Below are 57671 nucleotides of genomic sequence, written 5' to 3' on the forward strand. Positions count from 1 at the left end.
CGATTTGATTTTGATGGATATTCAGCTTACAGATGGTACGGCTTTCGATATTTTGAATCAAATAGAAGTGACTTCTTTTCATATTATTTTTATTACCGCTTACAATCATTTTGCAATAAAAGCCATTAAGTATGGCGCGTTGGACTATCTTTTAAAACCTATAGATAATGATGAATTTGTAGAAGCGATACAAAAAATCAAAAAGGTAAAACAGACCGATTATTTGAATCAGATTAATCTTGTGAAGGAATATAGTTCAAGAACGATCGATATGAGTTCCAGAATTTGCATCACATCTTTAGACTGTATGCAAATTGTTCGTCTCAATGACATTGTACATTTGTCTGGCGAAGGATCTTATACTCAAATTCATTTGGAAAACAAGAAAGTAGTAACGGCTTCCAAACCCTTAAAGTATTACGAAGATATTCTTCCTGAGGACTTTTTCATAAAAACCCATCAGTCTTATATTGTCAACAAAGATTTTATAGATAAGTATATGAAAACAGGCATCCTTGTCATGAAAAATAACTCCGAAATTCCTGTAGCGACTCGCAGAAAAGAGTTTGTGATAAATCATTTAAATCCTTTGAGATAATGAAAAAAACATTACTTTTTTTGCTGCTGACTGTTATTTCTTGTCAGCATAAATCTGAAAAAGTGTCGATTCATCCAGAAAAAATGCTGGAATCATTGCAGGTAATCAGCGATAGTTTAGATCAAAATCCAGAAGCAGATAAACTGGCTTTCTGGTCAGGCAAACTCAAAGAAAAAGATTTCTCAAAAACAGGTTCGGCTTTAGCATTCATACATTACAATCTGGCAAAAAACCTAGTAAAAAAAGACATTGACAGTGCCAAACAGCATATCAATTTTGCTTTAGGTTTGGTAGAAAAAGAAAAAGAATTCAACGCCCTAAAATTTACCATTTATAATGGAGCGGGTTTAATTTCAGAACTTGAAGGAAAGTTTTATCAGTCGGTTTATTATTTCAATAAATCTGCGGCAATCATTATGAATGACGATTCGCTAAAGTGCAAACCAATGGCAAAAGTTATCTGTTTGCTAAATGCAGCTCAGGATAATAATAAAATCAGCCAATATCAAAAATCAATCGAACAGAATCAGCTGGCCTTAAAAATTTTAAAAGGATTGCCTGAGGATAATTACAAATATAATTTTAGGGCTTATTCGCAATTGTTTACCGCCTGTGAAGAAAGCAATATTTATAAGCCAGATTCGCTTCTTTTTTACATTAAAAAACTCAAACAGATTTCATCAAAAACAAATGAGCCTATGCAGGTTAGATTTACTAATGAGCATATGGCACATTATTATTTGTTAAACAATCAGTACGATAAGGCGATACATCATTACAATTTGGTTAAAGAATACGATGAAGAAGGTCTATTGGCAAGTCCTGAAAGTCCTGTCATGATTAAAAATCTTTACACCACTATTGCCAACCTAATCGATCTGTATGTTCATACCAAACGTTTTCCTGAGGCAGAAGACTTAATTAAACAAGCAGATAAGATTGAAAGCCAGCATTTGCAGCTGTTGTCTTATTATGAAAAATGTTTGAACAAAAAAGCCAAAATGCATTATTATTTTGCGAAAGGAAATAAAGAAAAAGCTCTAGAAGAAGCAGATGAGATATTGGCACTTAAAGATAACATTCTCAGGAATTCGGGTATTCAGGCTACAGAAGAAATGGCTACGATTTATGAACTTCAGGCTAAAGACAGGTCTATTAATGGATTAAATAAGGCGATTGATAATACAGAGAATCGTCTTGAACGAAATCAATTACTGTTGCTTATTGTGGGGTTATTATCATTATTGGCCATTTCGTGGATATTTTTGCTTTATTTTTTCCAAAGGCAGAAAAGGCAAAAGCAGGAAAAAGAGAAAATTTTATTGCAGCAGCAATTGCTGAGAACGCAAATGGAACCGCATTTTATTTTTAATACTTTGTCTGCACTGCAAAGTTTTATCAGATTTGACGAAAAAGAAAAATCTATAAAATATTTAAGTCAGTTTAGCCGATTGTTGAGAAGCAGTTTAGAATTAAGCCGTAAAAATTATGTGCCTCTCGACCAAGAAATCGAAGCAATAGAAAACTATCTGAGTTTGCAGCAGATGCGTTTTGAATATACGTTTGCCTACAACATAATCGTACCCGATACGGATACTTCTGCTTTATTGATACCTCCAATGCTGATTCAGCCTTTTGTCGAAAATGCTATTATTCATGGAATAGGAAATCTTTCTGATAAAGGATTGATAACACTGGAAATCGCCGTGGAAGAAAATCAGATCGTGGTGAAAATTACAGATAACGGAAAAGGTTATCAGGATAAATCGAATGTTGATTCCGATCATCAGTCTTTATCGGGGACTATAGCCCGAGAACGTTTGGAGATTTTGGCTAGAGAAAACAAAATCAAAACCAATATAGAAATTACTTCCAATGACAACGGAACTATAGTTTTACTGACACTTCCTCTTAAAAACTAAAGACGCCCGTACGGATTTATTAAAAATCTTTACGAATATTCAATTACAGCAGACGGATTTATATCGGTCTAAATCCGTATGCTTATATTTTTCAAATTTGTCCTTAGAAAGAAAGATAAAACAATAATAATTTGAAAGCTAAAATCAATTTAATAAGTGCGGCGCTGTGTTTACTTTTATTGACCGCATGTTCTAAAAAAATACTAAGTGATAATCCCGAACCCGAGGCAATGCTTTATGAAATTAACCATAAAGACGATGTAAGTTTGGTATTCTTCGACCACAATCAGGAAGGTGGTTTAGAAAAGCATTTAAATATCTACCAAAGATTTGCTGAAGCTTTTGACACCATTCAGGATGTGCATGTGTTTCATGTCAAGGAAGATTGCGTAATCGAGTTTAGGAATTATGGCTACTATTATTTTAATAACCAAGATTACAAGCTAAAATCTGGAATGATATTGTCAAATGGTGTCGATAAGCCGATTCTTGTAACCAATCCGGATAAGTATATTGAAACCTACGAATCGTATTTTAAAGTTCCCTTTAATGACAAAGTGTATTATAGCAAATTGCGAAAAGCAGAAATCGCGGAAAGGCAGAAAGAATCAGAAAAAGAATTAAAATCAAAATTTAAAGTGGATCAAAACTATGCTCATAATTTGATACAAAATTCAAATGTTTCTTATTATCCCAAACCAAATGCTTTTTTTAAATGTTCTAAGGGAAAGGTAACAGCAAAAGCATTTAGAGACAGTACCAAAACTGCAAAGAGTTTTATGCAGATAGAAACGCTGTATGACAAAAACGGATTGATTAAACAATATTCTACTATTATTAATGGTGTGCTGTATTCCGACGATTTGTATTATAGAAATTCATATCATTTGATTGACAGTATAGTGCGAAGAAATGAAAAGGGAGAAAAATCTAAGGACGTTTTTAAATATGGCAAAAAACAGTTCAGCATCATTTCTGTTGATGAAAAAAATGTGATGATTGCCAAAGTGTTTCATCTGAATGACAAATTTCAGTGTGCAAAGAGTGAAACAGTAAATGGGAGCGGAGATGTGGTTGCGATCAGTTTCTTTGAATATGATGATTTGGGAAGAATTGTAAAAGAGGTTAATGTAACGCAGAAACTTGTTTATGAATATAAAAATCAGCAGGAAGATTTTTATTCTAAAATGAAAATTTACAATATAACGGACAATGCATTACTATCTGAGAATATACGATATTCCGAGGGTAACAAGGATATTTTTATATCGAAAGAAAAAGATAAGATTTTATCGAAAACAGTTTCGTTAAATGATTCTAATGGCTGCGCTAAAATGATATACAATTACAATTCTGATAATAATTTAAGCGAAGCATACCAATATTCATATGAGAACTAATCTTTTTTATAATCTAATTTTTCAGATAACAAAATATATGAGACTTGTTATTCTTATGTTTCTTGCTTTTGCTTCTTTCACAGTTGTAGCGCAGGAAAAAATCCAAAAAGAAATCAATTATATACGTAGTTTCCGAAAAGAACCTGGGAGAATTGTTGTAGAATTAGGCGTTAAGCCCAGGTTATGTTTTGTGCCAACAAAAAGTAATCCGAATTATGTCAAATTTAATGCATTATTGCAGTCCTATCAAAAGAAAGAAAATTTATATGAGATCGGAATTGAAGAACAGACAGGCCATATAAAAACGCTCAGAATTTTGAATAGAAGCGAGACAGCAGAAAACCAATCTATAAAACCGTTCTTTCCCGCTGCCGTAGCGGCGGTTTCTGCAAGTCAATTTCCTAAAAAATATTATGATGAGGCGCTTGAATTGTATAACAAAAAGCAATATCAAGAGGCAATTGAAACTGTAACAAAGTCAATAGAAATAAATACTCAAGATCCAGAATATCACCAGCTAAAAGCACTTTGTTTGGCTGGTTTAGGGCAATATAAGGATTCTACTGATGAAGCGGAGTACGCACTTGAAATGGATAGAGCTAACCCTGAACTTTATGAATTGATCGCAAATAATTATTACTTTTTAAGAGATAACGAAAACGCGATTAAAAATTATGAAAAGGCTATTGAATACGATATTAACATCATAGTTAGGATTTATCACAATTACATCAAATGTCTAATTGATATCCCTAGTCCGCAACGAGCAATAGAAGTTTACAAATTGTATAAGTATCGTTTAGACAGTCCAAATAATTATGGTGATGATTCTGGCAATTTAGCAGATGACCTAGAGTTTTATGCCGGTCAGGCATATCAACAGATAGCAGATTTTAGGACTGCTGCTGAAATTTATGACCGGCTAATTGTTGTGCATCCTAATGTTTATGGGTACCGAGCGCAAAGAGGAAGACTTTATCAGGAAAAAGGGGAATTACCAGCAGCCATCAGAGATTTTGAAATAGCCCTAAAATTGGATGAAAACGAGAATATTTTACTGACTAATCTGGCCACGATCTATCAGGAACTTCATGACTATAAAAAGGCTGAAGCTGCTTATAATGAATATTTAATCAAAAATCCTGACGATGCCGTGCAAACCAGTAATTACGGATATCTGTTATTGGATGAAGGACATTATAAAGAAGCACAGGCCAAATTTGAAGCCTCTTTTAAAACGGATGATAAAAGTATCGATACGCATATCGGAAGAATACTATCAGCGTATCTGCTTGGCGATTCAAGAAAGAAAAATATCTTTATTACAGCAGCAAAATCTCAGTTTCCAGAAATTGAGATTAACGCGGCAACTCTGAACGCACTTATAATAACGGGCAATTATTACTATTCTGAAAAGATTATAGAGATTTGGAAAGAAGCGCTAAATTAATATTTAACGCTTTAATCGAAGTTTAAACAATTAATTTTATTTTGTAACGTCTTAAAAAATATGATACGCATTATACTCTTTATTTTTATGTTTTTATCATCTATAGTTAGATGTATTTCACAGGAATCACAGTTTTATTCCTCATCAAAAAAAGAAAAGCTTTCAACAGAAGCGTATGAAGTTTTTAGAGCCAATAAGTTTTTGAATTTTAAAGATAAAGACAGTCTAATCGAAAATATTGAAGGTTCTGTTTATAAGAAAACCAATTTGAATACATTTTTCCAGCATAAGAAAGATTGGGAAAAAATTCAGAAAGAGGATACAGCTTCTTATGCTAAAAAAGACAATGCAAAATATGCGTATAAAAACAATACGATGATTGAAACTTATTTGGAATTTGGAAGTTACAATGTTCGAAAAGAAATAAAAAAGGTTTACAATCCGAAAAGTTTTGTCTTACTCCACGAGAAAAAATATTTTGTGGGAGAAAACTACAATCGTACTGAAAGCATTGTTAATGAGTACGATAATCAAAACAGGGTAATTAAAATTATAAAACGAACTGAGTATAGCAAAAAAGAAAATAATGAAGAATCGATAATTACGTCTAAATACGAAAATAATACCGTGACTATTTCAAGTAAAAATGGAACTATTGCCTGTGAATTAATCAGCAATAAAAATCTTTTGGAGAAAGAATCTTTATTAGCGTTGCCATTTGATTATTATAAATATATAGAAGAATGTTATTTGGAAGAAAATGCAAAATGCAATGAAAAGTATCCGCGAGTAAAAGGAAACGAATTAAAATCAATAACGAATATCATTCATTCAAAAATCAATAAAAACAATCCTAATGTTGTTTATAAAATAGATAATGGAGGATTGCCATTTCAGACTTATCTTGTAAATATTCGAGATGAAAAAGAGGATTATTTCTTAGATCATTTGATTCTAAATGTAAAAGATCAAGAACTGATTTCGAAACAGCTTATTGCGATTGAAGCAGACGGTGAAGTTCCAGAAGATGCCAATTATACTGCCAAATCGTTTGTAATCAATAAAGATTTAACAATCGGTATTTTTGAAATGCGGTTTTCAAAAATTTATAAAAAGCTGAATGAGGGTTATAAAATTACCCCTGAAGGGAAAATCATAAGTTCTAAAACCAGATCTGAAAATAGGAGAGAAGCTAATTCTTGGTCAGGGAAATACACTTTTAAGAGAACAAATAAAGATGAACTGGTAACCAGTTTTTCAATAGACATAAAAAGTCTAGACGATATTGCCATTGTTTATATTGGTGATGGAGAAAAACCAGAATTGTATAAAAATCTTAAGGCAGAAAATATAGCTGAGGATAAAATTAAAATAGTATTCAATAAAAAGTATAATGAACTTGGAATTATATACATTCAAAAAAATGATAAGCAGTATATAATCTCAGGAGAGTCAATAGCAAACATTAATCCAGGGAATGATGAGTATCCGCTTAAGAAAATTAATTAAGAAACTTGTCTAAATTGGCATCAAGAACGAGGTTTAGACAAATTTCTATCATACATGACTATGGTTCCTGCCACGGCAACATTCAAACTTTTTTCCGATTTAAATTTTACTAAATGATGGCATTTTTCCATTACTTTTTTAGATAAACCATGATCTTCTGCGCCCAATATATAAACACAGCGTCTAGGATGTTCGAATGTTTCCAGATCAGCAGCTTTTTCAGATAATTCAACGCCAACTAATCTTGCTCCTTTAGGTAAGTTTTCAAAAAAAGCTTCAAACGTATCGTAATGAAAATAAGGAATTGCTTTTACTGCGTCGTGTGTATCGCAGGCTTGTTTGGCATATCGATTTCCAATGGTAAATATAAAAGTAGCACCTAAGTTTTGAGCAGAGCGCCACAAAACACCTAAGTTTTCTGGCGTTTTACCATTTTGTATTCCTATGCCGAAGTATTCATTTGTAAAATTATCATTCATACGGGCAAAAGTACAAACTGTAGGTACATAAATCAATACTTTATGAAATGAAAGGATATTCTTTATTGAAACAAAGCCTTCGAAAAATTTAATAATTGATATTAAAAGAATTAGACTTTATTGAGGCGTTACAATTAGTTAAAATAACTATCTTAAAAAAGCATCAGTTGTTGCATTTGTCCTTAATTCGGCTAAGTGTAAAGTTTTATTGCCAGAAACAGGTATATTAGCATATGTATCTTTACGAACACCATCGCCAGTACCAAATTTTTCGGCAAGGAAATCTGTTTTTGCATTAACAGTTGGTGTTTCGTCATGGTTTTCTAGGCGTTCTGCAATTTTGGTTAGACAAGCAATAGCCTCTGTTTCAGCCGCTTTTTTAAGACTTGTAGTGCCGCCTTTAACAGCAATATCTAGCTTAGTATGCGCTTCTCTCATAGCTGTAATGCCTGTGTTTTCCCCTTTAACTTCTTTTGGAGGCGTGTATTGAGGTATGCTTGTCAAGATGTCTCGCGCTACTTTATCTTTTTCAGATAATATAATGCTTCTTAAATCATTTTGGGCTTGATGATTTCCTTTCACTGCCGCCAAAGTTATATTAGGTACATTATCTTTAACCCAGATACCATGTAAATCTTTGACATGAGAATGTAAATCACCGGTAAACCAAGGTTTTCTGGTCTTTGCAACTAAACTCAATGTTGGAATAGCTATAGCATTAGAAATACCTTTGGCTAATAACAATAATGCAGTATCTATTTCAGTTTTCGGAGATTCTAATCCTTTATATACCTCACTATCATGAAAACGCTTAAGGATTTTATTATAAACAGCTTCTTGATTATTGTCTGCTCCTGGAGAATCTTTTTGAAACTGTTCGGTTATCTCATGTGGAGTAAGTGCTATGTTTAATTGATAGCCGATTTGGTTTGTTTTTCCTGCCCATTTATTTCTTGCTGTTGCAACTCTAATTAAGCCTGCAGATGCAGTCCAATTCCATCCAGTACCTATATGATCATTGAATGGTAAAGCATTTACATGAGTATTTGCTGTGGCATGTGTGCCTCTAAATGCAACTAAAGCGTTAATAAACAAAGTATGAACTTGTGATATGAATGCTTTGTTTATTATTCCATTTGCTCCTCCTGCTAACAGAGGAGGCGCAACTAGTTCTAACTCTTTTTGAGCATCTGTTTCTAATATAAAGGAAGTATTAAACAAAGGGCTAAAAGGGGCAGATTTTCCTACTTCTGTATGCGAAGGAACATCAACGGTATTTGGAGGCGCTAGTTCCCATGTTGCAAATTCATATTCAAAACCGAAACTGCGGTGTACAGAAAGTATAGCTGGCATAGGTACTGCATTTTCAGATAAAAAATTCTGCCATTCTTTTTGTGCATCGAGTAAAGCGGTTAATCCGCCACCCGTGTTCTGAGATTCTCTATATAAACGTCTTGCTTTGATTTTAGTAGCCTCGTCCGTTATATTAGCGGATGCTAAAAGCGGATCTATAATAGGATCTATATTTTGCCTTATATGTTTCCAACCGTTTCTTATCGAGTTAATTAATACTGCGTTTCCTTGCAGATCCGTATTTGCTTTTCCTCGTTGTTCAGATGTCAGGTCATCACTTTCTACTATTTGCCCCGTTGCGTGAGTATCTGGATAATAGTTTCCGTTGTCTAATTTAATACTTACGAGCTGACGCACTGTTTGTAAATTTAAAGAATTGGTATAATGAACATTCTTTTGCGATCCATCATCTACAAATTGTAATGCTTTCGCCCCCATAACATCAGCCTCCTTTTCCAAACCTTTGTCATCATTTACATTCACTTTACCTTTCATCTGTAGAGTAGGCTTTACTCGCCCTTGTTTTTGCTGTACCACATGCCAGGCTTCATGAGGCAAATGTTTTTCTTGTCCGGAAGCTAGATGAATATTTGTTCCCTGCGCATAGGCATGAGCATTAAGTTGGGCAGGTTTGTCGGAGTTATAATGTACTTTAACATCATCCATAGAATGACCAGAGAGGTTTTCTATGCCTGATTTTAAATTGTCTGGCAAGCCAGTATTATTGACTTTTTTTTGTAAAACAGAAACGGGACGATTGTCTTGAAGTTCTCTTGCCTTATTTTGAATAACTTTTTCGTTAGAACTATTTGCGGCAGATTGCGTTTTCGTTTTATCAGTTGAATATTCCATAAAAACCAATTTTAATTGCTATTAGTTATTGCTAGATTTAGGTTTTATCTTCTTTTCTTACTTGGTCTGCGCATATAATTTTTTGCAATTTTTTTTCTATGCAGTGCATGATATTTCTTGAAACCTGTTACTCCTACATTTGCTCTGTTTCCTCTTGATGTATTGCATGTTCCGCAAAAAATTCTGCCATTTCTCATGTTATTTTTACCGCCTTTTGATGCAGGTTGTATGTGATCAACGTGAAATTGTCCATCGCCCATTCTCCTTCCTTTAAAGGTAGCATAGTGTATTTTTTTGTGTTGGAATCCACAATTAGTGCAGGTATGAAAGCCTCCATTACTCTTTTTATTTGCCGCTAATTTTTTTTCGCGTTGCTCTTTGGTGAAATTTATCCGTCCCAATTGCACAACATTAGAGTTAAAATTGGCAATCGCCTGATTAGATTTTAACTGTCTAACGGAAATATTGGTATTGGTTAAAGTTGAAGACGAAACACGATTGTCGGCCAACTGAAAAGTGTTGCCAATAGTATTTCTATTAGGAGTAAGACTGTTTGCCGCACCTTGATGATCATTTTCTTTTGGAACTTCACTATAGCGATTCATAATGCTTTCTTTTTATTAAAATTGCGATGAGGAATATAGTCGAATATATAGTTTCTAAGCTATTATGCCAGAACCGCCTGATCCTGAATCAGGATCATAACGAAAATCTTTATAAAAACCTTTGTTTTCAGGTTCATCATCTGGTGTGTGATATCCGTCTTCTTCATCTTCACTTTCGTAACTCACTTTTTTCTTTTTCTCATATTTATGGCTTTCATTGCATTTTTTGCACAAGGCTCTTAGACGATCAGGATCATTATGATCTTCTCTAATTTCTGAATCAGTTGCACCTTTTGATTTCAAGTCGCGCTCACGTGGCGCCCATGGCGGATAATGGTCTAATGTTAAAGCCCGTAGTTCGTGAGGATTGCCGCTTTGGCTTGTGTAGGCAAATCGGGTTAGTTCTAGTTTTTTGCTTCCTTTCTTTTTATAAGCAAGCGGTCTTCTGCAGCCAGGACAAGTATAAATTGCATCAAAATTGCTATTTACATTAGTACGTTCATGGGCAGTATGTTCGATAACGTGATCCCTTGTATCATTAGGAATATGATATCTTTTTTGTTTTTTGGCTTGTGGCGGAACATAATCACCGCTGCCATCGTCGTCACTTTCCGAGTCTTGCCTTTTTCTTTTCTTCGGGTTCTTTTTTCCATCACCGCCTTTTAATTGTGTAACCGTGTTAGTGTTATCTGTTAATGTGTTCTCTTGCAGTTTTTTCTGTACAATAGAATATTCCCGATTGTCTTTTAATTGAGCCGTGTTATTACTGTGAGTAGCATTCGCAGCAGCAATTGAGGCTATGTTTTCAGATATTTTTTTGTGTTGTTGCGTCATTTTCTTCTTTTTTGAATTGGATAACTGCTTATTCTTCCGAGTCAATCTGATCTTTAAACGATGTGACTTTTACAGGACCAATACCACCTAAATAATGGATTGCTGAACAAAAAGGATGATTGTGAATCATAGTTTTTAAGCTCTCAAGGTTTTGATCAAAATAGGGGAGTTTTACTTTTCTTCCTGTAATGAGCTTTATGAGATGATCATTTTCTAAAGGATAAATTTTAAAAAGAGGTTTTCGTGCAGCATAAAAAAGACTTTCGTCATCAGCAATAAAAGAAATTTCTCCACGGTTTTCTTTTAGTTTTTGAGGATTGGTTTTTAATAAATGAATAATCTTAGCCTCAATTTTACTCACCATTTCGTCTACACTTTTTTCGGTAGTTTGTACAACCAAATAAAGATTTTGGGTCGTGATAAGATATCCGTTTATGAAAAAAAAGATTTTGTCGTCGAAATCATTTAAAGCCATTGCAATGATGGTGTTGACATAATTGGAATCGAAATATTTTTTCCAGTTTCCAATTTTAAGCGTCACTTTATGACGATGCAATTGTGGCGCAGCAACTGCAACTTTTTTTATGTTTTCATCTTTTTTCATAATGCGTCAATTCATTTGAGTAACCATAAGGGTTTTGTTCTCTTTTTTAAATTCACGTCTAATGCCTTCCAATAAATCCTGCTGACTTACAATAGTTTCATTTTTCTGAATTGCAGCCAGAGCGCAAAAACGCAATATATTAATAATTGCACCGCCAGCCAATTCATAGTTTTCGGCAATATTTTCGATATCAATAGCAGGATCAAGTTGACATTTTCCTGAAAAGGCTTTTTCCCACAATAGCATTCTTTCTTCGGCGGTTGGCATTGTAAAATGAATCATCGATTGAAACCTTCTCGAGAAAGCTTCGTCCATATTTTCTTTTAAGTTGGATGCCAGAATAACAACTCCAGGGAAATCTTCAATTCGTTGAAGTAAATATCCCGTTTGCTGATTGGCGTGCCGATCGTTTGAAGAGGAAGCATTGGTTCTTTTTCCGAAAAGCGCATCGGCTTCATCAAAAAATAAAATCCAATCCTTATGTTGTGCGACATCAAATATTTTGGATAGATTTTTTTCGGTTTCACCGATATATTTGGAGACAATCATAGAAAGATCGACTCTATACACTTGTCTGTTTGTACTTTTTCCGAGTAAAGTTGCTGTAAGCGTTTTTCCTGTTCCAGGAGGTCCATAAAAAAGGGTTCGGTAGCCAGGTTTTATTTTGTTTTCTAGACCCCATTCTTTCATCAAAGTTTCACCATGATTAAGCCAGGCATTAATTTCCATAACTTGATTCATAACATGTTCTTCGAGAACCAAATCGTCCCAATTTAAATTGGTCGAAATTTGTTGAGCTGGAAACGAAACACTATGTTCCAATTTAGGCAGAGTGCCCGTTATGAAAAAGTTTAGCCAGCGTTCATTAATCGAAAGAACCTGATTCAGAATAGGAATATTAGATTCGCTACTTTCCAAAACCAAAACCTGTTCTTTGGCAAGAATATTCGATGTGTTTAAAATGTTGAGCAATTCAATTCGTAATTCTGGATTAACAGCCGTAATCAAAAAGGAAAGCGTTTGGCCCGTAGGCAGAAAACCGCTGTGGTTTTTATTAACAACACCACCAAATTCAGTAAAACCACGATCGTACATCGTATTTTTGCTAAAGAAAATATCTAGAACTTCAGGTTTAATCTGAGGAGCGAGAATCAAAGCAAGACAAAGCCGTTCGTAGAGATTCAGATCCCATTCGGCTAATTTTTTATAATAAACACTTTCTTCAGTATCTTCATCGGCTTCAGGCAATGGAATATCTTGCCATCGGTTTTCGTGGCCTTCTTGAAGCAGATAACTGCAAATAACCTGATCGATTACCTTTTGCAGCCAATCCATTTCATTATACAAAACCAAAATATTGGAATTAGTTTCCATACGCTCCGAATAGTTTTTCTACATCGTCCAAATTAGCATCAGCCCATTTAAAGTATAACAAGGCCGTATTAGGATTTAACTCATTGCATTGCAGCATATCCAAATAAAAACCTTGTGCATTTTGCATGATCATCAGAGTGTTGTAATCAGTGTCATTATGAAAATTAGAATCAAAAAAAGAATCTGTCCATGCGCTTACATTGTTTTCTCTGGCAATAAAATCACTAATGAAATACGATAGTTTTTCGTCTTGAACGACTAATTTTTTAGCCTTAAAATAAGCGGGTTTTCTTTTGGTTTCTCTATGATAATACTCAATATCTTTTGATTGGATTGTTTTGGTTTTAGAATGTCCAAAAATATCTGTCAGACCAAAGTTTTCTGCTTCACAAGCCAGTTCCAATTCTGCATTAGCTTCGCCAGCTGTAGCGAGAGTAGTGTTTTTGGCTGTAGCACTTTCTGTTACTACATACAATTCTCTAAAAGAATATAAGGTTTGCGTCAGTTTTATAATTAACTGCTGCTGGATTTCGTTCCAATTATTAATCTTTACAGATTCTGGTTCTTCGGCTTTAAAAATGAAACTTCCTTTATGGGCGAAAGCCAGTATTTGTTTGCTGAATTCAAAATCGCCTTCAATAGAACCATGCGCAAGAGATCGTCCAGAATAAGGTTTTGAAATGCCATCGCTAAAATTCCAATTGGCGTCATTTAATGCAATTACGCCACTAATATCAGCATCGTGATGCGATATAATGCCATTGCGATAAATATTTCCCAAAAGAATGATTTCGCCATTTTTAATTTGGAAATAATCACCAGGAAAAAGACTTTTATTCAACGGTTTTGTAGGCAGAAATCCTCCTGTCTTTAAATAGAACTGTCTGTAGAAATTCTTGTTGGTATGATTCATAACCTTAAAAAATTAGAATTAAAGTCCACTGAATGCAGGATTGAAACAGTGGACATTTTAATTTGTCTTAAGAAGCATAAGCCGCAGCAGTTGCTGCCGCTAAACTAGATTGAAGCGACTGAAGTTTGATTTGCGCTTTGCTTAAATTGCTTGTTGCAATAACCAATTGTCTTCCAGTTTCGTCATTTGCAGTATTTGCCTTTTCGTAAGCAATCTGAGCATTTTTATACGCATTGTATATTAATCCTCTAATAGAAGAATCAGAAGGGGATGGTGCAGGCAAAGTTGCTTCTAAAGATTTGCTATTTGTTAAAGTAAAATACAATTTAGCAGCCTGTTTAGTCTCCAGAGTGATTGCTTCCTCAGATTCAAGAACAGAAGCTTCTGCTGCCAACGTAGATTTTAAAGCAACAAGCGTAAGAGCAACGGCATTGTTTGCATCTGTGCCTGCAGTGTTGATTCTGGTAATTAAATCATCAGAAATTAACGGATTAAGCGCTTTTTTGCGAATTACAAGATTAGACAGTTTGTTAATTATTTCTACAGAATAAATTAATTTGCTAATCAAATCGCTAATCCAAATGCTCACTCTTTTTGAATCCTGAGTTGCAGTTGCCGTTTTTGAAAAGGCATTTTCTGAATTAAGCGCCAAATCGTATGCATTTTGAACAACTTGATCTATTAAGTTTTTATTGCTTAAAGCATGAGAACGATTACTTTCTGAAACCAATAAATAACCTTGATATCTCGTTGCTTTTTCATTCAGCGAGTTTACAATGGTTTGCTGCTGCTGTACAATTGCAGTTGCATCAACCACTTGATTTTTAATCAAGTCTAGTTCAGCTTTTTTCTTTTCTGTAATTCCGTATCTCTGCAAATTAGGACTTGGTGATAATATAGTTTCCATATAGTTGAGGTGTTAAATGGTTGATGATTTTGAAATTTCTTTTGTAGAATAAGGTATTGGCGTTGTGTTTTGCCAGTCAGAAAGACTGTTGGTGTATTTGGTTTTAGCGTTTTCACTGCCTTTGTAGTAAGACAATACAACCGGAATATAACTTTTGTCCTCAATTAGCGGATTTCCAAAATTATCTGTAGTTGTAGTATCAATATGTACACTAAATTCTTGACCAGAAGCCGCTTTGTGGTGTTTAGCACTCGTAAAGTTTCCAGCAGGAATGTTTTCTGCTAAATTTAAATTGAAGTAAAAAGCATTGCTGTTTTTAACCGGTTTAGGAGATTTCTCTTTAACCTCTTTCAGTTTAGCATTCAAATCTGTCAATTGGCTTTTTGCAATACGTAATTTCTCTTTAGCATCGGCCAAAGCACTTTTCAGACTAAGGCTCTTTTGCTTATCCTGATCCGTTTCTTTATCTTTTTTAACTCCGTCGGCATTAGCTTGACTGGTAGAATTGTTTAAAATTTCTATTTCTTCGTTAAGAGATTTAATTTCTGCGTCCACAGTTTTAATTTCTTCTTCTAACTCCATGGTTTCAATTTTGTACTCAAGAGTTTCCAAATCTTCATTTGTAGCAATATCATCTGGATAAGGCAAGAAGAAACATCTGTAATCAATTTCATTTGCTTTTAAAACTTCTTCTTTATCTACAGTAAAAGTGATTTTAGACAAATCTTCAGATGCTTGCTCTCTAGAATTAGTAATGTTCTTAGCATTTTTTAAAGTATAAGTTAAAGCAAACGTCTCAGAAGGAGCAGACAGATATTCATCAAACGTATTGATTTCTTTTTTGTAGTTTTCTGTAAAGATGATTAAAAGAAAGGCAACATAATTTTCGCCAAGCACTAGAGGATCATTGTCTGAATCTCTAAGTTCTTTGTAGACTATAGAAGATTTATATTTTCCTTTGGCATCTGGGTTCTGAGAAGCAGGAATGCTTTTGCATTGAGCTGGATTGCCCACTAATAATTCTGCATTCGAAGCGCTAAAAAATGATTTCTTGCTGTCTTTAACCATAATGATGTTATAGCTTAAAACAGGATTTGCTAATCCTTTGTTTTGTGTTTCTGAATCTCTGTCTTCTGGCGAAAAAGGACTTCTGTAAGCATCAAAATATACGCTGAAAGTGCCCGCTGCAGGATCAAACTGCTTTGGTACTTCTACAACCAAACTTTGGTTAAATAATGCATTGTTATAGTTATATGCTTTTTTAGAAGCATCATATTCTACTTCACTACACTTTATAGCACCTTCTGCAGCTCTTGTGGCAATACTTGCTTTAGCTTTTGTATCGTTATCTGCTGTTAGTACAGCAGTAGTTGCTGTTAAATCAGCAGTGGTTACCTGCAATAAATTGTTGACAGAAGTATTCGTTAACTTAGCGCCGTCAGCAACTGTTGAGGTTGAAACTTCAGAAATAGATGCTGTGGCTTCCATAGCAAACTGCGAAGTCTGTTCGGCAATATAAGCCGTTTTGTTAATCAGATTGTAAGCCTCAAGAGCCTGCTGGTAAATTTGAGTTCCATAATCTGCAGCATTGATAATGCTATAAATGCTTCCGATATCACTTGCCAGACGCACAATAGAATTTGACGCAATTTGAATGTTAGAGGCACAAACCGCCATATTGCTAACGGCTTGTGTGACATACGTTTTTTGCTGATTTGCAGATAACAATAAGTTGTCTGCCATGTTTTTATTCTTAACAACTACATTATTTATATGTTGCTGTTCTTTGTACATTTTGGTTGTTGCATCCAGTTTTTCCTGCGCAACAATTTCAGCTCCTTCGGCATAATAAAGAGTAAACATTGAAGTGCTCAATTGTGAACTCAATTGTTTTTTGGTCATCTCCTGACTTTCTAATGATGACAATACACTAGAATGCAGATTTTCATTGTAACTGTTCATAATAGTTTTTTTAGTTGATTAATTTATATTTCAAGATCGTATTCAATGGTTTTTGGATTATCATTCGACTTTGCTCAGGACGATATATTGTTTAATAAGGCCAAATGACATGCAAAGGCTTATCCATCCAATGGTATTTCATAATCGAAAAGGCAAAGGGAGATCTGTTGATCAAAATATCATAAGCCCTTTTCTCTACAGTAAGTTCCCATTTGTCTTCCAGTTCTACCAGAATTCCGTCGCGTACAAGCCAGTTTCCTCTAAAGCCATCTATGGAAGAATCTCCGATATCTGGCCAATGCGAAATAGCTGCTTGTATTAAACCGTTTATTAATTGCTTTTCCTGATCAGATATTTCTACAAAATCGGGTACTGTGTCTGTCAATGGTAAACCGCACAAAATTTTATTCAATGGCAGATAAACTTCTTCGGTTTCCTGCATTCCTGTGATGACGTACTGTAAATACTGCACAGCTCTAACCTGATGTTCGTTGCTTATAAATTTATTCTCTGATGTAAGATTCAATCGATCAAATAGCATTGCGATATAATCGTTCAAGAGCACAATTCCTGCGTTTCTAATCGCAACACCTTGCTTGAGGTTAGTTTTTGGTTTTTCTTTAATTTTATTTGATTCCATTTTTGATAGTATTTCGGTTTGTTTTAAGAATGGCGAAGTTTGTTTCTCTGTTCGAAGAATTTCTTTGAAACCAAGCTGTAAAGCGGGCGGAAACTGATAGAGATATTTTTCCATGTCTGCCAAAAAGTTTTTCTTAGAAATTCCTTTTTTAGTTACCACTTCCCAGATTAGTTCATTCCATATTTTATCAATAGCGATAAGTCTCCAATTGTCATTGACAACAGCTTTTAAAAGTTTTCGAAGCAAAAGATGCTGCATTTCTTTAGAAGCCAAACCTTTGATGGTTACAGATCCCAAGACCTGATTGAACTTTTCCAGAATTCTCAAATATGATTCTCTGTTTTTATCCAATTGGCTTACGGCATTGCACAAATTATGAAAGCTGATATTGCGGCAAAGCCAATCCATTTGAGCTTCGGGAATAAATTCTTTTTTCATTATTCTAAAGAAAATCTGAGGCTCTTTTACCATAATGACATTCAGAATATCTTTGATTTCTATTGTTCTAGAAATGCTGAAAACAGTAGAAATCTTGCGTTCGATAATAATGGAAGAAATCCATTTGTATTTTTCTTTCTCTGATAATGCCTGAATTTCAAAAAATAGGTCTGAACTGATAGATTCTGAAATTCCATTAGAAAAAGTATAACTTGAATTCATTTCGTTTTGAAAAAAATGTTCTAATTTTGTTACAGAGTTTGCTGATTCAAAAGTTTTTGTTTCGTTTTGAAGCTGTATTTTTTCCTTTGCAACAGTTCTTTTCAAATATAATTTCAGCTCTTTCTGAAGCAGTTTTTCAAATAAGATTTCATTGCCTTTATAAGCTGAATATTTTAAAATCGTGTTCCAGAAAAGTTCGTTTAATTCCCAAGTAATTTTAGTTTTTGAAGCCGATTTTACGCTATTAATAATGACAGCAGATGTCTTCTGAATCCAGTTCTTTTTCAGCGCAACACCATTTGTCAAGAAATAATGCAATAGATTTTCGCTTTCCTTTCTGTCTTGTTTTCGCAGTTCTATAAAACCCGAATCATTAAAATTGACAGTTAGCAATTGCGCCAATTCTTGCTGATCTTGTTGTGATGTATTCTGAATAAGTAATGCAAGCGCCACAGTATCAATTGAACTTGTATTTTTTAATTGATTTAAAAATGTCTTCTTGATAGCAACTCCAAAAGATTTAATTCGTTTGGACTGAATCAGTTTTGCGATAAACTGAAAATAGTCGTTGCGTCTCGTATCGGTTACTTTTTTGGATAACTGAACGATAATAGTTTCCAGAAACAAAGAGGAATTATGTTCGGGATGAAACAGTATTTCCTGCATTCCGAGAAGTAATAAATTATCCGTCATCAATTCTTCTGGAAAATCATATTTATCCTTTTCGTTTAGGATTTCATAGACAACCTGAATGGTCTGTACGAGTTTTGTCTTTTTATAATTGGCAGTTTTTACCAATAATTGCAGCATTTCACGATTAAGGACCAACGGAAGTATTTTCTTTAAAACTTCTTTATTTCCGTATGAAAGCATTACCTCAAAAGCCATTTTAGGATGCAATAAAATGGTTCTCCTAAGTGATCTTTGCAAATCAATAAAAAAGACACTTTTGGTGCTGTTTTTCTGTAATTCCAGTTCTAATTTGGCAACAAGATTCTTAAAATGAACAGCTGGATAATTAGAATTATTACGGTTTATTTCCTTGCAGTAAATCGCATTGAGATTGGTATAAATGGTTGCCGAATTATTGTTTTTTACCGCCGCAGGAATTTTAGCATTGGTAAACATCGCCAATAAATGTTCGTGACTCAGATTGTTTTTTTTGCCTAATTCCTTAATGCAGAAAAGCAGAAAAGCACTATTGTCAGCATTTTTATTTTTAATTAAAAAAAGCATTCCGATTTCCCATAAAGCCTTACTGTTTGTTTTGAGTTTAAAGGTTTGGCTCAGTTTATTCAAATACGTTATCGATTCCATTTGAAGAAGCGATGGAGTAGTGTCTAATCTTGAAAAAAGTACTTTTATAGAAGTTTCGTTTAAATCCTGAAGCAGTGAAGCAAGCAGATTTTCTTCTTTAAAAATTGGCTGAATAAGGGCATTAAATTTGGTTTTGTTTTCAGTACTTAATGCCACAATTAATTCGTTCAAATTGTCTTTGTCTGCCTTAAATTTTCTACTGTTTTTATTTTGAAGTAATTGTTCAAGTAAACTCCAATAATTTATCTTATAATCAGGTAAATGATTTTCAACTTTTTGTGTTTCATATTCCTGAGTCAGTATTTTTAAGCAAGCAATAAAATTGTTGTTTTGAGAAGTTTTATCAGAGAGTTTTACAATCGTATTTTCGATCAAAACAATCAGTTCCGCGTAAGCAATATTATAATGATTTGCCATTTGCAGAATACTGCTTTTCATGAAAGCGAGTTTATTAAATAGAGTGCCGCGTTCCAGCAGTAAAAAGTTAAGAATAAAGAACCAAAGATTCTTTTTGAAACTGATTGTACTCGTATGGATAATAGTTTCCTTAACCTGAATGTTCACCATAATGGAGCTAAAATCAATTATCGAACTACTATTATTAGGTTCAAGCGCCGCAATTATTTTGGTTATATTTTTTTCGTCAAACTGCCACGCAATTCGCTTTCTAACTTCTTCATGCGTCATTCCGGTTTCCTTGATAATTGCAATAACCTCAGCTAGATTATTCTGAAGTAATTCTGCCATAATTTGGTTTACAGAACCTTCTTTGTTCTGATAATTCCATGGGAAATAACCTTCTAACAAAAAGACCATCAGATTTTCCAGGATCGATTTTTCTTTATTGTAAACCGCGATTCCGTTTTGCTTCTGACTGTTTTGATACAGAATTAATTCGGCTATTTTTTCTCTTAATAAATTGCGTATTTTTCGACTTAAGTCAAATTCAAGATCGCCATAATCGCAAGAGCCAAGATCAAGTTCCAGCGATTCAATTCGCCAGCTTTGTTCCTGCGGACATAATTCATTAAAAATAGAAGCGACTTCTCTAGGCAGCGAGATTTTGCTCCAAGCGCTCAAGCGTTCCTGAAGTCTGTAGCTTTCTTTTTTCTGGTCAAAAGTTGTGTCCCACTTTAGACTCGATACAATATGGCTATTTATTTCTTCCATTTTTCGTTTCTAAAATTGAGGTTAAACTATTGGTCAAATTCACTGAAGATATCTCAGGATTTGCCGTTTCTAAATCATTTTCCTGTTTATTGAATAAATCCTGAGTGTTTTTAAAACGCAAGCTGTCATGCCAATTGCTGTAATTTGGTATTAGAGTTTCCAGTTCTTGAGTAGTTACAAACAAACATTCGCATTTTATGTTTGTTGGAAGGCATATTGAAAGAAACAGTTTTAAACGTTTTTTGAATTCGGGAGTTTGCAATTCAGGAATAAAATCAGGAAATAATAAGATGGCATTTTTCTTAAAAAGTTCGTCATTAATTGTAGTGATTCCGTTTCCAGAAGAAACTGTAATACGAAATGCATAATCGGATAATTTACTTTTTGTATAATCTGGAGTTGTTACAGTTTGAGAATCGCCAGAAGCAATAAGATATTTCTCCGAAGCAAATTCCAAATAACCGTTTTGAAATTGAGTATCCAAAACAGTTTTGTTTAGACTATTTAGAATATAATTTATATTAGTTAATGATTGAAAATCAATATTTTGAATTGTGTAGTTTAAACTATCACTTTGCTTTACGATTTCTATATTATATTTTAATTGATTTAAAAGAATGGAGGTTTCAATAAAGATGCTGCCTTTTCTTTTTTCTTTAAACCAATATACTTTTTGTATAGTTTTATTGGCGTTCAATTGGTCTTCTATAGAATGTTGTGAAGCTTCAAATTGAGCCGTAATAAAATTGTTGTATATATTTTTTAATCCGAAAAGGAGATTCAGTTTTAATTCAAATCCCGAAAAATTGCTGAAATCGGTTTTACTTAACTTCTCTTTTTTATTGAGATGTTCTGATTTAAAAATAAAATCAGACGTGTTTTCATTGATGTAATCGTAATGATCGTTTTTAATATTGAGATTATGAGTCGGAGTTATTTTTGAAGCCGTCAGAAAATTGCAGGCTTTTATTCTATTGTACGTTAATAAATCAAGGTTCTGAAGATATAGACTCTTCAAAATGATCTGATCTTTTTTCTTATTTCCCGTATAAATTGTACCAGCAATTATGGCATCAATAACTTTAGGCGATTCGCCATGTCTGGCAAGCAAATGATCTAAAATTGTATTTCTTCTTTCAAAATTGACATCTTCTTCCTCCATGATTTTCATCATTCCAAAGATGTAAGCATTGTAAGGATCTTGCTGATATTCTAGCCAGCTTTTTTCTTTTAGTTCTTTTTTAGTTTCGTCGCCATAAGTGTATTCAAAGACATTATTGTTTTTTAATAAAGGCTTGATATGAGGAACATTGTACAGTGACTGATAAAAATAGCTTGGAGAAAACATTTTGTACGGAACAGGATATTCTAAATGTTTTTTCTCATACTTATCTTTTAGCGCATAAAAAGCATCTTTGTCTGATGGCGAACCGCATACGGAATTGGTAAAAGAAAATAGTTTTGAAACATTGGCCAATTGCGAAAATTGATTGGCCAAAACCTGATCAAATAAGGTTAAATAGCCTTTTAGCTGACGGGATTGTGCGACTTGTATCGGGTCAGAATCATCTTCAATTTTATCGTCGCCAATGCCATATTGTTGAGGAAATGTATTTTGGATAGAATAATAGCTATTAATGTCTCTAAAACTGCTTTTTGGCAATTTTGTCGCAGGTTTGTTATTTAAACTTATCGCCGTTTCTTGATATTTACTGAGATTAATTTGCAACGGACTTAAACCATCAGTTTGTACTTCTTTTCCGTTGCTGATTAACAATAGTTTTTTTTCTCCATAAGAAGCCAGAATATCTATCGCTATTATTTGACTGATTGTCGATTGCAATGCTTGAACATGATTATTATTCTGATAAAGCTGAATTCCTGAAACTGAAATAATGCCAGCTACAGACTCAATTACTGGAATTAGATCGATAGTTTTGAGAGTATCTTTTTTATCTACTATTGATTCACTTAAAATCCAGCCATTTTTAAGATAAGGACCATCATATATTTCGGCAGCATTATATCCATCTTCTTTTAGAGCATCATAATTTACCTGAGTTATTTTCGGAAAAATATAAGTGCGAATTTTGTCTTGCAGTTCTAATAAAATGGCTTGTTCGTCTGCGTCTTTTTCAATTTCAATTTTTCCGCCAATCAAGCAGTTTTGTGGCTGCAGAGCAATTGGCATATTAAAAAGTTCGCCAATATTTCGGCTTTGGTTAAGGTAATAAAATGACGATTTACAAATAGTATCTCGCTGAATGCTATCGGTAATATCGGGATTTATATAAAGATATACTTGATATACTCTGCTAAATGGTGGAAGATTGTCATTGTAAGTTACTATTTCGGCATTATAAACTTCTTCGATCCCGTCAATGATGTATTTTTTATAATCATCAATTGTATAGGGCGAAGTGGTCAAGATTTTATAAGGAAGATAGAACTGATTTTCTATTTCCATTTTTCCTGTAGAATCGGTCAAAATATCGGGAATAGAAAAATCGATACAATAACCTAATTCTGTAAGCGCATAACAAACCTGATCCAAAATGGTCATTCCAGGATCGCTCGGATTAAAGTTGGTCCATTCTGTACCAATATGATTTTGGATATAATCAATAGCTTCGTCTTTCAGAAAATTGAAATCCTGATGCGGCGGAAGCTGTGTTTTTGTTATTTGATTATTAGTATCCATTATATCAGATTTGAAATATTATGATTGGGAGCAGAAACTAAAAGCGTTGCTTGTCCGTATGGCATTAAAGTTTTTTTTTCGCTTTTTAAAGCGGTTTGCACTCCTGAAGCGGGATTGATGTAATAGCTTGAAAAGGATACATTCTCAACAGAAAGGACTCCTTCAATATTTTGGACAAATGTGCTCACTTTGGCATCAACAAGCGGTTTGTCGATTTCGATTTCAGAGGGGCAATTGGAAATCCATGGCGATAAGTACTTCTTTAAAGCTAGATTTACATTTTTGTTTACCAGCGTTTTTTGATAGTTTGGATCGACTATAATAGAGATATTGATGCAAACATATTCCAGATTAAAATTGGAAACGTTCAGATTTATGAACGGCGACGAATTGGCGTTTAAATATTGTTTTACTTGAATCTCAAGTGCATTTGTTACCAAAGGAATAAAAGCGTTTGAATCGTTATCTGACGCTATTTTTTTGACTAAATAAACATTAGTGCTGTTGTCGCTTTTTTTAGTAACTACTTTTGAATAGTATACGGTATCAAATTTTTCGGCAATCAGCGTATAATAATCGGTTAATGTGCTTGCTCTGTTTTTGGTTTTAATGCTATTGCTTACTCTTTTGTTTCTATCGGTTTTGTCTTCCGCGGCTTTTCCTCCAAAAGAAGCGAATGGCTGAATGATGGTACCTATTTCTGGAATCTTGGTTTCCGGTTTTGTGATTGCATTAGCCTCTATCTGCGGACTTTGTATATCGGTCAGAAATGAAGTTCCTGTTCGTTGTACACTAAAACCGTTGGTTTGCATAAAAGTGGTTTTAGAAAACGAAGCAAGATTGCCAGTAGCCGCAATAGAAATCCAGTTTTTGGTTCCAGGCATTATCGTGCTGTTATTATTGCAATCTGCGGGAATAGGAATTTCTATAATTCCAGAACATCTAAATTGGCTGGTTTGATCAGATAAAGGCTGAATGTTTTTCCATCCTGAATCGCTTAAATAGTAATACATTATGTCATTCTGATTGGTAAGCGCGATAGAATTTCTGGCCAACTCAAAATAGAGGTTCAAAGTGCTGTCGCAAATCAGATTATCTAGTTCGATAAATAAAGCGCCGTCATAATTAAAAGAAGGGTAAAGCGGAAAACCTTTTGCGACATCATTTTCAGAACTTCCAATGATTTGGGTATTAAATGTATTGGTTTTGGTTTGGTCAGCTGTTTCACTATCAAATACGGTATAGTTTGAAAAAGGAGCATATATAAAATACTGCAACGGATAATCGCCAGCTGTGCCATCAAGTTTGTAGGTTACACTAGCATTATAAATGGCAGAAAAGGTTTGTATTTTGGGTGCAAAAGGTACATTGGCGGCGGTAATAAAATCTGTCACTTCTTTGTCTTTAGCCATGGCAAGTTTATTGCCATTTTGTAAAGCAATACTAGCCACAACATTTGCATATAATTCTGAGCCAAAACCGTATTCAGGACTTGATAAAGTCATTTTTATAAATCCAGATGAACTTTCTTCAGTAAATTTTAAAGCTTCTTTTTGAATATCTGGATCGGGTTGCCATACTTTTGCATTAGTTCCTGTAGCACTTGAAATTGAAAGAGGCTTAACATAAATATAGTAACTGCTAGATGTATTAAGAATATTATTTGGAACTCCTAATAGAAAAGGGTCAAATAAACAAACAGGCTGTGGAATCTCATCAGTTGGAATGAATACTTTATCAACGTTACTCTTTTCAATTTTGGTCATTTTCAAACCTTGCCATGATTTGTCCTGCATAATATTGAAATTGGCAGTAAAACTGGCATTTGTGAATTCGCTTGGAAAAACAACATCCTCCTCAGGTTTAGATAATATGCTTCTAAGTGTTCTTCCAAGTCCTGCTTTTGGAGTTGTTTTAGTTGGATGCAGGTATTCATTATATTGCTCATAATACATTTCAAAATTGGCTGGTCTTTTATCCCAATCTATTTCTACAATTAAACTGTCCAAAGGTTTACTCAAGATTTCATTGTTTCCAATAATAAAATTGGCATTTACCAGCGGAATTGGTCCAAAAGGAGTGTAGGGATTTTTTGTGCTTAATTCACCAAAATCATTATACAATTGAAAGGTTTTTACACCCGTTACTTTTAAAGCAATAGTAATCGAAGTAATTTTAGGAGGCTCTTGCGGATTTGGAACATTCTGAAATAAAATCTTCATCATTGGCCAATCGCTTTTCAATCCGTCAGGATTAACCAAAAAAGGTTCGATTGAAGCTACTGTCTCGTCAAGAACTATCTCTATCGTAAAAACAGTATTTTGCTTTGTAGCGTCTGCTGTAAAATCTGCAGGAGCTAAATTCAGTTTTAGCCATTCTTTTTGTGTGCTTAAAAAATAACTTGCTTCTTGCAGTATTTTTATATCTATTGGAGAATCAAATTCCAATGTCAGGTTTACTGTTCTTTCTCCTTCACGCAATAATAACATTGGTGAAGCAAAACCAATTCCGATTAAAGAAGGACTTAGAGAAAGATCATCTGAACCGAAAGTTTCCCAACTGATTGCTTTATTTTCTGCGTCTAATTGAATTTCTGTTGGCTTATCAACAGTTTGTAAATTATAAGAGGCATTGTTTTTATCTTGATAAGAAAGCTTATGCACGCTTGCAATTGCAGCAGGATTTAGGTTTACATTTTTTTGAGAAGCAAACAGAATAGGATTCTTTTGCGCATCGACTCCAGCATTAAACAAGGTTCCGGCTGGCAAAGTAAATACAGCTGTTGGCTTTGTAAGCGTCGCACACAAAAAGGTGTGATCGGCAACTGCAGGGAGTTTAGTCTGTTTTAGAATATCTTTATAATAAAAATCAAGATGTTTTTCAGAAAGACCATTCATGCGATCTTGCTGTACTTTTAAAATATTTACAAAAGAGCGCAAAAGAACAGTGTCTGGAAAATGTCCTTTTTTAAGATTTAATTTCTTGAATTCTTTTCCTGCATGATGAATTATGGTTTCTAAAAACTGAAATAGTTTATCTCCAATTTTTATTAGAATATCCAGACTAAATGCCGTTATTGAACTAGTTTCCTGTAAAACGGAATGTTCTGTTTCAAATCCGAAAACTTGCCAAAAAGGAGTTTTGTCTTTATTGATATACCAAATGCTTTTGTCAAAAGAGTTAAAATCTTGCAGAGGCGCTGAAGCAATAGAGAAACCATCAATAGCTAATTTGTTTAAATATTCTCTAAAAGACTGAATTGCCCAGAAATCAATGCTTAATCTTGTTTTAACTTCTTGTAAAATATAAGTTTTAAGATCGTAGATTTCGCTATTTCTCAGCATATAATGCGTCCAGCGTTCTATAATTTTATAAATGGCCGTAATGCGGTCAAAGAGGTTGTTTAAAGCATTTGAATGCGGAATTCCGCCGTTTTCGTTTTGTACTAATCTTTGAATTTCGGTACAGCTATTTTTATAATCTGAATGCAGTTTTTTGTAGTTTGTTTTTGAAATCGAAGCCATCAGAAAAACAGGATCTTTTAGCAAAAAAGGACTCCAATTGCCATAGATGGTATTGCTGTCATTATAGAAATTGATCAATTTGCTGAATTCTGTCAAAAAGTACAGCCAGTCTTGCTCGGTTCTTCCGTCTATTAAATGCGGACTTGGAACGAGTGCTTCGTTGAGAGAATTTATAGCGCTATTTTGATCAATTAAAATCATTTTTTCTTGTCTAAGTTTGTTCCTTCTTTTACATAAAATGGGAACACATAGTTGTGTCTTGTATTGGTTTTTGAATAGATGTAGCTAATCAGTATTTCTATTTTTCCGTTTGCAACATCAGTCGATGCAACTTTTACATCTTGTACTAATATTCTTGGCTCGTAACGCAGTAGGGAAAACTTGATAGCTTCAATGATTTCGCCTTTAAGCGTGCTGTCAATTTTTCTAAACATAAATTGCTGTATTCCTGAGCCAAATTCAGATTCAAGAGTACGTTCGCCTTTTCGGGTATTTAGAATAACATGAATAGATTCGTTAATGTTGGTTTCATTAGCGGACAAATTCAGCTGATAGTTATCTGCAGAGAAAGACACAGGAAATGCCCACCCTGAACCTAAAAAGGCAGTTTCATTATGTTCCAAATTATCCACCGATCATTACATTAAATGCTCCTAGCATAATTGAGCCTCCGTGGGCTGTCGTATCTCCCATTCTTGCGGCTGGCATACCGCAAATCATAACTGTCGCAGATCCTTTTATAATAGAATCTGGTGGTCCTACACAAACCAGTGTATCGCCAACTTTGGCTGCTGGTAATCCGCCGATTAAAACAGTTGGCGCACATGGTCCTACTATTGGTCCGCCTACATGCGGAACTGGTGGCACTCCCGGAGTAACCATAGGACATTGGTGAAAGTCTGTAAGTCTTGCTGCTGGTGGCATAAGTTTGTTGTTTATGGTTTATGGTTTGTTGTTTATTGTTTATTGTTTGTTGTTTGTTGTTTCTGGTTTTTGTTCATAGCTTTTTAGTCATAATTGGGCATTAACTATAAACTATAAACCATCAACCACAAACTGATTAATTAATCATTACCATCGCGCCTTTCAATGTCAATTGCATTCCGCCTGAGACTTGAGCCATTTGTCCGCCTTGAGCGCTGTATTGCATATCTGCGTTTTCTTTGATGTTAAGGCCTTTTATAGCAACATCTCCGCCACTTGACTGTATGTTGACACCTTGATTTCCTTTGATGGTAACATTTTGATTCGCCGAAATGTTGATGTTTTTCTGGCTTGATAAATCAATTCCACTGTTAGACATTACGATACTGTTATTGTTTTCGTCCTGAATCGTAATTTTCTTGTCTTTATCGCTTATGATAATGGTGTTTTTATTGGGTGTGGCAACAGTCCATACTTTGTTTTCATCATCAAACTGCACTGATATTCCTGATTTGGAAACGATGGCTTTTATTGAGTTTTTCTGATTTGGGTCTAAACCTGTAAAAGGTTTTATGCTTGTACTGCTGTAGACGCTTCCGAGAATTATAGGATAACGCGGATCTTCATTTATAAAACCCAGAATGACTTCGTCTCCAACTTCGGGCATGAAGAAAGCTCCAGCTCCGCTTGTCGAATAAAAATTGGTAAGCCTTGCCCAGATTCCTTGCCCTTTTGGATCCAATAACGGAACATCTACTAAAACTCTGTATTGAGAATCAGGATCTTCATACATCTGTTTTACGGTTGCGTTAAAAAGGCCTTTCGCTCCAGGAACTAGACCAGAAGCGGGTGGTGCCATAACATCTGGTTCTTCTGTAAACCAAAAAGGAGAAAGCCCAAGTGAAACTTCAGTAATCCAGTTTCCTTGCGATAAATCGTGTACAACTCCTGCAATTAAGTAATCGCCATTAAAGCGATCTCCAAGGCCGGCGAAGGTCATATATTTTCCGGGATCAACTAAATTTGTGCCTTGAAATTTGGCTTCTCCCATTATTTTAGAATATTCACTTTTAATAATCTGTGCTTTCGACCAATTAGTCAAATCAGCAGTTTCTAGCGGGGCAGAAGTCTGCAATTGATAGGTCGAGAGTCCGACAACTTCAGAAAGTTTTTTTGTAGTTAAATTTCCTGATCCGCTAACATCTGGTGCTGCATTACCCGTTACAACGGCTTGGGTTTTAAAATCCCAGCTATTGGCAGCCACATTTCCTAACTGGGTAACAGCACTTAATTTGGCATTAAATTCAAGTAGAGTATCTCCATATGTTACGGTAAGTACCGATGAGGAGTTTTTGTCGGGAGGAAATACAGAAATTTTTCCGTTTAATGTGGTTACAATTAGTCCATTTGCCTCGGCAAGAGATAAAAGATAATCCCAATCGGTAACGTAAAATTGTACTTGTTCTGGCCAAGTTGTGCTAGTAGCAGTAACATCAGCACTTAATCCCGAATAGTTTCCTATAAGAGACGTCATAATATCACTGTCTTTTTGTTTTGAGTAAGTAAGGCTTTTTCGGCCCACAATCATTTTTATGGCGTTGTCACGGCATTCAACTTCTAGAGCCGATCCTACAAGATTATCAATACGGATGGTTTGGCTCATGATTACACCAGAAAAAATAACTGCGTTAGTATTATCATATCCAGCTTCAATGCTGATTGATGCTCCTGGAACAAAAGTAGCGGAAGAACTGGCGTCAAATTTACCAGTATTTGGTTCTCCGTCTAGAATGGTAACTTTTGCAGAAGCAATTCGGTTTACTTTTTTTTCTATATGTACAGAAAGCACACTTAGTTCATCGGCTATTGGAGAACCGTTGACTTTTACGACAAATGTTGCGATTCCGCCACTTTTTATTTCGGTTGAGGCACTCATTAATTTGAAGGGTTTATAGGTGGAAAAATTAATTTGTCGATACCATTTAGGTTTCTGAATTTGTTAAGTTTATTATACTCTGCAACCTGTATGTAATACGAATCATCGTTCCATACTTTCTGGCACAGCTGTGGCAATGACATTCCTTCGGAAACACTTACAATGTGGGTAAGGTCTGGAGATTCTGGAGCATCTGTTCTAGTTACTGTTTTTGGAGAAATGTAACGGCTAAATGACAGCGATATCTTAGCTCTAAGTGGACTTCCGTCTGGTTTGAATAGAGTGTAAGAGATGTCAATAGAATCGAGTACTCCGTTGAATGTGATATTCTGTCCCCATTGTACTTTTACAAAATTCGGACGATGTATTTTTCCGTTGTAAGTGTAAATAATCGTTTCTAAAGCAGTTATTTCTTTGGCCATATCGGTACGTTTGGCATCTATAATTCCGGTACAGTCTATTACCATTTCAAAGCTCAGTTTATCGCTTGGAGTGCTTTTGTACTTTTGCGAAGCCGAACTTGTTGCGGGTGCTTGCTGCTCGTTGTATTCGATGCTTTTCTGTATTTTGATATTATCAGGATTAATCATAAAGGCATACGGACTTCCAGAGAATTTGTTTTGAAATTCTTCGTCTGTGTATCCCGTAATTTTCATTAATTCTAAACTTGCCATTGGGTTATTATTTTAAGTTTAAATTTTTTAAAGCCTATTAAATGTTTTCTCTCGCAGATTTCGCTGATCATGCAGGTTTTTTTTAATCTTTTGATTTGGCTTTAACGTTTATAACTATTCTCCTGATTTTTCTCTGCAATTAATCTTTTACATTCTTCCAGCAGCTGTTTTCTCAAAATGGAAAATTCTCTTTCTTTGGTCAGAGCCAAATTCTTCGCATTTGTTGTTACGATTTCTGTTTTGATAATGAGTTCTCTTATTTCGATGGGCATAATGGTCTACGTAAAAAGTTTATTAAAGTTGGTATCCTTAGAAATGTCAAAATAGGTGTAAGCTAGTTCAATAGATTCTATCGCAATGTTGCTTTCCTGAGAGTTTAAGTCAGAAACAGAATATTTTACCGGATAAGCGTTGTTAAAAGTCCATTGCATGCATACTACACCAGAGGCATTGAGCAATTTTAAGATCACATTTTTGGGCTGTATTGGGTTTGATAATCCTTGATCGATGCAGTTGGCGCACCAATTGACCAACTGAGATCCAGCAGGTACCATAGCTCTTTTAAGCACTAAGTTCTGACTGTTAGAAATGGTTGGGAGGCGATATTTAAATCTATTTTCGCCTCCGCAAACAATTTCTTCTACGCTTAGTTCTTTAGAAATTCCAGATACCTCTTTAAAAGCCGCATCTACACCAGCAAAAGAGAGTGTAAAATAAAAGCTTACAGGATAATCATTACTTACCGCCATTTTTAATGATCAGCTGTTCGTGTGCAATTTCTATAGTGTCTACTGCAACCTCGTTACCGTCAGATTTTAAATCGGTGCTGGTAATTTTGGTTGGCCAAGCATTGTTTAAAGTCCATTGCATGGTTACACCGCCTTTTTCGTCCAATAATTTTATTAGAACGGTTCTTCTTTTAATCGTATTCATTACGACTTGCTGATGCCAATCCCAAAAAGTATTATCGTTTACAAAAATTCCACGTTTCATTGTTACGTTACCGTATTTGGTAATGCCAGGCATTTTTTCTACAGAAAAAAGAGGACTGTTACTTTTGCGATATTCTATAATTTGATTTTCGACATCCATTCCTGTAACTTCCTGAAAAGCTACTTTTGTCAATTCTGTTCCAAGATCTACTTCGAATCTAAACTTTGGCATGGGCCATGTTGCGCCTTGTACGCTTCCGTCATCTGTTGCCATATCATTTTATTTTTAAATTAAAAAGTGTATTTAGTTGAGTATTTATTTGATTAACTAGAAGTCGCCATTTGCTGTTGAAATGTCAGAACGATAAATTCGGCAGGATGAATAACAGCAACTTTTACAGTTACATTCATGAAACCATTTAGTATATCATCTGCAGTCATTGTCGAACCTAATCCGCAGGCTACAGAAAAGGCTTCAGAAGCGCTCGCTCCCTGTAAACCTCCTTGTTTCCAAATCGAACTAAGAAAACTGCTAATCATAGAAATTACAGCTTCCCAAGTGTTTTTATCATTAGGCTGAAATACATAAGCCTGAGCTGCCAGTTTACAAGATTGCTCTAAGAAGATCATGGTTCTTCTCACAGGAATATATCTCCAATCCAGACTATTTCCGTCTAGTGTTCTTGATCCCCAGATTAAAATGCCTAAACCGTTAAAGGTTCTAATCGCATTGATCGACTTACCAGAAACAGCATCAACGTTTAAATTGGCTTGCTGGCTTTCAGAAAGAGAAATCGGCAATGATGATACGCCCACAAAAGAAGTATTTGCAGGAGCTTCCCACGGACCAACAGCGTTATCAACAGTAGTAATAACTCCTGCCATAGCTCCACTTGGAGGAAGAATATTAGCATCGGCCAAAATATGCTTAATCATGAGAGAATAAGTCTGACTGGCAATAAGCAATGCATTGTGATTTTGTGTCACAGTCAAAGTGCTTGACGGGCTTTGGATATTGGCAATAATCGATGCAGCGGCTGGGTTAGGAGCACTTGGTGGATTAAGAACTGCTTCAAGCTGTTTCAAATCTCCGCCAAACAAATTTGTATAATCAATATCAGAAGTTTGCATTATCGTAGTTCCTATAAAAGGATAATAAGCCATTCCATAGTTTAACCCAACAGAACCTGTATTCATTCTGAAATTGGAAATATCCTCCGTATATAAAATAGGATCTGGAGCATCACCGCCAATAATGTCAAATAAGCACATTGCAGTTTGCATTTGTGTAGCCTGTAAAAGCATAGATTGCATCAGAGTTCCATTATTTTCTACGCTTAACAAAGTAGCTTCTGGGCAAATGTACATGGTCGGCTCTTGTTCATTCAGCAATAAAGAAAGACCTTTTATCAAATCATTCAGCTGTACATTTGGATTTACAACTGGAATGCCTGGAGTTCCTGCTTTTTGTGACGGAGGGCCATAAGAACCAACAGAAACAATATAAGCATCTCCACCGCCATTTTCATAAAATAGTCTTACGCTATTGTATAAATAATACACCGTGTTAGGATCTGGAACAATTGAATAATACGTTCCTGCTATCAGCATGTAGTCTCCCTTTAGGGGCTGACTCTTTTCTGCTACCAGATAGTATTCAGGGCTGTATTGTTTGGACGGACTTGCTGGCGCAGGTGGATCCGGCAAACAGAAAAAAGCCTGAAAATCAGCAAAAGATGTGATTTTTACTGGCACATTCGTATACGATTTTCCTTCGTATGCGGCCTGTGGTGTGTACCCTATAAATGCTGGTATAGCCGTAGCAACTCCAACAACAGAATTGGGAAAAGCATTTAATTCTTGAATGTAAACACCAGGAGTTTGAATGGTAGATAAATTCATTGATTTTAGTTTTTAATGTTCATTTTTAATAGTTTTTTATAGATAGATATACATTGGTGATGCGACCTCGTTTTGGTCGCTGTTCTCGATAATTCCGACTCGGGAGACATCTGGACACGGAAGTCCCTTTATAATTACTTTGGGCTTTATATTGTTTTGATTTGCAGAGGATGAACTGCTTACCAAATCAAATTTATATTTTGGCTTTTCGCTAAGTGTTATATAGGTTTTATTGGAAGTAAACAATAATGCCGATTCTCCTGTTTGGATTGTTACATTTTGAGGACCGTCAAACTGTATGTTTTCCTTTTCTGTAATCGAGGGATTATTGAGCTGTACAGCATTTTTATTTATAAAATAATATTGCCATTGTGTTGCTCGTGCAGTAAAGTTTATTTCAAAAAGAGGAGAATGGACTGTTAGTATATCTTCGAAATAAATTTTTAAATGGCCAAAATGAGAAGAAACTGGTTTGTTTTCCAATGTTTGGTTTAAAATTATTTTACCATTATTGTTTAAGTTTTTAGGATCCTGACTGGAATACGTAATAGCTCCAATCCAGTTTATTGGCAACGAGGTAAAGAGAATAAAGTTTGGATTACTGCATTTGATATCAAACTCAAAATAATTTTGCTGTGTTGTCGTAGAAATATAATTTAATAAGTCTGATAGCGAAGATTTTGTATTAGAATATAAATCAAATCCGTTGGAGACAAGATTCATTTTGAATCCGAATTTTTTTAATGTTTTGTCAGTCTTATGATTGGGAATAAAGTGGAGACAATTGCATTTTCCATTATCAAAAAAAATATGATAAGTCGCAATGCTAAAGATTTGTATGTAATTGCTCTGTATCATTTGACGATATTATTACTGGTATTTTTTACAGACGGTATGATTTCCATAATTTCGTGAGCCTGAACTTTTATGAGTTTCATTTTGTAAATAATCGAAGGCTGATATTTCGCTGCCATTGCTGTCCATAAACTGTGCATCTGGTGGTAAGAGATCTTTTCGTATTCAAATTCTAATCTGCTCAAACCATCTGGAATAGAAGAGGAGGACGATGCATCGATATAATTGTTAATCTGAAAGAAGACAATTATAGCATCCAGAAATTTTAAAGATTCGGTGTAATCCTCAAAATTGCTGCTAATGAGCAAGTCTATATTATATCTTTCTGTTGGATTAAAATTGGAATAGTTGCCACTTTCTAACCTCTGATTTCTGACATAAAAAGGCTGATTGGTTTCTTTTTCAATATTGATAAGAGACAAAACCACTTTGTTCTGATTTGCTTTTGGCAAAGTCCCGCTTGGTTCAATGAGATAGTTCAAAACAGTTTTATCTTCGGTCAAACCAAAACGGTTTTTTAAAAACTGTCCCAGTAATTTATTCGTAAATTGAAGTGCCTGGTTGATCATCGCATTTAACTCTTAGGATTAATGAAGTGCCGTAACTAAGAAATTTAGCTATTGGTAGTTGTAAAAGTAGCTGAGAATTAGATTTGTACGAAAAATTTGTAATATACTTTTCATAGACAAAACCATAAGAGATTGTGTGTTTTTTGTAGACAAAATGTAGACAAAGTTTTTTTTGTCTATACTTTGTTACAAATTGAAGTGTAAGACATTAAAAATTGTTATTTTACTAAGAGAAAAAGCGATAAAAAAAGTAGAAATTTAAGTTTAGAAAGAGGTTTGAAATCAGAAAATTGAAGGCATAAAACCTCTTTTCGCAATGCCAATCATAAGAAAGCATGCAATTGTTGGAAAGCGAAATGAAGAAAAGGAAATTTTAAGAAACTGTTCTTAAGTATGAAATGATATCATCTTCTTTTTTAAGAGTTAATTTCTTTTTCAGACGATATTTATGAGTGCGAACGCTTTCTTGATTGATGCCGAGAAGATTGGTAATATCATTGTTGCTCATATTCATTTTAATATAACAGCAATATTTTAAATCTCTAGAACTTAAAGAAGGATGTTTTTTGGCAAGAGCCAGAAGAAAATTAGGATTTGACTGTTCAAAATAGATTTTAAAATCATCCCAAAGTTTATTGTCGTTCGCAACTGTTTTGATCGAATTTACAATAGACATTAATTCAATTCTCGTCGCATCATCCACATTAGGATAGAGATACGAAATGCGTTCTTTTATTTTTAAGAGAACTTCAACCTTTTGGTCAAGTTCCATTACATAATGGCTTAATTTATCGGAATCATTCTTCTGTATTGCTGCTTCAGCAAACGATGCGGCAGGTGTGTTTTGTGATTCTGTTTTTTTTAAAAGAAAAATAGAGCGTATTCTATAAATTAAAAAATCGGTATTCTGAATCTGATTAAACGGATAAGTGAAAACGATACTTTGTTTAGACCAGCATAAGGATTCGCATTCATAATTTTGAGTCAGATATAGAATTGGAAGATCCCTTTTGTCAGAACTGAAATTGGTGTCATTTAAAACAAGTTTGTTTTGTTTAAAACCCAAAATTATCAAATCAGGATTTAAAGAGTTTATCGTATTCTTTAAATCAACTCCTCTCGAAACTGTGACCGTAGAAAAAGCATAATCAGAAACTATAGATATGGCATTCAATATCACAGTCAATATAGTGATATCGTCACATCCAATTACTATAGATTTTTTTTCGAGCATCTTTGGGGGTGTTGTTGCTTCTTATGAAATAGTATTGCTAATATTTCATACGAAATGAAAAATAAATAATAACATTTTCTTGCCATAAAGCCGTCTTAGTATCCGATAGAGCTTAACTAATAGTTTATACAAAAAGTCATTTCTCTAGTAAACATTAAAATGGTTTTATAACTTGATTTAAATTCAATTAAAATATTTGGATTAAATAGCGGCTTGTAAAAAGGAGTGTAAATTTATTTAATCTATAGGAATATTACTATGAGTAGTATTACGTGTTTTTGCATTTTCTGTGTTAATTAACATTTTTTTAAAGGCAAATATCAATTTTGCCAAAAAATCGAGTTTGTTTTGACTTATTGAACTTATGTAGAGATGTTTATAATATAGATTAAGCTGCGCCTTTATAATATTCTTTTTGTATTCCATTGGTTGAATTCCACTATCGTAGGGTTTTTGCCAATGATGATGAGGTACAGATTTATGTGTATCATGTGATAAACAACCTAACTTTTTCTTGTTTCATTTTAACGGTTCAAGGTTCATTTTACTATTTCTGGTTTCAGATTATAATCTGAAACCATTTCTATTGTTTCAAATAAGAAGATTAAAGTTTTTCACTTTAATTTTAAGTATTATTTCAAAAGCAGTTTTTCTTACATAAAAGAAGAGCTGCCACCAATTGAGTATGTATGAACTTATAAGGTAAAATAAAGTATTAATTTAAATACAAAACCTATGGCCGCCATTCCTGATGAATTGTACAATGTTAAGTTTGCAGCGTATTTTGATTCAATGAAAGAATTGTATATACTCGATCAAAAATTTAAAGTAATATGCGATGCTTATTGCGCAAGCACGGCTAAAACTGAGCTTTATAAGGATAAAAGCGAAAAAAACTTTCGACGCAGAATGAAATTTGAGAATCTGTCAAGGGAGTTAGAAGAAGAAATTCTTTTCTACATTATGCGTAATAGGTAATTGTTGGTGCTATTAATCTTTACTTTCTGAAAGACTTATTTTTGATACGACTTTCCATTGTTCCATTTTTTCAGCTGTAGTTAATCCTGCATTTAGTCCGCTAGTGGAGGGTAGTGTTATATAAGTAATTCCATCTTGCGGTACAGAATGTTTGTGAAAGTATTTTGCGGCGGCTTTGCTTTCAAAAAAGACATATTTTATGTTAGGAAACTGTTTGTGCAGATTCTCAAAATCGTTAATAGTTTCTTCTGTTATTTTCGCGTCGCTGCTTCCTTCTCTTTTACAGCTTTTAAGAACATTCCAAAGTCCAATATTATATTTTTTGACCAGCGCTTTACGATCTTCATATGAAGTGCTAAATTCTTCTTCAAAAATAGCAAACAAAATCTTCCAGAAAAGATTGCCTCTGTTGGCATAATATTCTTGCTTGGCAATAGATTGTTCACCCGCCATGGTGCCCATAATTAGGATAATTGTGGAATTGTCTATTAATGGTGGGAGGGCATGTTTGTACATGTTTTTGTATAATAAGTATTATTTTCTCTCATCCCATTCACGTTTCAGCATGGCATACTGAAATTCGCTTCCCCATTTTCCTTTAAAGAAAATATTTTCAATAAAGTGTCCTTCTTGTTTAAAACCAGTGCTTTTTAATAGATTAATAGAAGCAATGTTTTCTGCATCTACAATTTCAACTACTCTGTGAATTTGTTTTTTATCAAATAGAAAAGCTAAAATACCAAGTAAAACCTCTTTTGCAAAACCTTTCTTTTGTTCAAGGTGAGAAATCGTTATTCCGATTTCGGCAATTCTTGTGTCGTATTGGTCAAGTTTAATGGCACAATCGCCAATAAGCTGTTTAGTTTCACTATTTTCAATTCCGTATTGCACCCATTCTCCAGCTTTTCCAAAATGCTTTGTTGCGTTTTCTTCAATAAAGTTTTTGGCTTCTTCAATTGTCATAACATCAAAACCTTGATATTTGGTAACCTCAGGATTTGAGCGATATATATGAAAATCGGATAGATCTGATAATTTTAGGTGTCGTATATTAAGTCGTTTCGTTTGTATATTTAATATTTCCATTGAGTAAATTTCTGCTCGTAATAATGCATTCCAAATATATTTAAATATTTTTTGAAATACGATCTAAAGAAACGGCGCAGTTCTGAAAGCTTTCTGAACTGCGTCGTTTTTATATTTCTCAGTATTTTAAACCACCGAACAAGCACTTTTATTTTCTTTAACCAAAGGCTTAAGTCCAAGATTTTGAAACATCTGCATATCTTCAGAAAGACCTGGATTTGGCGTTACCAATAACGTTTCGCGTTCTCCTGTAAAAATAGAATTGGCGCCTGCCATAAAACACCAAGCTTGTTCTTCTTCAGTCATTTCGATGCGTCCTGCACTTAAACGGACAATAGATGCAGGCATCACAATACGCGCTGTGGCAATCATTCGAACCATATCCCAAAGAGGCACTTTTGGGTTATTTTCTAGCGGAGTTCCTTTTACTCTCGCCAAAGCATTTACAGGAACAGATTCTGGATGAACGGGCATGGTAGCTAACGTTAAAAGCATAGAAATTCTATCGCCATCAGATTCTCCAAGACCAATAATTCCGCCTGAGCAAACCGTGATTCCTGCTTTTCTCACGTTGTTAATCGTATCCAAACGCTGATCAAATTTGCGAGTGCTGATTATTTCATCATAATAATTTTCAGATGTATCCAAATTATGGTTATACGCATACAGACCTGCTTCTTGTAGACGAACGGCCTGTTCTTCAGTAAGCATTCCGAGCGTGCAGCAAACTTCCAAACCAAGATTGTTTACACCTTTTACCATTTCTATAACACGGTCAAAATCTTTATTATCTCGAACTTCACGCCAAGCCGCAGCCATACAGAAACGAGAAGAACCGCCCTCTTTTGCTTTTTGCGCATGTTCCAATACTTTTTCTGTAGGAAGAAGCGCCTGTACTTTAATATCGGTATGATATCGCGCTGCTTGTCCGCAGTAAGAACAGTCTTCTGGACAACCGCCTGTTTTTATAGAAAGTAATGTGCTAACCTGTATTTCTGAAGGTTTATGAAACTCTCTATGTACGGTAGCAGCCTGATAAACCAATTCTAGTAAAGGCTTATCGTAGATTGCTTGAATTTCTTCTTTTTTCCAGTCGTGTCTTATTTGCGTGCTCATTTTATTTGATATGCTTTAATGATTTTTGGTCAAAAATATCATTTTACTGTATCATCAAAATGTACCACTTTTTATATTTTGAGTAGTCCGGTTAGAAAGCTATATATTCTAAACCGGAAGATTTTTCTCAAAAGCAGAACCAAAAGAGAAAAAAGAATCGGTGCTTCCAACGCCTTCAATTTGGTGAATCTGCTCGTATAATATTTTACGAAGTTCTTCATTGTTGGCGGCTACGATTTTAATGAATAAAGCATAGTTTCCAGAAACCCAATGGCATTCTACCACTTCAGGAATCTGCTTTAGTTTTTCTGCAATAGAGTATGAAAAATGAGCCTCTTTTGTAACAATTCCGGTATAGGTAATCGTTTCAAAACCAACTTCTTTTGGATCTAATTTTACAGAAAATCCAGTTATTACGCCAGATTCTTGCAGTTTACGGACCCTTAAATGTACCAACGAATTGGAAATGTTTAATTCTCGAGCCAAATCAGAAAAAGCAATTCTACCATTTTCGCTCAGTTTCTGTATGATTTCTCTATCTAAAGCATCAATATTTTCATTCTTTTTAATCGCTGCCATAAGCTATGCTGTTTTATTGATTCTATTATTTTGACAATTCTTTCGGTCAAACTCGTTTTCAAAGTGTCAAAATTACAAAAAAAAGAGTTCAAAGTGTCGAATTGTAAATAATCGTATAGGTATAATGTTATAATAACAGTATTATCTATAGATTTGTGTCATTATAACACTATTTAACAAACTTAAAAATGGATAAGAATCAACTACTTACGAAACTTTGGGAGCAATATATTGAGATTACTCCATCAGCTTTAAAAATACATGAATTATTGGAAGAAAAAGGTGAAGAAATTTTAAACGACCATATTGCAATTCGTACTTTCAATGATAAACGTGTAAATATTGAGGTATTAGAAAAAGCTTTCATAAATGTTGGCTACGAAGCAAAAGGCGAATATTATTTTGAAACCAAAAAACTATATGCTAAACATTATGAAAATGCTTTAGATAAAAATGCACCAAGAATTTTCATTTCAGAATTAGAATTAGAAAAATGCTCAGCAGAATTGCAGGAAAAAGTACAGCAGCTTTTAGACAGCTGTGATCAAAATGTATTCAACGACCCTAATTTGGTTTTAAGCGGAGCAGTTTGGAAAGGAAATTCGCAAGCGGTTTACAAATCATTATTAGAGGAATCTGAATATGCGGCTTGGATGTATGTGTACGGTTTTAGAGCCAATCACTTTACAATCAATACCAATGCTTTAAAAGGATTTCAGACTTTAGAAGAATTGAACAATTTCTTAGAGGCTAGCGGATGGGAACTAAATGCATCTGGCGGGAAAATTAAAGGTACTCCAGAACAGCTTTTGGAGCAATCTAGCACATTAGCAGATTTGTACGATGTTGATTTTGAAGAAGGAACATTAAAAGTACCATCTTGTTATTATGAATTTGCGTTGCGTTATCCAATGTCTAACGGAGAATTATATCAAGGTTTTGTAGCATCATCGGCAGATAAAATATTTGAAAGTACCGATGTAAAGCTCCAAAAAACAATATAATATTCAGTTAATAGAAAACGCACAACTAAAAAGTTTATAATGGCAATTGAAGAATTAGAAACTACAATAAAAGAAGCTTTAAAAGAATTAAACATAAAAGACATAAATGAAGGAACTTCAACAGGAATGAATAATTTTTCAAGTGGAGAAATTCTAGAAAGTTATTCTCCTGTTGATGGAAAATTGATTGGAAAAGTTAAAACAACAACAGCAGCTGATTATGAAAAAGTGATGGAATCGGCTAATGAAGCTTTTAATCAATTCCGATTAATTCCTGCGCCAAAACGTGGCGAAATAGTACGTCAGTTTGGTGAAAAATTACGCAAGAATAAAGAAGCGTTAGGAAAACTGGTTTCGTACGAAATGGGTAAATCTTTGCAGGAAGGTTACGGAGAAGTTCAGGAAATGATCGATATCTGTGATTTTGCGGTTGGGCTTTCGCGTCAGCTGCACGGCTTAACTATGCATTCGGAGAGAGCGGGACACAGAATGTATGAACAATATCATTCTTTAGGAGTTGTAGGAATTATTTCTGCATTTAATTTTCCAGTAGCCGTTTGGGCTTGGAATACCGCTTTGGCTTGGGTTTGCGGAGATGTTTGTGTTTGGAAACCGTCTGAAAAAACACCGCTTTGTGCCGTTGCCTGTCAAAATATTATGGCAGAAGTGATAAAAGAAAACAATTTACCAGAAGGAATTTCGTGTTTAATTACGGGAGATTATAAAATAGGAGAGTTGCTGACTAATGATAAACGTATTCCGTTAATTTCGGCTACAGGTTCTACTAGAATGGGTAAAATTGTTGCGCAGGTAGTTGCAGGACGTTTCGGTAAATCATTACTAGAATTAGGAGGAAACAATGCCATCATTGTTACGCCAGATGCAGATTTGGAAATGACGATTATTGGTGCCGTTTTTGGCGCCGTAGGAACAGCTGGACAAAGATGCACTACTACACGTCGTTTGATTATTCATGAGAGTATTTATGATAAAGTAAAAGAAGCTCTTGTTTCAGCATACAAACAATTGCGCATCGGAAATCCGTTGGACGAGAAAAATCATGTCGGACCTCTTATTGACAAACAAGCAGTTGAATTGTATAATGAAGCTTTGAAAAAGGTTGTCGGGCAAGGAGGAAAAATTCTGGTTGAAGGCGGTGTGCTTTTTGGTGAAGGATACGAAAGCGGTTGTTACGTAAAACCCGCCATTGCAGAGGCTGACAATTCATTTGAAATTGTGCAGCACGAAACTTTTGCGCCTGTATTGTATTTGTTGAAATATTCTGGAACGGTTGAAAATGCTATTGCAATCCAAAATGATGTGGCTCAGGGATTATCGTCTGCGATTATGACAAACAACTTAAGAGAAGCCGAATTGTTTTTATCAGTTGCTGGTTCTGACTGCGGAATTGCAAATGTGAATATCGGAACATCTGGCGCTGAAATCGGTGGTGCTTTTGGAGGTGAAAAAGAAACTGGAGGCGGAAGAGAGTCTGGTTCTGATGCTTGGAAAATTTACATGAGAAGACAAACCAATACAATCAATTATGGTGTTGGCGTGGCATTATCTCAAGGTATAAAATTTCATTTGTAAAATGAATTTTGCCAGTAAAATAACAAGTTCTATATTTAAATAAAAAACACTTCACAAAAATGAAATAACATGTACAAAAAGAAATTTTTTTTGATTCTTGTATTCTTTTTCATCATCTCGTCGGGCTGGTCTCAAAAAGGCTTTTCCATTTTAGAATCAGCTAAAAACAGTATCAATTTTAAAGGAAATCCAACAAATGCTACAGACAGAAAATCTCTCGCGTTTTCTGATAAAGGCGCTTGGTTTGCTTTCGGATTTTTAGATGCTTCAAATGTTCAAGCAGGATTTTCGGGACCTTTTTTAATGACCGAACAAAACGGCGTTTGGTTAAGCTCTTCTTTTGTTTCATTGCAATTAAAAGACGAAAAAGGCCAAGATATCATCGACTGGAAAAGTTCTTTGGTAGTACAAAACAGTTATAACAGCCATTTAGAACAGCAATTTAAGAATGAAAAATTAGATGTAAAACAGCAATTGGTATTTTTATCAGGTCACACTGTTCTGCAAAGGACAAGCATTACAAATAAAAGTGCAAAGCCAATTACGCTTTTTCCGTCTTATAATGCTTCTCTTTTTTTAGATGATTTGCAATTGTCTAATGAGAAAAATACTTTAAGAATTGTTTCTTCAAAAAGCATAGCGGTTGGTTATATTCAGTTTCTAAAATCAAATCCAGAAATTGAAATTACCAAACAAGGATATAAGGCACAAACGGAGAAACTGGTTTTAAAACCAAATGAAACTAAAGAAATTGTAGTTTCACAAACTTTTATTTTTCCGCAATATTCTTGGAAAACGGAAAACGAAACGATACAGAAAACGGTATTCACTACACTGTTAAACAACACACAAAAAGAAAAAGAAAAACAGCTGGCACAACTTATTGCCAAAAAGAAAAACATTTACAAAGATCACAGTTATTCAGATTTGATTGCAAAATTGGTGCTGACTTTACAGAACAACACCAGAATTCCAGCAGAAGGATTGAAACATGGCGGTCTTTTTCCGAGTTACAATTACGAATGGTTTCATGGTTTTTGGGCTTGGGACAGCTGGAAACATGCCGTTGCAGTAGCCAATTATGATGCCGAATTAGCCAAAAATCAGATGCGTGCTTTATTTGATTATCAGGATCCTAATGGTTTTATTCCAGATTGCGTTTACAGAAACAATCTTCTTGAAGAAAATAATTATCGCAATACAAAAGCGCCACTTGCTGCTTGGGCTGTTTGGAAGATTTATGAAAAAACAAAAGATGATAATTTTATAAAAGAGTTTTACCCAAAGTTGACTTTATATCACAATTGGTGGTACAAAGAACGCGATCACGATCAAGATGGTTTATGCGAATTTGGTTCGACAGACGGAACTGTGATTGCCGCAAAATGGGAAAGCGGAATGGATAATGCTGTACGTTTTGATGATAGCAAAATCTTGAAAAATGGCGAAAAAGCGTATTCATTAGATCAGGAAAGCGTTGATTTGAATTCGTTCTTATTTGCAGAGAAAAACTATCTCAGTAAAATGGCATCAGTTTTAAAATTAAATGATGAAGCTAAAAAATGGATGAATGAAAGTGATGCATTAAAACTCAAAATTCAAAAGCAATTTTGGGATCAAGAAACGGGTTGGTTTTACGACACAACAATTGATGGCAAAACATTGATAAAAGCAATGGGATGCGAAGGATATTGTCCGATTTGGGTAGAAGTTGCTACCAACGAACAAGCCAAAGCAGCAAAAAACAATATGGTTGATCCAGCGAGTCTGAACACTTTTGTGCCTTTGCCAACATTGGCTGCTAATCACCCAAAGTTTAAACCAGATAACGGATATTGGAGAGGACCTATTTGGCTTGACCAAAGTTATTTTGGCATCAACGGATTAGAAAAGTATGGATACACTAAAGAAGCAAACGAACTGGCCTATAAACTGATGCACAATGCGGAAGGCGTTATGGACAAAGGAACTTCTATCAGAGAAAATTATCAGCCCGTAAACGGAAAAGGATTGGAAGCTTACAACTTTAGCTGGTCTGCTTCGCATTATTTAATGCTGCTTTTAGAGGATAAATAACGAATGGAATTCAGTGTAATCCCTACGGGATATTTTTATCTCGATGATCAAGTTTTTTACCAATATTTAAATCCTAAAGGATTATTTTACAGAGATTATATTGGCAACAAGTAATCTCGTAGAGATTAAATATTGGTAACAAATAAATCTGTGTACAGTATTGTCCCGTAGGGACTGTATTAAATTTGTAAACAACAACAACAACAACAACAACAACAACAACAACAAACTAACATGTCTAACCACAAAACTTTAACCAAAATTATATTAGCAGGATTGCTTATGGCAAGCTGTAATTTAACACCTGTTTTTGCTCAGAACAAAAAAGGGGCAGTTTCAGAAAAACAGAATCCGCAACGTTTTTTCTCCAAAGCTAATTTAATGGAGATTGGAGTTTATTATTATCCCGAACAATGGCCCAAAGAGCAATGGGAACGCGATTTAAAAAACATCAAAAAACTGGGTTTTGAGTTTACGCACTTCGCTGAGTTCGCATGGACTTTTATGGAACCAGAAGAAGGGAAATACGATTTTAAATGGTTGGACGATGCTTTGGCTATTGCCGAAAAACAAGGATTGAAAGTCATCATGTGCACACCAACGCCAACTCCGCCAGCATGGATGGGAGAAAAATATCCCGAAATTTATCTGGTTGATGCAAGCGGAAGACGCAGAGAACACGGCAACAGAGCCAATCAATCTGTTTCTAATGAAAAATACAGAGAATTTGTGGCCAAAATTGTTACTGAACTTGGTAAAAGATACGGCAATAATAAAAATGTTATAGGCTGGCAGGTTGATAACGAACCTGGTGCGCCAGACGATTTTAGCCCATCAGCACAAAAAGGATTTCAGAAATGGCTTAAAGCGAAATACGGAACAATCGAAAAATTAAATGCTGAATGGGTAGCCAGTTTCTGGAGCATTAGATATAATAATTTTGAGCAGATTGCGATTCCAAATGCAGAGATTTATTTTGAAGACAAACTAAGTCCGCATGCTGTTTTAGATTTTAAGCGTTTTACAGCAGATTCTCAAGCAGAATATTTGAATTTGCAGGCAGAAATACTTCGCAAATATATTGATCCAAAACAATGGATTACGACCAATTATACCAATGTAGTTTACGGAGCAGATCCTAGAAGAACAGATAAAATGGATTTTGCAACTTATACGATGTATCCTGTAAGTGGAAGAAACAATTTAGGTGGACAAAATTTTAGAATGGGACATCCTAATAAAATTTCAGAAGCAAATGATTATTACAGATCCATAAATGGCGTTACAGGAGTAATGGAAATGCAGCCGGGACAGGTAAACTGGGCAAGCATTAATCCGCAACTGCTTCCGGGAACAGTCCATATGTGGATTTCTCAGGCTTTTGGCGGCGGCTGTTCTTTTACTTGTACGTACAGATACAGACATCCGCTTGGAAGCAGCGAAATGTATCATGACGGAATTGTGGGAACAGATGGCGTGACTTTGACAACTGGCGGTAAAGAGTTTGTACAGTCAATTGAAGATATGAAACTGCTTCGCAAAGAGTACAATCCAAAAGCGGTTATTCCACAGGAAATTGAAAAAAGAAAAACAGGATTCTTATGGAGCCACGAAAATCTGTGGGATTTAGAAAACCAAAAACAAACCGAATTTTGGAGTACTTGGAGACATAGAAACATCTATACTTCAGCAGTAAAATCGACTGGTGCGCCAATGGATTTTATCACAGAAGAGAGCGATTTTTCTGCTTATCCGTTCATCGTTGCGCCAGCATATCAATTAATTGATCAAAAACTGGTGGACAAATGGACGAAATACGTTGAAAATGGTGGAAATTTAATCCTTTCCTGCCGAACTGGACAGAAGGACAAAAATGGTCATTTCTTCGAAGCTAAGTGGAGCGGACCAATCGTGCCTTTAATTGGAGCAGATGTCGAATTTTTTGACATGCTCGTTGAAGATGTAAACGGAACTATAAATGCTGGAAACAATACTTATAAGTGGAATGTTTGGGCAGATGTTTTAAATCCGAAACAAGGAACTGAAGTTTTGGCTTCTTATGCCGATCAGTTTTACAAAGGCAAAGCGGCGGCGATTACCAGAAAATTAGGAAAAGGAACCGTTACTTATATTGGAGCTGAAAGTAAAGACGGAAATTTGGAAAGACAAATAGTAAGAACTGTCTATGAACGCGCAAAAGTTGCCATTGAAGATTTCCCAAAAGGGGTATATGTAGAATGGCGTGACGGTTTTTATGTAGGTGTGAATTATACTAATGAAAGCATAAATCTGCCAATTCCTGCAGGAAGCAAAATATTGGTAGGGAAAAATCCATTAGAACCAGCTCAGGCTGTAATTTGGAAATAAAAGTTTGCCACGAATAATTTTTAATAAAATTGCCATGAATTACACTAATTTACACGAATTAAAGACTTGAAAAATTAGCGCAAATTCGTGCAATTAGTGACTAAAAAAAAACAAAAACAATTTAATAGAATAGCAATGATTTTTTCAGAAACAGTTATTCAGGACTTGGTAAAAGAACATTACGGATTAAATGTAGCCGTAAAAGCATTAAATGGATATGACGAATTGAATTTTCTCTTGTCCGATGACAAAAATGAAAAATACATTCTCAAAGTATCAAATGAGAGTCATTCATTTCCATTTTTAAAGGCACAAGCTTCAATTTTGAGGCATCTTGGCAATAGTGCTATTTCTGATTGTTTTCAGCATTTTTGCCTTAATAAAAATGGTGAGGGACTGACTGAGATACTAACAGATTCCCAAACCTATCATATTAGAATTCTCAACTTTCTGGAAGGTACTTTTTGGGTAGACGAGAAGAACAAAAACAGCGAGCTCCATTATAATCTAGGTTCTTTTTTAGGTAATATGGATGCTGTATTAGCTAATTTTTCGCATCCAGCAATGCATCGCAATTATACTTGGGATATTAGCCGTGCAAGTGAAGCAGGCGATAATTTAAAGTATATTCTAAATCATGAAAGAAGACGTATTGCGGGTTATTTTTTATTGCAGTTTGACACCGAAGTGCCGCCGCAGTTGCATCGTCTAAGACACGCCTATATTCACAATGACGCAAATGATTATAATGTTTTGGTGAAAGACAATCGCATTAGCGGACTGATTGATTTTGGCGATATGGTTTACACGGCTTTAATCAATAACCTTGCGATTGCCTGTGTGTATGCGATGCTTGATGAAGAAGATCCGTTAGCTGTAGCGGCAACCATTGTCAAAGGATATCATAATTCGTATGCGCTTACCGAACAAGAATTGGATCTTTTGTATTATTTAATTGCAGGAAGACTTTGCATTAGTGTGACACAATCTGCTTACAATGCATCGTTAGATAGTAACAATGAACACCATTTTGTTACCGAAAAACCAGCTTGGGATTTGTTATATAAATGGATAAAAACAAACCCAATCAAAGCGCAAGATACTTTTAGAAAAGCATGCGGTTTTGATGGATTAATCAATGATAACGATTATTCTGAGCTTCTTGAAATTAGAAAACAGAAAATAGGAAGAAATTTAAGCATTGGTTACAAAGAAAAATTAAAAATTGTAAAAGGAGCTTTGCAATATTTATATGATGACAAAGGAAGAACTTTTGTTGATTGTGTAAATAATCCATCGCATGTTGGACATTGTCACCCAGTTGTGGTTAGAAAAATGCAGCATCAAATAGCGACTTTAAATACAAATACCAGATATTTGAATGACGCCATAACGGATTATGCGCAAAGGTTGACGGCAACTTTACCTGAAAAACTAAGCGTTTGTTATTTTGTCAATTCGGGTAGTGAAGCCAATGATTTGGCTATTCGTATGAGCCGTCATTTCACCAAACAGAAAGATATTATCGTACTCGATCACGCTTATCACGGAACTTCGACAGTGGCAATGGAGATGAGTCCATATAAATTTGACAGCAAAGGCGGTTCTGGTCAAATGCCTTGGATTCATAAAGCAATTAATCCAGATTTGTATCGAGGTCCTTATAAATATGGCGATGCAGAAGCAGGAGAAAAATATGCTGCAGATGTACAGCTAATTATCGAAAATTTAAAGAAAGAAAATAAGGCGCCAGCAGTTTTTATCTGTGAAACTTTATTAGGAGTTGGCGGTCAAATTCCCTTGCCAGAAAATTATTTAAAAACAGTTTACGACTACGTTCGTGCAGCAGGAGGAGTTTGTATTGCAGATGAAGTTCAGGTTGGTTTCGGAAGAATTGGCGATCATTTCTGGGGATTCGAATTGCAAAATGTAGTGCCAGATATTGTTGTTTTAGGAAAACCAATAGGAAACGGGCATCCGTTGGCGGCTGTAATTGTAACCGAAGAGATTGCAGAAGCTTTCAATAATGGCTTGGAATACTTTAATACTTTTGGCGGTAATCCTGTTTCTATGGCTACAGGATTGGCTGTTTTAGATGTAATTCAGCAGGAAGAAATGCAGCAGCATGCATTGGAAACTGGTAATTATTTGATGGATGGATTAAAAAAATTAATGCATAAATATCCTATCATTAGTGATGTTCGAGGACACGGATTATTTATTGGAGCAGAAATGGTTAAAGACAGAATTACCATGGAACCCGCTATTCCCGAGATAGATATTGTAGTCGAAAAACTGAAAGCAAAAGGTTATTTGTTAAGTACAGATGGACCTCTGCACAATGTTCTAAAAATAAAACCGCCAATGCCATTCAATAAACAAAATGCTGATGAAATGGTGCAATTACTTGATATTGCATTGAGCGAATTATAGTTTTCTAAATACATAGAAACATAGGTTTTTATCTTAAAAAAAAGGCGACAAAAAAGAAACTCGTTTCTTAACACATAACTATGTGTTTTCATGCGAAGTGAAACACCTCTCACACACAATAAAAATCTATGTTTCTATGTGTTAAAACAAAAGTTAACAACTATTAAAAATGAATAATAATAATATCCTTTCCAAAAGTTCTATTAATCTTACTTTTTTAGAAAAGCAATTAGAAGGAAAATTATTTTACGATCATACCATGCGTCTGCTTTATGCAACAGATGCAAGCGCTTACAAAGAAATGCCTTTGGCTGTAGCCATTCCGAAAACCAAAGAAGATATTCAGAAAATTATTGCTTTCGCAAAAGAAAACAAGAGCAGTATCATTCCTCGTGCGGCTGGAACTTCATTGGCTGGACAAGTGGTTGGAAACGGAATTGTGGTCGATATTTCGCAAGAATTCACCAAAATTATTTCGGTAAATCAGGAAGAAAAGTCGGCTTGGGTGGAACCTGGAGTAATTCGCGATGAATTGAATCTTCATTTAAAACCGTATAAACTTTTTTTTGGACCAGAAACCTCTACCAGCAATCGCTGTATGATTGGCGGAATGGTTGGAAACAATGCCTGTGGAGCCCGATCTGTTGTGTATGGATCTACTCGCGAACATGTGCTTGAAATACAAGGATTTTTAGCAGACGGAAATGAAGTTGTTTTTGGCTCTTTAACTAATAAAGAATTTGAAGATAAATGCAATGGAATTAATGTAGTGAGTCCCTTAGAACAGGAAATTTATGTTCAAGCCAAAGAAATATTATCATCTGAAAATAATCGAAATTTATTTGAAGCTAATTTTCCTAAGAAATCAATTCCGAGAAGAAATACAGGATATGCTTTAGATTTATTGGCAGACAGCAGTCCGTTTAATGGTTCTGATGAAAAGTTTAATTTTTGTAAACTAATTGCTGGATCTGAAGGAACGTTGTTTTTTTCTACAGCCATAAAACTGAATCTGGTTGATGCCTTAAAACCTTATTCAGCTTTGGTTTGTGTTCATTTTGAAAGCATTCATGAATCTTTAAAAGCTAATATTGAAGCGCTGAAATTTAATCCAGATAGCGTGGAGCTGATTGACCATTATATTTTGGAATGCACCAAAGAAAATATCGAACAAAGTAAGAATCGTTTTTTTGTGAAAGGCGATCCTCAGGCTATTTTAGCGGTCGAATTTTTAAGAGATTCACAAGAAGAAATTGATAGCATTGCCAAAGAGATGGAAGCGCTAATGCGTTCTAAAAATCTCGGATATCATTTCCCCATTGTTTATGGTGAAGATACCAATAAAGTTTGGGCATTAAGAAAAGCAGGATTGGGCTTATTGTCTAATATTCCAGGTGATGCCAAAGCAGTTGCAGTAATTGAAGATACAGCAGTTGATGTAAATGATCTGCCAGATTTTATTGAAGATTTTAATACTATTCTAAAAAAGAGAAATCTCAACTGTGTGCATTACGCACATGCTGCAACAGGCGAGTTGCATTTGCGTCCGATCATAGATTTAAAAACTCATGAAGGGACGGCACTTTTTAGAACTATTGCAACCGATATTGCGCATTTGGTAAAAAAATACAAGGGTTCTCTAAGTGGAGAACATGGAGACGGAAGGCTTCGAGGCGAGTTTATTCCGCTAATGTTGGGAGATGAGATTTATGAATTATTTGTTCAAATAAAAAAGGTTTGGGACCCGTGGGATGTTTTTAATCCGGGGAAAATCGTGAATACTCCTCCTATGGATACAAGTCTGCGATATACGGCTGGACAGGATACGCCAATGCCTGAAACTTATTTCGATTTTTCGGAACACAACGGAATTCTTCGTGCCGCCGAAATGTGCAATGGATCTGGCGATTGCAGAAAGACAGAAAAGAGCGGAGGCACAATGTGCCCAAGTTATATGGCTACCCGAGACGAAAAACATACTACAAGAGCGCGTGCCAATATGCTGAGAGAAACCATTACAAACTCAGTAAAAGCCAATAAGTTCGATGATGAAAATTTGTTGGAGGTTTTAGATTTATGCTTAAGCTGTAAAGGCTGTAAGTCGGAATGTCCTTCAAACGTAGATATGGCAAAATTGAAAGCAGAAACTTTGCAGCAACATCATGATAAAAACGGCGTAAAATTTAGATCAAAACTGATTGGAAATACGCCAAAAATAAATCAGTTGTTTGCTTCAGTTCCGTGGATGTATAATTTGTCAACCAAAGGAATTCTCGGAAATTGGATTAAAAAAAGTACTGGTTTTGCTGTAGAAAGGCAATTGCCTTTGATGCATAAAACTACTTTTGGAAAATGGATAAAAAGTTATAACCAAATAGGTGATTTTAGAAATGGAAATGTCTATTTGTATAATGATGAATTTCTCAACTATTATGATGTCGAAATAGGGCAGACGGCCGTAAAACTTTTGAATCAATTAGGGTATAAAGTTTTGATTCCTGAAATAGGAATAAGCGGAAGAACATATCTCTCAAAAGGAATGCTAAAAGGGGCACGAGAAATTGCAGAACAAAATATTATAGATTTTGAAAAAGCGATTCCAAGTGATGGTATTTTGATCGGAATTGAACCTTCGGCGATACTTTCATTTCGTGATGAATATTCTGATTTGTGCCGTGGAGATTTAAAAGAAAAAGCAAAAAAAGTAGCGACTAGAACTTTCCTGATTGAAGAATTTCTGACTCAAGAATTAGAAACTGGGCGTATTACATCGGATAGTTTTACAGAACAGACAGAAAGAGTTCGCATGCATGGGCATTGTTTTCAAAAAAGTTTATCTTCTTTAGTGCCACTTAAAAAGATACTTTCACTGCCAAAGAATTATACAGTTTTAAATATTCCAAGCGGCTGTTGCGGTATGGCAGGTTCTTTTGGTTACGAAAAAGAGCATTATGATATTTCGATGAAAATTGGAGAACTGGTTTTGTTTCCAACAATTAGAAAAGAAGAATCAGTCACTTTAATTTCTGCATCTGGAACGAGCTGTAGACATCAAATTGCGGATGGAACTGGGCGAAAAGCATTGCATCCGGTAGAAATATTGTTTAAGGCTTTGAAATAGAGATAGATTTATTATCGTTCTAATATTCTGTAGAGGCGCACTGCAGTGTGTCTCGCGCACGTTTGTCCTCAAAGATTTTCCTGTTGCACATATACTGAGCGTAGACTCACTGCGGTGCATCTCTACAGATATACTGTATGTATAAAATAATCTGCTAAATCTGCAAGATTTGCGGGAGGCATTTTTATTTATTTTTTTTCTCTCGCAGATTTAGCAGATTTTTTTGTTTAAATCTGTATATAAATCTATTGATAATAAAAAACAAATCTCCTTGATACATTGGGCGTAGACGCACTACGGTGCGTCTCTACAGATATGCTGTATGTATAAAATAATCTGCTAAATCTGCAAGATCTGCGGGAGGCATTTTTATTTATTTTTTTTCTCTCGCAGATTTAGCAGATCCTATTGGTTTAAATCTGCGTGAAAAAACTACTCGAATAAAAACAAACAAACCTCCAAGATATATTTCGGAGGTTTGCTTCAAAAACAATAATTAAAAAAAAAATTATAACTTAATATTTATGGTATTACCATCTTTAATAACCTTATTGATCGCTAGTTTTTTTCCGTCAGTTATTTTTAACTTTAGATTTTTGCCAGCTCTTTCAACGGTAATATCAAAATCACGTTCAAATGCATGAATATGCTTTAGTTTCATAGTAGACCAAGATTTAGGAAGTCTTGGCGTAAAATCGAAACTGTGTAAACCTGTCGGGCGAATACCAAATAATCCTTCTGTAAAAATTCGGCAATACAGACCGCTTTCAGCCGAAAGGTGACGCTGATCGCCTTCTGGATATGCTTCTACAGGATATGGCACGTGATCTCCCAATAAACGTCGGTTAGAATAATAATGCAAGAAATCTAGCGCTTTGTCTGTTTCTCCTGCTGCTAGAACGCCTCTTAAAGCATACAAAGTAGAACGATCCCAGAATATTTTATCTCCGGCAACACTTGCTAAACCATCTTTAGTCCATAATCTAGAAGAAAATAAGGCATCTATAGTTCCGTCTTTTCTATCATAAATTCCCATGGTAAGCGGAGTACAGATCCAAGCTCTTAAAACATCATTTTCTTTGTAATATTTGTACGTCTCAAAACCTTCAACTTTAGCCCCAAAATACTTTTCTATAGCAGTTCTTAATTTTTCAGCTTCCGCTTTATATGCTTTAAGCTGTGTTTCGTTTTTTCCTAAAAACTTGCCTAGATAAACGGCAGAATGTAATGCATCATAATACAAAGAAGAAGTATTAAGATTGGCTTTTCCTGCAGGAAGGCGCCCTTCCAATTCATCAGAATCTGAAGCGACTACGCCGTCAGCATTTATTTTTCTGTGGCAATGTTCTAAACACCATTCAATTAATGACCATAATTGTTTTGCTTCATCAGCATTTCCTCTCGAAAGCGCGTAGCGAGCAGCTCCGTAAGCAATCATAGCGCCATCTCCGCGATCTCCTGCACCTGCCCAAATATCTGTTCCTTCAGCAACAATCGAACTCGGAATAGGTTTATAATCTTTATTCATGAATTTGGCAAACTGAAGATAAGCATTTAAGGATGCTTTATTTCCATATTCATATCCTAAATAAGGAAAAAATGGACCAATATATTCCGCTTGATCGTTTGCCCAAATGGCAGCGTAATACGATTCTCCGCCTGGACCGTGCATTGGACCGCCTTTGGTTTCAAAAATACTTTCAGCTGCTCTGATTTTCGCGAAAGCAAATTCGGTATTCAAAACCTGATCTGGCGTTTCCAAAATCAATTTGCTCCATATTTCACTGATCAATTCTAAGCGTTTGCTTTTTTCTTCTTCAGCATTTACAGTAGGAACTGTTTCGTTTGCTTTAACGCCCGAATAGATAATAGAAAAACTTACAGTTTCATTAGGTTTCAGATTAAAGCTTCCATTATTAATAAGGTCTGCATGTATGGCATAACTGCCTTCAGTTCCTTTAGCAGCATCTGTAGCATAAACCGCATTCGATTTTGGAATTTCTACAATGCAGTTTTTTTCTGAGCTGTTTTTAATGGTATAAATTTCGTTATAAACCGCCAAAGCCGTAGAAGGGAAAAATTGCCTTGTAAGCTCTAGATTGTCTGTTTTACTCTTAACTAGTAAGGTTCCGTTAAGTGTTAGTGAAACTGTTTTTTCTGCAGGAATTGGTTTGTAATTTACGGTTAGCAAATCAAATGCATCTTGCGCAAACTGACGCGTTAAAATCGCATGCGTATTATTCGGAATGGTTCTCAGCATTGGCCAAACCAAGCTGCGGGTTGCATGAAATGAACCGTCTGCCGCAACGCCATATCTTAGAACACATGAGATTCTTTTACCGCTCATTTCGATATGATCATCATGCGGAATGCTATTGTTTATTTGCCAAGAAATAGAACCGTCGGTATTAATTTGCCAACGTTGATCTTCTTGTGAAAATGCTGTATTTGCTATAAAGCATAAAGCAATAAGAACCAATAAAAAGGATTTAAGTTTTTTTCTAGAAGATATCTTCATAGCGTTTGATTTTAAATTGTATCCATTGTATGAGTAGTACATTGGACGAGTTGTTTTAGCGACAGGCCGCCGTTATTTTCTGTCCAGGATTCACACGAATTGTAATAGCAGTGTAGGGATTTCCCTTGTTGTCCTTTTCATGAATTACGGCAGCTTTTTTATTATTTATAAAGATAGAAGTATAATTCCCAGGGAACATTGCTTTCCATTCTATAAATTTTTCGCCTTTGTTGTGTAGTGTTGTAGTGGTTTGTTTTTCGTGTTTTACAGCTAATGTTGTCTGTAACACGGGTAAATTGTCGACCTCAGAAATGCTGTCTTTTTTTCCTCGATGTATTGTTGTTATTGTTTTTTTCGATGCATCTGGCTCTATGCCCATACAGCCATGTATGATGCCTTCAATTACGCCGTATGAAACTTCTGGATATTCTCTTCTTTTGGTTTCAGGATCGGTTAAATGTAAAATGTATTCGTATGCTTTGTCTTCGTAACCATATTTGTATAAAAGAAACGGAAGATAAGAAGCATTTTCTACATTGCTTTTTTCTGAAAGAATGTGTTTAATTGTCTTTTCAGTTCTGTCTGTATCTGCCAAAACATCGAACCATAATAAAAATAGTTCGCCTGCATCTTTGCTAAATTTACCATCAGCGGTATAAATTACATTGTAAGCCGATGCATTTTGATCCCACCAGATTTGTTCGATCTGTTCTTGATATCTAAGTGCCTTTTTTTCGAAAAAAGCAGCTTTTTCAAATTGTCTTTTTTCTTTTAAAATAGAAGAATAGGTAAGTAATCCTCTGTAAATGGCTGCAACCAAATCGACCCCCATTTTTAAACCCGGAATGCCTTCGGAATAAGAAGCTAATCCTCGACATTTATGAAAATCGTCTTTGCTATCGAACGGAGTAGGAGTGTTTACAAATTCTGGTCTGGTTAATAGCGAATCAGCTTCCAAAAACCAACGTTCTATATATGCTGTTGATGATTTTTCGAAGAAATTTTCAAACTCAGGATTTTTGATATAATCTTCATCGCCTGTCCATAAGTACAATCTCCAACAAGCAAATATGACATCAAAATTGCTATTCAGATTGTACCAGAATTCTTTATCATTTCTGTAATCTTCTGGAGCAGGTTTTCCGTATTTATTGATTTCCCAATACGAACACCAGTCTTTACTTTCTGAAATATTTTTCGCAAAAAGTGAAAGCATGTTTTTGTTTTCCTTACTCAATCCAAGGATTTCTGCGCCAATGCTCTGATGAGAGACATCGCGCATGCAAAATGCAGATCGGGAAGGCAGAGCCGCTTCATACCATGGTCCAACAGGATCGTTCGAATCTCCTTTATAGCTCAGAGCCATGCTTTTTGCACGTTCAAATGCCAGCTGGAGTGTAGGATCTGTAGACCTGAAAGTGATTGTTTCCTGACTGAATGAATTCAGAAAGAAACAGCAATTTGCCACACAAACTATAAAATGATTTTTCATAACGCTATTTTCAATTTGGATTGATTTCTAGAGACATTTTAAAAGCAAACCCATCCCTCTAGATGGGTTTGCTTAATCGGTTATAGTTTTTAATTATAACCAGGGTTTTGGGGTAAACCTGTTCTGTTAATTTCATCTCTCGGAATTGGGAGCAAATAATGCTGCGGTTTGAAAATCCTTTCCTGGACTTTAGCGTAGGTATAGGTTTTAGATCCGTCATTATTTTTGGTAATAATGACTCCCATTAAGGGTTTGTTTTCAGTTTCCTCGGCAATTTTCCAACGGCGAACATCATAGTAACGGAATCCTTCAAGACATAATTCTACTTGTCTTTCGTTACGGATTTTATTCTCTAAAGCTGTTCCGGTCAAACCTACTAACGGATTTGTAATTCCTGCACGCTGTCTGATCAAGTTAAGATATTGAATGGCAGTCCCTTCATTTCCTAATTTAAATTGCGCTTCGGCATAGTTTAGGTAAATTTCTCCTAAACGAGATATAATCCAAGCTTTATTAGTTTGTGTTTCATTATTGTAATTGTACGTTGTATCACAATATTTACGGAAAGTGTAACGTGTTTTACTGGCATTCCAAGTATCCCAACCTTGTGGAGAATCTAAACCGCCTTCGTAAAATTCGGCTTTATTTGAACTTCCTGCATCGTAACGATCTTGAAAGAATTCAGGTTTTCCGTAAGCACGTCCGTCATAAACAATGTTTTTGTAAAAACGAGGATCTCTGTTTACATAAGGTTTTTGAGGATCATAACCAGATGTTGGATCTGTAATGTCTTTTCCGTCAGCTGTTCCGTAAGCATCGATATGGCTTTGGCTTGGTGCAAAATTGGCCCATCCGTGGAAACCGCTTGGCGAATTAAACATTTCTACACCATTAAAAGCACTCCATTGCGGATCTTTACTAGATAAACGGCAGAAGATAATTTCTGAATTGTTTGTAGTAAAAAGATCTTCGTACTTTTTATCGTAAAGAGAATACATGTTTAAATCCATAACGGCTTTTGCAGCGTCTGATGCTTTTTTCCATTTTGTTAAATCATTAGACGGATTCCATTGCGGACTTGCTGCATAAAGTAATGTTCTTGATTTTATAGCTAAAGCTGCGCCCTTTGTTACTCTTCCTAAATCTTTAGCTGTTAAAGGAAGCAATTCAGCAGCTTTGTCCAATTCTGTGACAATAAAATCGACACATTGGTCATAAGTGCTGCGCTCTACTTTAAAATTACTGTTTAAGTCAAAAGGCGTTGTAACAAGAGGAACTCCTCCGTAATCACTAATTAATTTGAAATACGCATAAGCTCTTAAGAAAAGCACTTCACCTTTTAATCTATTTCTCCAAGCTTCGTCTCCTGGCACGTTATCAATTCGGGACAAAAAGATATTGCAGTTTTGAATGGTTGCATAAGTAGGTTTCCAAGTATTGAAATCTCCTGCGTTGTCTGGTGTAAGAGCTCCAGAATTTAAATTCCACACATCATAATCGTTAAAATT

The 57671-nt window shown here is 35.0% G+C and carries 42 protein-coding genes (2 of these 42 running past the window's edge); 12 read left to right on the top strand and 30 right to left on the bottom strand.

Translation table 11 applies throughout. The features are described 5' to 3' along the window. From BB050_RS17230 to BB050_RS21980, 5 genes are all read left to right on the top strand, one after another. Window positions 1-598 carry the 3' portion of a LytR/AlgR family response regulator transcription factor gene (locus BB050_RS17230; protein WP_066034446.1) on the top strand. It extends 149 nt beyond the left edge of the window, so 598 of the gene's 747 nt are visible here — the last part of the coding sequence; its start codon lies off the left edge, out of view; its stop codon occupies window positions 596-598. Beyond that, complete coding sequence (locus tag BB050_RS17235; protein WP_066034447.1) at window positions 598-2520, top strand: histidine kinase; 1923 nt, start codon at window positions 598-600, stop codon at window positions 2518-2520. The genes BB050_RS17230 and BB050_RS17235 overlap by 1 nt, the downstream gene beginning before the upstream one ends. A 131-nt stretch (window positions 2521-2651) precedes the next feature. Continuing rightward, window positions 2652-3920 carry a hypothetical protein gene (locus tag BB050_RS17240; protein WP_066034448.1) on the top strand — a complete coding sequence of 423 codons (1269 nt, stop codon included), beginning with the start codon at window positions 2652-2654 and terminating at the stop codon, window positions 3918-3920. A gap of 37 nt (window positions 3921-3957) precedes the next feature. Then, on the top strand, window positions 3958-5370 hold the full coding sequence (locus tag BB050_RS17245; RefSeq protein ID WP_164085592.1) for a tetratricopeptide repeat protein: 1413 nt from the start codon (window positions 3958-3960) through the stop codon (window positions 5368-5370). Between the two features lie 60 nt (window positions 5371-5430). Continuing rightward, window positions 5431-6879 carry a hypothetical protein gene (locus tag BB050_RS21980; protein ID WP_206352859.1) on the top strand — a complete coding sequence of 483 codons (1449 nt, stop codon included), beginning with the start codon at window positions 5431-5433 and terminating at the stop codon, window positions 6877-6879. Between the two features lie 20 nt (window positions 6880-6899). Here BB050_RS21980 and BB050_RS17255 read toward each other — a convergent pair whose 3' ends face one another. From BB050_RS17255 to BB050_RS17360, 23 genes are all read right to left on the bottom strand, one after another. Further along, complete coding sequence (locus BB050_RS17255; RefSeq protein WP_008469187.1) at window positions 6900-7358, bottom strand: RNA methyltransferase; 459 nt, start codon at window positions 7356-7358, stop codon at window positions 6900-6902. 147 nt (window positions 7359-7505) lie between these two features. Continuing rightward, window positions 7506-9563: an eCIS core domain-containing protein gene (locus BB050_RS21985; RefSeq protein ID WP_083219864.1), complete on the bottom strand. Its 2058-nt coding sequence runs from the start codon at window positions 9561-9563 to the stop codon at window positions 7506-7508. Between the two features lie 44 nt (window positions 9564-9607). Then, window positions 9608-10168, bottom strand: a complete 561-nt coding sequence (locus tag BB050_RS17265) for an HNH endonuclease (protein WP_066034451.1) — start codon at window positions 10166-10168, stop codon at window positions 9608-9610. Between the two features lie 54 nt (window positions 10169-10222). Further along, window positions 10223-11002 (bottom strand): GH-E family nuclease, encoded by a 780-nt coding sequence (locus BB050_RS17270; protein WP_066034452.1) that lies wholly within the window; start codon window positions 11000-11002, stop codon window positions 10223-10225. A gap of 28 nt (window positions 11003-11030) precedes the next feature. Further along, window positions 11031-11606 carry a hypothetical protein gene (locus BB050_RS17275; protein WP_066034453.1) on the bottom strand — a complete coding sequence of 192 codons (576 nt, stop codon included), beginning with the start codon at window positions 11604-11606 and terminating at the stop codon, window positions 11031-11033. A gap of 6 nt (window positions 11607-11612) precedes the next feature. Beyond that, the gene (locus BB050_RS17280; protein WP_066034454.1) at window positions 11613-12980 is read right to left on the bottom strand and encodes an ATP-binding protein; all 1368 of its coding nucleotides are present in this window, start codon (window positions 12978-12980) and stop codon (window positions 11613-11615) included. Then, complete coding sequence (locus BB050_RS17285) at window positions 12970-13893, bottom strand: hypothetical protein (RefSeq protein ID WP_066034455.1); 924 nt, start codon at window positions 13891-13893, stop codon at window positions 12970-12972. The genes BB050_RS17280 and BB050_RS17285 overlap by 11 nt, the downstream gene beginning before the upstream one ends. 67 nt (window positions 13894-13960) lie before the next feature. Next, window positions 13961-14800: a hypothetical protein gene (locus tag BB050_RS17290; RefSeq protein WP_066034456.1), complete on the bottom strand. Its 840-nt coding sequence runs from the start codon at window positions 14798-14800 to the stop codon at window positions 13961-13963. Between the two features lie 12 nt (window positions 14801-14812). Further along, entirely contained in the window at window positions 14813-16762 is a 1950-nt protein-coding gene (locus BB050_RS17295) for a hypothetical protein (protein ID WP_123907002.1), read from the bottom strand. A 91-nt stretch (window positions 16763-16853) separates the two neighbouring features. Further along, window positions 16854-20549, bottom strand: coding sequence for a contractile injection system tape measure protein (locus BB050_RS17300; protein WP_066034458.1), 3696 nt, complete (start codon window positions 20547-20549; stop codon window positions 16854-16856). Further along, complete coding sequence (locus tag BB050_RS17305) at window positions 20533-23250, bottom strand: hypothetical protein (protein ID WP_066034459.1); 2718 nt, start codon at window positions 23248-23250, stop codon at window positions 20533-20535. The genes BB050_RS17300 and BB050_RS17305 overlap by 17 nt, the downstream gene beginning before the upstream one ends. Next, on the bottom strand, window positions 23250-26975 hold the full coding sequence (locus tag BB050_RS17310) for a baseplate J/gp47 family protein (protein WP_066034460.1): 3726 nt from the start codon (window positions 26973-26975) through the stop codon (window positions 23250-23252). Before BB050_RS17310 ends, BB050_RS17305 begins: the two co-directional genes overlap by 1 nt. Further along, a complete protein-coding gene (locus BB050_RS17315) occupies window positions 26972-27406 on the bottom strand; it encodes a GPW/gp25 family protein (protein WP_008469171.1) in 435 nt (144 codons plus the stop codon). The genes BB050_RS17310 and BB050_RS17315 overlap by 4 nt, the downstream gene beginning before the upstream one ends. After that, window positions 27399-27698: a PAAR domain-containing protein gene (locus BB050_RS17320; RefSeq protein ID WP_008469168.1), complete on the bottom strand. Its 300-nt coding sequence runs from the start codon at window positions 27696-27698 to the stop codon at window positions 27399-27401. Before BB050_RS17320 ends, BB050_RS17315 begins: the two co-directional genes overlap by 8 nt. Window positions 27699-27834: 136 nt before the next feature. Further along, complete coding sequence (gene vgrG, locus BB050_RS17325; RefSeq protein ID WP_066034461.1) at window positions 27835-29634, bottom strand: type VI secretion system tip protein VgrG; 1800 nt, start codon at window positions 29632-29634, stop codon at window positions 27835-27837. Continuing rightward, window positions 29634-30308, bottom strand: coding sequence for a CIS tube protein (locus tag BB050_RS17330; RefSeq protein WP_008469165.1), 675 nt, complete (start codon window positions 30306-30308; stop codon window positions 29634-29636). Before BB050_RS17330 ends, vgrG begins: the two co-directional genes overlap by 1 nt. Before the next feature lie 101 nt (window positions 30309-30409). Next, the gene (locus BB050_RS21915; RefSeq protein ID WP_164085593.1) at window positions 30410-30580 is read right to left on the bottom strand and encodes a DUF5908 family protein; all 171 of its coding nucleotides are present in this window, start codon (window positions 30578-30580) and stop codon (window positions 30410-30412) included. Between the two features lie 6 nt (window positions 30581-30586). Then, window positions 30587-31057, bottom strand: a complete 471-nt coding sequence (locus BB050_RS17335) for a phage tail protein (RefSeq protein ID WP_008469164.1) — start codon at window positions 31055-31057, stop codon at window positions 30587-30589. Beyond that, window positions 31044-31514, bottom strand: coding sequence for a phage tail protein (locus BB050_RS17340; RefSeq protein ID WP_008469163.1), 471 nt, complete (start codon window positions 31512-31514; stop codon window positions 31044-31046). Before BB050_RS17340 ends, BB050_RS17335 begins: the two co-directional genes overlap by 14 nt. Before the next feature lie 50 nt (window positions 31515-31564). Continuing rightward, on the bottom strand, window positions 31565-33142 hold the full coding sequence (locus BB050_RS17345; RefSeq protein WP_066034462.1) for a phage tail sheath family protein: 1578 nt from the start codon (window positions 33140-33142) through the stop codon (window positions 31565-31567). 36 nt (window positions 33143-33178) lie between these two features. Further along, window positions 33179-33865 carry a hypothetical protein gene (locus BB050_RS17350; RefSeq protein ID WP_123907003.1) on the bottom strand — a complete coding sequence of 229 codons (687 nt, stop codon included), beginning with the start codon at window positions 33863-33865 and terminating at the stop codon, window positions 33179-33181. A 131-nt stretch (window positions 33866-33996) separates the two neighbouring features. Next, a complete protein-coding gene (locus BB050_RS17355) occupies window positions 33997-34566 on the bottom strand; it encodes a Pvc16 family protein (RefSeq protein ID WP_066034464.1) in 570 nt (189 codons plus the stop codon). A gap of 373 nt (window positions 34567-34939) precedes the next feature. Continuing rightward, the gene (locus tag BB050_RS17360) at window positions 34940-35800 is read right to left on the bottom strand and encodes a helix-turn-helix transcriptional regulator (RefSeq protein WP_066034465.1); all 861 of its coding nucleotides are present in this window, start codon (window positions 35798-35800) and stop codon (window positions 34940-34942) included. A 735-nt stretch (window positions 35801-36535) separates the two neighbouring features. On the opposite strand from BB050_RS17360, the gene BB050_RS17370 reads away from it, so the two are divergent. Further along, window positions 36536-36778: a hypothetical protein gene (locus BB050_RS17370; protein ID WP_008469153.1), complete on the top strand. Its 243-nt coding sequence runs from the start codon at window positions 36536-36538 to the stop codon at window positions 36776-36778. 12 nt (window positions 36779-36790) lie between these two features. Here BB050_RS17370 and BB050_RS17375 read toward each other — a convergent pair whose 3' ends face one another. The 4 genes from BB050_RS17375 to BB050_RS17390 all read right to left on the bottom strand — a co-directional run bounded on the left by BB050_RS17375 (window position 36791) and on the right by BB050_RS17390 (window position 39559). Then, window positions 36791-37294: a DNA-deoxyinosine glycosylase gene (locus BB050_RS17375; protein WP_066034467.1), complete on the bottom strand. Its 504-nt coding sequence runs from the start codon at window positions 37292-37294 to the stop codon at window positions 36791-36793. Window positions 37295-37312: 18 nt separating this feature from the next. Next, entirely contained in the window at window positions 37313-37864 is a 552-nt protein-coding gene (locus tag BB050_RS17380; RefSeq protein WP_035692222.1) for a GNAT family N-acetyltransferase, read from the bottom strand. 126 nt (window positions 37865-37990) lie between these two features. Then, complete coding sequence (gene bioB, locus BB050_RS17385; protein WP_066034468.1) at window positions 37991-38980, bottom strand: biotin synthase BioB; 990 nt, start codon at window positions 38978-38980, stop codon at window positions 37991-37993. A gap of 108 nt (window positions 38981-39088) precedes the next feature. Continuing rightward, complete coding sequence (locus tag BB050_RS17390; protein WP_066034469.1) at window positions 39089-39559, bottom strand: Lrp/AsnC family transcriptional regulator; 471 nt, start codon at window positions 39557-39559, stop codon at window positions 39089-39091. A 188-nt stretch (window positions 39560-39747) separates the two neighbouring features. On the opposite strand from BB050_RS17390, the gene BB050_RS17395 reads away from it, so the two are divergent. The 6 genes from BB050_RS17395 to BB050_RS17420 all read left to right on the top strand — a co-directional run bounded on the left by BB050_RS17395 (window position 39748) and on the right by BB050_RS17420 (window position 52153). After that, window positions 39748-40563 carry a DUF1338 domain-containing protein gene (locus tag BB050_RS17395; RefSeq protein ID WP_066034470.1) on the top strand — a complete coding sequence of 272 codons (816 nt, stop codon included), beginning with the start codon at window positions 39748-39750 and terminating at the stop codon, window positions 40561-40563. A gap of 39 nt (window positions 40564-40602) precedes the next feature. Next, window positions 40603-42156 (top strand): L-piperidine-6-carboxylate dehydrogenase, encoded by a 1554-nt coding sequence (amaB, locus tag BB050_RS17400; RefSeq protein ID WP_066034471.1) that lies wholly within the window; start codon window positions 40603-40605, stop codon window positions 42154-42156. A gap of 69 nt (window positions 42157-42225) precedes the next feature. Next, window positions 42226-44232 (top strand): MGH1-like glycoside hydrolase domain-containing protein, encoded by a 2007-nt coding sequence (locus BB050_RS17405; protein WP_066034472.1) that lies wholly within the window; start codon window positions 42226-42228, stop codon window positions 44230-44232. A 234-nt stretch (window positions 44233-44466) separates the two neighbouring features. Continuing rightward, window positions 44467-46599 carry a beta-galactosidase gene (locus BB050_RS17410; protein WP_083219865.1) on the top strand — a complete coding sequence of 711 codons (2133 nt, stop codon included), beginning with the start codon at window positions 44467-44469 and terminating at the stop codon, window positions 46597-46599. 135 nt (window positions 46600-46734) lie between these two features. Beyond that, window positions 46735-49032, top strand: coding sequence for an aminotransferase class III-fold pyridoxal phosphate-dependent enzyme (locus tag BB050_RS17415; protein ID WP_066035216.1), 2298 nt, complete (start codon window positions 46735-46737; stop codon window positions 49030-49032). Window positions 49033-49201: 169 nt separating this feature from the next. Beyond that, complete coding sequence (locus BB050_RS17420; protein ID WP_066034474.1) at window positions 49202-52153, top strand: FAD-binding and (Fe-S)-binding domain-containing protein; 2952 nt, start codon at window positions 49202-49204, stop codon at window positions 52151-52153. A gap of 508 nt (window positions 52154-52661) precedes the next feature. Here BB050_RS17420 and BB050_RS17425 read toward each other — a convergent pair. The 3 genes from BB050_RS17425 to BB050_RS17435 form a co-directional block, all read right to left on the bottom strand. After that, window positions 52662-54713, bottom strand: a complete 2052-nt coding sequence (locus BB050_RS17425) for a hypothetical protein (protein ID WP_206352860.1) — start codon at window positions 54711-54713, stop codon at window positions 52662-52664. Between the two features lie 13 nt (window positions 54714-54726). Next, window positions 54727-56163 (bottom strand): hypothetical protein, encoded by a 1437-nt coding sequence (locus BB050_RS17430; RefSeq protein ID WP_123907004.1) that lies wholly within the window; start codon window positions 56161-56163, stop codon window positions 54727-54729. Window positions 56164-56252: 89 nt separating this feature from the next. After that, window positions 56253-57671: the 3' portion of a RagB/SusD family nutrient uptake outer membrane protein gene (locus BB050_RS17435; RefSeq protein WP_123907005.1), read on the bottom strand. It continues 282 nt past the right edge of the window; only the last 1419 of its 1701 coding nucleotides appear in the window; the start codon falls outside the window, past its right edge; it ends in the stop codon at window positions 56253-56255.

Source organism: Flavobacterium anhuiense (assembly GCF_001705175.1).
GTDB classification, from domain to species: domain Bacteria; phylum Bacteroidota; class Bacteroidia; order Flavobacteriales; family Flavobacteriaceae; genus Flavobacterium; species Flavobacterium anhuiense.

What these genes read in the sequence shown, in the direction of transcription:
- BB050_RS17375 (WP_066034467.1), bottom strand. Translation starts at nt 37,294, where the DNA reads ATGTACAAACATGCCCTCCCACCATTAATAGACAATTCCACAATTATC.
- BB050_RS17410 (WP_083219865.1), top strand. Translation starts at nt 44,467, where the DNA reads ATGTCTAACCACAAAACTTTAACCAAAATTATATTAGCAGGATTGCTT.
- BB050_RS17355 (WP_066034464.1), bottom strand. Translation starts at nt 34,566, where the DNA reads ATGATCAACCAGGCACTTCAATTTACGAATAAATTACTGGGACAGTTT.
- BB050_RS17350 (WP_123907003.1), bottom strand. Translation starts at nt 33,865, where the DNA reads ATGAATCTTGTCTCCAACGGATTTGATTTATATTCTAATACAAAATCT.
- BB050_RS21985 (WP_083219864.1), bottom strand. Translation starts at nt 9,563, where the DNA reads ATGGAATATTCAACTGATAAAACGAAAACGCAATCTGCCGCAAATAGT.
- BB050_RS17320 (WP_008469168.1), bottom strand. Translation starts at nt 27,698, where the DNA reads ATGCCACCAGCAGCAAGACTTACAGACTTTCACCAATGTCCTATGGTT.
- amaB (WP_066034471.1), top strand. Translation starts at nt 40,603, where the DNA reads ATGGCAATTGAAGAATTAGAAACTACAATAAAAGAAGCTTTAAAAGAA.
- BB050_RS17395 (WP_066034470.1), top strand. Translation starts at nt 39,748, where the DNA reads ATGGATAAGAATCAACTACTTACGAAACTTTGGGAGCAATATATTGAG.
- BB050_RS17275 (WP_066034453.1), bottom strand. Translation starts at nt 11,606, where the DNA reads ATGAAAAAAGATGAAAACATAAAAAAAGTTGCAGTTGCTGCGCCACAA.
- BB050_RS17370 (WP_008469153.1), top strand. Translation starts at nt 36,536, where the DNA reads ATGGCCGCCATTCCTGATGAATTGTACAATGTTAAGTTTGCAGCGTAT.
- BB050_RS17245 (WP_164085592.1), top strand. Translation starts at nt 3,958, where the DNA reads ATGAGACTTGTTATTCTTATGTTTCTTGCTTTTGCTTCTTTCACAGTT.
- BB050_RS17415 (WP_066035216.1), top strand. Translation starts at nt 46,735, where the DNA reads ATGATTTTTTCAGAAACAGTTATTCAGGACTTGGTAAAAGAACATTAC.
- BB050_RS17390 (WP_066034469.1), bottom strand. Translation starts at nt 39,559, where the DNA reads ATGGCAGCGATTAAAAAGAATGAAAATATTGATGCTTTAGATAGAGAA.
- BB050_RS17280 (WP_066034454.1), bottom strand. Translation starts at nt 12,980, where the DNA reads ATGGAAACTAATTCCAATATTTTGGTTTTGTATAATGAAATGGATTGG.
- BB050_RS17340 (WP_008469163.1), bottom strand. Translation starts at nt 31,514, where the DNA reads ATGGCAACAGATGACGGAAGCGTACAAGGCGCAACATGGCCCATGCCA.
- vgrG (WP_066034461.1), bottom strand. Translation starts at nt 29,634, where the DNA reads ATGAGTGCCTCAACCGAAATAAAAAGTGGCGGAATCGCAACATTTGTC.
- BB050_RS17305 (WP_066034459.1), bottom strand. Translation starts at nt 23,250, where the DNA reads ATGGATACTAATAATCAAATAACAAAAACACAGCTTCCGCCGCATCAG.
- BB050_RS17345 (WP_066034462.1), bottom strand. Translation starts at nt 33,142, where the DNA reads ATGAATTTATCTACCATTCAAACTCCTGGTGTTTACATTCAAGAATTA.
- BB050_RS21980 (WP_206352859.1), top strand. Translation starts at nt 5,431, where the DNA reads ATGATACGCATTATACTCTTTATTTTTATGTTTTTATCATCTATAGTT.
- BB050_RS17300 (WP_066034458.1), bottom strand. Translation starts at nt 20,549, where the DNA reads ATGGAAGAAATAAATAGCCATATTGTATCGAGTCTAAAGTGGGACACA.
- BB050_RS17330 (WP_008469165.1), bottom strand. Translation starts at nt 30,308, where the DNA reads ATGGCAAGTTTAGAATTAATGAAAATTACGGGATACACAGACGAAGAA.
- BB050_RS17420 (WP_066034474.1), top strand. Translation starts at nt 49,202, where the DNA reads ATGAATAATAATAATATCCTTTCCAAAAGTTCTATTAATCTTACTTTT.
- BB050_RS17425 (WP_206352860.1), bottom strand. Translation starts at nt 54,713, where the DNA reads ATGTACTACTCATACAATGGATACAATTTAAAATCAAACGCTATGAAG.
- BB050_RS17285 (WP_066034455.1), bottom strand. Translation starts at nt 13,893, where the DNA reads ATGAATCATACCAACAAGAATTTCTACAGACAGTTCTATTTAAAGACA.
- BB050_RS17380 (WP_035692222.1), bottom strand. Translation starts at nt 37,864, where the DNA reads ATGGAAATATTAAATATACAAACGAAACGACTTAATATACGACACCTA.
- bioB (WP_066034468.1), bottom strand. Translation starts at nt 38,980, where the DNA reads ATGAGCACGCAAATAAGACACGACTGGAAAAAAGAAGAAATTCAAGCA.
- BB050_RS17335 (WP_008469164.1), bottom strand. Translation starts at nt 31,057, where the DNA reads ATGGCGGTAAGTAATGATTATCCTGTAAGCTTTTATTTTACACTCTCT.
- BB050_RS17405 (WP_066034472.1), top strand. Translation starts at nt 42,226, where the DNA reads ATGTACAAAAAGAAATTTTTTTTGATTCTTGTATTCTTTTTCATCATC.
- BB050_RS17295 (WP_123907002.1), bottom strand. Translation starts at nt 16,762, where the DNA reads ATGAACAGTTACAATGAAAATCTGCATTCTAGTGTATTGTCATCATTA.
- BB050_RS21915 (WP_164085593.1), bottom strand. Translation starts at nt 30,580, where the DNA reads ATGCCCATCGAAATAAGAGAACTCATTATCAAAACAGAAATCGTAACA.
- BB050_RS17265 (WP_066034451.1), bottom strand. Translation starts at nt 10,168, where the DNA reads ATGAATCGCTATAGTGAAGTTCCAAAAGAAAATGATCATCAAGGTGCG.
- BB050_RS17255 (WP_008469187.1), bottom strand. Translation starts at nt 7,358, where the DNA reads ATGAATGATAATTTTACAAATGAATACTTCGGCATAGGAATACAAAAT.
- BB050_RS17290 (WP_066034456.1), bottom strand. Translation starts at nt 14,800, where the DNA reads ATGGAAACTATATTATCACCAAGTCCTAATTTGCAGAGATACGGAATT.
- BB050_RS17430 (WP_123907004.1), bottom strand. Translation starts at nt 56,163, where the DNA reads ATGAAAAATCATTTTATAGTTTGTGTGGCAAATTGCTGTTTCTTTCTG.
- BB050_RS17270 (WP_066034452.1), bottom strand. Translation starts at nt 11,002, where the DNA reads ATGACGCAACAACACAAAAAAATATCTGAAAACATAGCCTCAATTGCT.
- BB050_RS17235 (WP_066034447.1), top strand. Translation starts at nt 598, where the DNA reads ATGAAAAAAACATTACTTTTTTTGCTGCTGACTGTTATTTCTTGTCAG.
- BB050_RS17360 (WP_066034465.1), bottom strand. Translation starts at nt 35,800, where the DNA reads ATGCTCGAAAAAAAATCTATAGTAATTGGATGTGACGATATCACTATA.
- BB050_RS17310 (WP_066034460.1), bottom strand. Translation starts at nt 26,975, where the DNA reads ATGATTTTAATTGATCAAAATAGCGCTATAAATTCTCTCAACGAAGCA.